Raw genomic sequence first — 57,671 nt, 5'->3', positions numbered from 1 at the left:
TGCGCTTTTTGCAGGGTATCAGCCTCTGTTTTATCGGCGCAGTAGGTTATGCCGCCATTCAGGAGGCATTCAATGAAGCGCTGAGTATTAAAATTATGGCGCTGATGGCGAATGTTGCTTTGGTCGCGCCCCTGGCAGGACCGCTGGCTGGCGCCGCATTACTGAGCATATGCGGATGGCGCACTCTGTTTTGGCTCTTTGGCGCAGTGACGGCTGTGGCGCTGGCAGGTCTCTGGTATGGCATGCCGGAAACCTCGGGCGATCGTGCTAAATCCTTATCGCTGACGTCACTTGCCAAGGGATATTATCGGCTGCTGGGAGAGCGCCAGGTTATTCGCGGATCGCTGGCGATTGGGCTGGTGACGGTGCCCTGTCTTGCGTGGGTGGCGCTCTCGCCGGTCATCATTATTCATGATGCGGGTCAAAGCCGCATGTACTACGCGCTGCTGCAGCTTCCTGTTTTTCTGGCCATGATTATCGGTAACCTGACGCTGGGACGTCTTGCCAGCCGAATGCCTGTCGAGCAGCCGGTGCGTCTGGGTGCCTGGCCGGTAGTAGGAGGCCTGGCCGCTGCCGCAGCAGGAACCCTTTTTAATCCTCACGGCTATCTGTGGCTCACCGCCGGGCTCAGCCTCTACGGCTTTGGTACTGGCCTGGTCAGCGCGGGGCTCTATCGCATGACGCTATTTTCCAGCCGGGCAGGTAAAGGCAGCGTTGCTGCAATGCTTGGCATGATAAGCATTCTGGTTTTTGCGCTGGGAATTGAGGCTGCTAAAGCCGCGTATTTCAGTATGGCCAGCACAGGCTTAAGCATGGTTAATCTATGCTGCGGCCTGCTCTGGCTGTGGCTAATATGCGCATTTCTGCGTGAAAACGGGAGCCGGCAGCGTAACTCAGGCGACGCTTAAGCGCTGGACAAGCGCCAATTAATTTTTCTTCAGAAATATCAATCCATCTGGCTGATTAACAAAAGCTAATTCAGTTGCGAGTCTGATTCGCAATAAATTAAAAATTGAATAGTTATTATTCGTACTCGCATTTAAACTAGGCGCTTTTTATATCCATCGGCTCGAGGCCTGCAGGGCTAAATGAGCGATTTTATAAGGAATCAACAATGAAAATGCCCTTCCTCCTGAAGCGCTCGGCCTGGCTTTGCTCAATGGCCCTTGTCGCCTCACCCCTGACTCACGCGGCGGAGACCCTGGTGGTAACCGCGCGCGCTGACGACAGCGCGACTTCGCCGACCACGGGCTATACGGCCAGGACCAGCACGGGCGCGACCAAAACCGATCGGCCGCTTATTACCACGGGCCAGGCAGTATCGGTAGTGACGCGCCAGCAGATGGAAGATCAGGGGGCGATGGATGTTAACCAGGCCCTGAACTACACCGCCGGCGTATTCACTAACTTCGCCGGTGCCGCAACGCGTTATGACACCGTTTCCCTGCGCGGCTTCCACGGCGGCGACGTGGATAATATCTTCCTCGACGGTCTGCGCCTGATGAGCGATGCCGGCAGCTATAACGTCCTGCAGGTCGATCCCTGGTTCCTTGAGCGTCTGGATGTCATTAAAGGCCCTTCCTCCGCGCTGTACGGTCAGACCGTGCCCGGCGGGCTGGTGATGGAAACCTCGAAGCGTCCGCAGTTTCGCCAGGAAGGGCACTTCCGCCTGTCCGGCGGTACTAATGACACCAGCGCAGCGGCGTTTGACTACACCGATGCCATTAACGACACGCTGGCCTTTCGCCTGACCGGGATTGGCCGCAACAGCGACACTCAGTATGATCACACCCGGGAAGAGAAGTACGCGATTTCGCCTTCGCTGCTCTGGCAGCCTTCGGGTGATACTTCGCTGCTGCTGCGCGCCTACCTGCAAAAAGATCCCTCCGGCGGCTACCACGGCGCGGTGCCGGGCGACGGCAGCATCACCGCCCACAACGGCTACAAGCTGAGTAAAGGTTTTTACGATGGCGACACCTCGCTGGACCAGTTTAAGCGGCGGGAGCAGATGTACACCGCGCAGTTCTCGCACCGCTTCAACGATACCTGGGCTTTTCGCTCCAATGCCAGCTATTCCCACTCCAACGTCAATCTTGACCAGGTATATCAAATTGGCTGGGCGGGACCGCAGAGCGACCTGCTCAATCGCTACTATTCCGGAGAGCGTTCCTCACTTAACGCCTACGCTATTGATAACCAGCTCGAAGCGGACTTTGCGACCGGCATCGTTGATCACAGGGTGGTGCTAGGGGCGGAATATCACCAGTACAAAAACGATCTGAAAGACGCCAGCGGCTCAGCCAGCCAGCTAAATGCGGTTACCGGCGAGGCGGTGGGCGCTAACCCGCCCTATAACTTCCTGAGTTCACAGCGCTACTACTATCAGACCGGGGTTTATCTGCAGGATGAGATGACGCTGGATAAGTGGCATCTGGATCTTTCCAGCCGCTACGACAGGATTGTTTCGCGTACCCATAATTACGATCTGGAAACTAAATCGCGCCGCCAGGACGATCGCGTCGGCGGGCGCGCGGCGCTGCTTTACGCGTTCGACAGCGGCATTTCGCCCTATATCAGCTACAGCCAGGCGATCACCCCGCAGTCTCTTTCCGATCAAGGCGGCAACCTTCTTAAACCTATGACGGCAGAACAGTATGAGGCGGGCGTCAAATACCAGCCCCCGGGGAGTTCTGATCTTTACACTGCTGCCGTCTATGACCTGACGCAGAAGAACGTTGCCAACCGGGTGGTCAATGGGACCTATTACGTGCCTGCCGGTAAGATACATTCACAAGGGCTGGAGCTGGAGGCACGGAGCCAGATAACGTCCCGCCTGAGCACCATCGCCAACTACACCCTCAACCGCATCCGCTACCGTGATGCTATCGACGGCAACGGCGGGAATACGCCCTATATAACGCCGAAGTCGATGGCCTCGCTGTGGAGCAAATACCAGCTTAATAATGGCCTGAGCGTCGGCGGCGGCGTTCGCTATATCGGCAGGCAGTGGGCGGATAATGAAAATACCACCCGACTGGCTTCCGCCACGCTGTTTGATGCGTTAATCCGGGCCGATCTCGGCGCGTGGAACAGCAAGCTGAAAGGCGCGTTTGTGCAGGTGAATGCTAACAACCTTGCTAATCGCAAATACGTTTCTGCCTGCTACGGCACCGGGTACTGCTACTGGGGCGCAGAGCGCTCTGTCGTGGCGACGGTGGGATATGACTTCTGATTCGACATTGGATATAGAAAAGGGGAGCGGTTCATCTAACCGCGCCGGGTAAAGCCATCAACAACCCGGAAGGCAGCGTGCGCCAGCGCTTTATCAGGAAGATCTGAGGCTGGCGCTGCTGCTTACCTATACCCGTCATCCTTCAGACTGGCTGAAGGATAACGGGTTACTCTTCTGGCATCTTTCCTTAGCGCTAAGCGCAATCAGATACTCCGCGCTGACCATATTAGTTTTAGCCACGAAAGCCCCCGAGCTGCACTCTACGCTGATGGTGACGTGATGGTTGTGCTCAACACCAACGCCCTCATTGGCATACTTAACGCTCTCTTTAATGTTGACGACGTGATTTAAAAACGACACTTTTTTGATATCCCGGTAGGGAAGCAAAAACGTTTTTTTGGCTAAGCCGTCTCTTGTAAAAACATACTCACCTTTTGGAATGGAGCCATCCAGGACGCGCATGTTGGATCCTTATTTCGTCAGTGTGTTGAGCCTGTCAAAGATAGCCGCAGCAGAGTCGCTGTAGCGTTCATCACTAAAGTTGTCGAGAACGTAGCGCCTGCCATTTTCGCCACAGTGCTCAAGAGACTCCGGGTTATTAAAAACGTGCTCTAAGACGCGGGGCAAAGAAACATTCAGATCGCCGTTCAGTATATAACCCGTTTCGCCCTCTTTTACGGCATCGCTAATTTCGCCGACCGGCGTCGCAATCACCGGCAGCGCCACATTCATGGCTTCATGGACCGACAGGCACAGGCCTTCATAGCGGGAGGTTTGAACGTAGACATGCTGTTTTGACAGGAACCCCCCGACATCGGCCGAAAAGCCGGGCAGGGATACCACGCTGTTTAAATCGAGGCTCGAGATTTGACGCTCAAGCGCAGCCCGCTCCGGGCCTTCGCCGAGGATGGTTAAGTGCAGGCGCGATTTTAGCTGCGGATGCGCCGTTAAAAAGGTCGCGAGCGCGTCGATGAGGCCGGCATAGTTCTTAACATCGTGCAGTCGGCCTACGCTTCCTATCTGCAAAACCTCTTTCCCGTCCCAGCGCGCGGCGGTTGGGAAATCCGGAATGCTTTTATACAGCGGCCAGGCCAGCACTTTTTCTGCGGGAATGCTCCATTCATTGCGCAGATACCCGGCGACAGACGTTGAGTCGCCCACCCACAGGTTCGGTTCTTGACGTACTTTAAACAGGCCCTTACGGGTACTCATACTGTGCTTGAAGGCGATGGTCGGGATACGCAGCAGGCGGCTGGCACGAATGCCAATTCGCGTAGCCCAGCTAAATGAGGACCAGATAACATCCGGGCGATCCTTCCGGGTTTTAATCAGATAGAGTGCCAGAATAACACTGAGGGGCCGGCGCTTCTTCGACAGGACGGTGTAGGATAATCCTGCTTCTGTTAGCCGTATTGCGCCACCCATATCTCGCGGTTCGCAGGCATAAATAGAGACTTCGTGTCCGAGGCTTTGCAACGTTCTGACGATTTCCGGAATAACAAAGATGCCCCCGCCGCTTTCCAGGCTGGTGACAAGATAGTGAATCTTCAATTTATAACCCCATTAAATGTATCTGTTTGACAGTGTTAACTATCAAAAAAGTTATTAACGCTGGCGTCGTGCTGATGACTATTTTTATGGCCTTAACTTTATTCCGCGCCGGCTTACCCTCAGGCACCTTTGTCTCCGGGGCCTGATTTCAATGCCGTAGCGAGTGGCACCCTGGCAATATGCAAAGTGAGAGAGTTTTATGTTTAGCCAGGAAATTTAGAACTGCTGATATAACTACTTTGTTAGTGTGGAAATTATTCTCGCCGCCATCTGTATTCTGCTGATTAATAAAGATTGCAAAAACGTTATTACAAAGCTGCGCCGGGCATTATGCGTCATCATTTTTTGTTTTACATCTTTTTACCGTAAAAATTTCAATCAAAATTCTCATCGACCGCAGCAATATCACAAGTATTTTGAACGGAATTGATAGATGAACCTTCGCGTAGATGAGATTCAGTATTTTGCACATAAATTTCAGTGAGGTAAGTCAAAAATCCAGTATTTTTAAACTGTCATTTATTGAGGGAGAATATATTTTTATTGATTCCGGTATGGAAACAGTTCTGGAAAAGGTGGGCCAGGCGGTGCGTATCAGTTAAAGACGATCAATAATGGCTTATTAAGATAGTGGTTATTTAATGTGGAAGTATTCATTACAGCGATAAATGTATTGTCGCTGTAACATTGATCGATATTGAGGCTGTAGTTAACTACACCCGTTATTGAGCGCAATTCAGCGCTGGCGCAAGAGGACCATACTTTTTTCGCCAGGATACGGTGGTGTACTTTTAGGGGAATTGCACAGAAGTCGCTTTATTGCCGCGCCTGCCCGCTAATCACGCTTGAGACAAAAAGCAAAAAACTGGCTTTTCAGGGCCAGTTTTTTATCACTAAAACGGTAAATTTCACTTCCCGCGACAGTTACCGCATCGTCACAAACTCTTCCGAACCGGTCGGGTGAATGGCGACGGTATTATCAAAGTCTTTTTTGGTCGCGCCCATCTTCAGCGCCACCGCAAAGCCCTGCAGCATTTCGTCCATGCCGTAGCCGATACCGTGAATGCCGACAATTTTCTCTTCCGGCCCGACGCACACCAGCTTCATGCGGCACGGCTGGCGGTGGGCGGTGACAGCGGTGTACATGGCAGTGAATGAAGACTTATACACTTTTACCGCGTCGTCGCCGTACTGCTCGCGGGCGGCGGGCTCGCTCAGGCCGACGGTGCCGATAGGCGGATGGCTGAACACCACTGTCGGGATGTTGCTGTAATCCAGATGCTCGTCCGGCTTGTTGTTAAACAGGCGCTCGGAGAGACGGCGGCCTGCGGCAACCGCAACCGGCGTTAATTCAACCGCGCCGGTAATGTTATCGCCCACGGCGTAGATGCCCGGCACGCTGGTGTTCTGGAACTTGTCCACTACGATGTGTCCGCTGTCGCTGGTTTTTACCCCGGCGGCGGCAAGGTTGATGTTGTCGGTGGACGGCTCGCGGCCAATAGCCCAGATCAGGCAGTCAATAGTCTGACTGCGGCCATCTTCCAGGGTAAGCGTCAGGCTGCCGTCGGCATTTTTCACTACCGACGCCGGCGTGGCATTGGTGTGCAGCGTCGGGCCTTCGCTTTCCATCACTTCAACCAGCGTCTCGACAATCAGCGGATCGAAGCTGCGCAGCGGGGCGTGCTTGCGCACGAACAGGTGCGCTTCGGCACCGAGTCCGTTAATCACGCCTGCCAGCTCCACCGCAATGTAGCCCGCGCCGACAATTGCCACGCGCTTTGGCAGGGCAGGCAGCTCGAAGAAGCCGTCCGAGTCGATGCCGTATTCAGCGCCCGGGATCGACGGATGCACCGGGCGGCCGCCGGTGGCGATCAGAATATGATCCGCCGTCAGGGTTTCGCCGTTGACCTCAACGGTGTGCGCATCCACAAAGCGGGCGAAGCCTTTGATCACGTCGACTTTATTTTTACCCAGCACGTTATCGTACGACGTGTGAATGCGGTCGATGTAGGCGCTGCGGCTGGCAACCAGCTTGTCCCAGTCAAAACGATTCAGGGTAGTATCAAAACCGTAGTCCGGGCCGTACAGCTCGATGGCCTCACGGATTTGAGCCGCATGCCACATCACTTTTTTCGGCACGCAGCCGACGTTGACGCAGGTACCGCCCAGCTCTTTGGCTTCGATCAGGGCGCACTTCTGACCGTACATGGCCGCACGATTGATGGAGGCGATGCCGCCGCTGCCGCCGCCGATGGCGATGTAGTCGTAATGCTTGCTCATATCACTGATTCCTTAATCGTTTAATGCCGTAATAGTATACCCGGCAGGAATAGATTCCACCGATGCCTGCAATTACTCCGGCACTATCCAGCTCACGGTGGCGTGCCCGGTGCCGGAGGGCACCAGCGTGCGGTGCAGCCACGGCAGAACCGCGTTCATCTGCTGTTCCAGCTTCCACGGCGGGTTAATGACGATCATCCCCGAGGCGGTCATGCCCCGGCGATCGCTATCCGGCAGCACGCCCAGCTCAATCTGCAGAATGCGGCGAATGCCGGTGGCTTCCAGCTCTTTGATCATCCGCTTGATCTGCGCGCGCAGCACCACCGGATACCACAGGGCATAGGTGCCGGTGGCAAAACGCTTGTAGCCTTCGCTGATGCCGGCCACCACCGCCTGATAGTCTGTTTTCATTTCATACGGCGGGTCGATGAGAATAAGCCCGCGGCGCGAAACCGGCGGCAGTTTGGCTTTCAGCTGCTGGTAGCCGTCACGCTTTTCGACGCGGGCGCGCTCGTCTTTCTGAAACTCTGAGCGCAGCAGCGGGAAGTCGCTCGGGTGCAGCTCGGTAAGATGAATGCTGTCCTGCTCGCGCAGCAGCTGGCGGGCGATAAGCGGTGAGCCCGGATAGTAGCGCAGCTGGCCGCTGCGGTTGAAATGCTTAATCACGCTGATATAGGGGGCCAGCTCGGCGGGCAGGTCTTCCTGCTGCCAGAGGCGGGCAATACCTTCAAGATACTCGCCGGTGCGCTCCGCGTGCTCGCCGCTCAGCTGATAGCGTCCGGCGCCCGCGTGGGTGTCGAGATAGAGAAACGGCTTATCTTTCTCTTTCATTGACTCAATGATCAGGCTCTGGACGGTATGTTTAAGGACGTCGGCGTGATTGCCGGCGTGAAAGCTGTGGCGATAGCTAAGCATGAAGCGGGAGTTCCGAAATAATTAACATTCCCGACAGTTTACCGCAGTTTGGCCCGGATTACCGCCCGATGCGCCGCGCTTCGCGCTGCAGCGGGCTGTCATCTTACTGTCAAGCGCGTGCGCTAGCGTTGCCGTTATGTTGGTAATCCGTTGAATACAGGAATAATAAATGATGAAACGTTTCTCTCTGCTGGCGCTGGCCGTGACCTTTACGCTGTCGGCGGCGGCCCAGGAAATCGCGCTGCCCGACGCCGGGCGCGCGGCGGCCAGTCCGGTATTCGATGCGCTGGAAGCCGATTCCCTGCGGGCGCTGCGCCAGCAGCTTCAGGGCGCGGACGGCGTTCTGAGCCGCGACAGGCTTGAAGATGCCCGGCAATCTGCCCGCCAGGCCGACAAAGAGTGGCTGAAGGCCAGCGACTACGATTTTGCTAAAAAAGCGCGTCAGCAGGCGGGAATTGCGCTGCTGTCCGGCTTTAGCTCGCTTTCGCCAGCGGTGCTGGCGCAAAACCTGGAGACGGTTACCGACATTAACCGCGATGCGCCAGCCGCGATGCGGCACCAGGCGCTGGCTGACGCCGAAGGCATTGATTTCCTCTACTTCCTCAGCGACGCGCTCGGGCCGCGGCTCGGCAAGGCGTTTATTACCGCCTACGACAAAGGCGAACTGAGCAAGGCGGCGGCGCTGATCAAGGCCAGCGAAGTGAGCACCAGCGCGGCGAAAAAGCACTTCCACTACGATCGTCCCTTCCTGACCCCGGACAACACCATTCACCTGGTGCCCGATGACGTGGTGGTAAAAGATAATCAGCCCTACACCGCCGACGGCGGCTCGTTCCCCAGCGGACACACCAACACCGGCGTCACCGACGCGCTGCTGCTGGCGCAGATGATCCCGGAGCGCTACGACGCGCTGGTGATCCGCGGCGCGCGCTACGGCTATTCGCGGCTGGTGCTCGGGGTACACTATCCGCTGGACGTGATGGGATCGCGGATGGTGGCCCAGAGTAACGTGGCGGCCTATCTCAATGACGCGAAGTACCGGCTGCTGTTCAGCCAGGCCCGGGACCAGCTGCGCGCCGCGCTGGAGAAGGAGTGCGGCACATCGCTGGCGCAGTGCGCGCAGCCGCAGGGCAGCGACGATCCCTACAGCAGCCCGGCGATGACACAGTTCTACGGCTTCACCATGACCTACGGATTCCCGGCTCAGCCGGGGGCGGGCAGCGATAAGGTGGAGGTACCGCCGGGTGCCGAAGTGCTGCTGGAGAGCGCGCTTCCCAAACTTTCTGCCGCCCAGCGGCGGGCGCTGATGGTCAGCACCGCGCTGCCGGCGGGCTATCCGCTTTCCGGCAGCACGCCCGAGCAGCAGTTCTGGCAGCGCCTGAACCTGGTGGCGGCGCAGCAGGCCGCCGCACGGCTTTAGCCCCCCGGGCCCGGTGAATGCCGGGCCCCATAAAGCTTGTCGCAAGATGCCTTTCCCCGCCCGGCGCTATTGAAATCCTCTACACTTATCCCCATTCTTGCTCCTATCGCCTAATGCGCCGGAGCGTGCGCTTCGACATTCACTTTTCAAAGGACCGCGCTGATGACTAATCCATTATTGACCTCATTTAACCTGCCGCCGTTTTCCAGAATTCAGCCGGAGCACGTGGTGCCTGCCGTGACTAAAGCGCTGGACGACTGCCGGGCGGCGGTAGAGCGCGCGGTGGCGCAGGGTGCGCCCTACAGCTGGGAGAACCTTTGCCAGCCGCTGGCGGAAGTGGACGACGCGCTGGGCCGCATTTTCTCCCCGGTGAGCCACCTTAATTCCGTGAAAAACAGCCCCGAGCTGCGCGAAGCCTACGAGCAGACCCTGCCGCTGCTGTCGGAGTACAGCACCTGGGTCGGGCAGCATGAAGGGCTGTATCAGGCCTACCGCGATCTGCGCGACGGCAGCAGCTACGCCAGTCTGAACACCGCGCAGCAGAAAGCGGTGGATAACGCCCTGCGCGATTTCGAACTGTCCGGCATCGGCCTGCCGAAAGAGAAACAGAAGCGCTATGGCGAAATCGCCGCACGCCTCTCCGAGCTGGGCAACCAGTACAGCAACAACGTGCTCGATGCGACGATGGGCTGGTCGAAGCTGATTACCGATGAAGCCGAGCTGGCGGGGATGCCGGAAAGCGCGCTGGCCGCGGCAAAAGCCCAGGCGCAGGCCAAAGAGCAGGAAGGCTATCTGCTGACGCTGGATATCCCGAGCTATCTGCCGGTGATGACCTATTGCGACAACCAGGCGCTGCGCGAAGAGATGTATCGCGCCTACGTGACCCGCGCCTCCGATCAGGGGCCGAACGCCGGCAAGTGGGACAACAGCCCGGTGATGGCGGAAATTCTGGCCCTGCGCCACGAGCTGGCGCAGCTGCTGGGCTTTGAAAGCTATGCCTTTAAATCACTGGCCACCAAAATGGCGGAAAACCCGCAGCAGGTGCTCGACTTCCTGACCGATCTGGCGAAGCGCGCCCGCCCGCAGGGTGAGAAAGAGCTGGCCCAGCTGCGCGCCTACGCGAAATCCGAGTTCGGCGTTGACGAGCTGCAGCCCTGGGATATCGCCTACTACAGCGAGAAGCAGAAGCAGCACCTTTACAGCATCAGCGATGAGCAGCTGCGCCCTTATTTCCCGGAAAACAAAGCCGTTAACGGCCTGTTTGAGGTGGTTAAGCGCATTTACGGTATTACTGCTAAAGAACGCACCGATATTAACGTCTGGAATCCGGACGTGCGCTTCTTCGAGCTGTATGACGAGAAAAATGAACTGCGCGGCAGCTTCTATCTCGATCTGTACGCCCGCGAGCACAAGCGCGGCGGGGCGTGGATGGACGACTGCGTCGGCCAGATGCGCAAAGCCGACGGCTCGCTGCAAAAGCCGGTGGCCTACCTGACCTGCAACTTTAACCGCCCGGTCAGCGGCAAGCCCGCGCTGTTTACCCACGACGAAGTGATTACCCTGTTCCACGAGTTCGGCCACGGCCTGCACCATATGCTGACCCGCATCGAAACTGCCGGCGTATCCGGCATTAGCGGCGTGCCGTGGGATGCGGTCGAGCTGCCGAGCCAGTTTATGGAAAACTGGTGCTGGGAGCCGGAAGCGCTGGCGTTTATCTCCGGCCACTATGAAACCGGCGAGCCGCTGCCGAAAGCGCTGCTGGATAAAATGCTGGCGGCGAAAAATTACCAGGCGGCGATGTTTATCCTGCGCCAGTTGGAGTTTGGCCTGTTCGATTTCCGCTTGCACGCCGAGTTCAGCCCGGAGCAGGGCGCGAAGATCCTCGACACGTTGGCCGAGATCAAAAAGCAGGTTGCCGTGGTGCCGGGCCCGAGCTGGGGCCGCTTCCCGCACGCCTTCAGCCACATTTTCGCCGGCGGCTACGCGGCGGGCTACTACAGCTACCTGTGGGCCGATGTGCTGGCGGCGGACGCCTACTCCCGCTTCGAGGAGGAGGGGATCTTTAACCGCGAAACCGGTAAATCGTTCCTCGATAACATCCTCAGCCGCGGCGGTTCCGAAGAGCCGATGACTCTGTTCAAACGCTTCCGCGGCCGCGAGCCGCAGCTGGACGCGATGCTTGAGCACTACGGCATTAAGGGCTGATCCCGCTGGTGAAAATCTGTTTAGTAGATGAATCAGGCGCCGGAGACGGCGCCTTATCTGTTCTGGCGGCCCGCTGGCAGCTGGAACACGATGCGGACAATCTGATGGCGCTGGTGCTCACCGCCGAACGTCTGGAGCTGCGCAAGCGCGACGAGCCGAAGCTCGGCGGCATCAGCGTGGATTTCGCTGGCGGCGCGATGGCACACCGGCGCAAATTTGGCGGCGGCCGCGGCGAAGCAGTGGCGAAAGCGGTCGGCATCAAAGGCGACTACCTGCCGGACGTGGTGGACGCTACCGCGGGGCTCGGGCGGGATGCGTTTGTGCTGGCGTCCGTCGGCTGCCGGGTGCGGATGCTTGAACGCAATCCGGTGGTTGCCGCGCTGCTGGACGACGGCCTGCGTCGCGGCTACGCCGATGCGGAGATCGGCGGCTGGCTGCGGGAGCGCCTGACGCTAATCCACGCCTCCAGCCTGAACTCGCTGGCGGAGATCGCGCCGCGCCCGCAGGTGGTTTATCTCGACCCAATGTTTCCCCACCGGCAGAAAAGTGCGCTGGTGAAAAAAGAGATGCGGGTCTTTCAGTCGCTGGTGGGCCCGGATCTGGACGCCGACGGCCTGCTGGCCCCCGCCAGGCTTCTTGCCACCAAGCGGGTGGTAGTGAAGCGCCCGGACTACGCGCCGCCGCTGGCGGGCCTTGAAACGCCTAACGCGGTGATCACCAAAGGGCACCGCTTTGACATCTATTCAGGTACCGCGGAGTAGATAAAAGAAAACCCGATGGGGCTATACGCCGCATCGGGTTTTTTATGCACAACGAATAGCTTAGCTGGCCTGAGGCTGCGCCTGTCCGGCGTAACCGTAGCCTGCAGACGCCATGTAATCAGCGACCGCTTTTTCCGCGTCGGCAATCACGTCTTTCAGCGGCTGGTTGGCATCAATATTGACGATATGCGCGCCGTTAAAGGTCAGCTGCGGCGTGATGGCGATTTTCTTCTCCAGCGCTTCGCGGCGGTGGTCCGGCTTGCGGGCGCAGGCCACGTCGAGATCGACATTCAGCTTGATCACCAGGTCCGGCTTAACGCTTGCCATCCAGTGGAAGGCTTTCTGCTCCTGCTTGCGCATCCAGGAAACCAGCGCGTTGCCCGGCACGTCGCGCGGGAAAACGGTGCCGTCATAGGCGCCTGGGATCTGCTCCTGCGGATAGCGGTCGGTCAGGATGATATTGCCCTGGCGACGGCAGGAGAGCATATGGCGAAAGCGCAGCAGGCGGCGCAGGACAAAGAACATCACGACAAGGGCAGGGCCGAGGCCCGGCAGCTCTTTTGCCGTTTTGACCTTGTGCTTTTCAATGGATTTTCCAACCTTCTTCCCCATCAGAGGAAGGTTGCTGATGGCGCGGCCAACGTTGCCCGCCTGTTTACCCAGATGCACCTGCGCAACCGGGCCATATTTTTCTACGTAGGGGAGGAGATTTTCGCAGACCGTTGATTTTCCAGAACCATCGCTACCAATTACCGCGATAAGTGGTGGGAGTTTAGAAGGCATAAAAATACTCACATCATAAAATATTGTAAGAAAATACTCCCTTATTCAGATATCCTCAAGGCAGCGCGCATTAAATGGCAATAAGGTGTATAACCTAGCCTGAAATAAAGGGGCCACGGCACGCGGCGCAAATATTCTGAACTCAGAATCAATTAATATACAGCAAATTTTTCAAAGCAGGTTTTTTCGTGAGTCGACAGATTAATCCAGGAACCAGTCATCCGCCAGTGCGGGTGATCGCCATAACAGGTTGTGACGGCTCGGGGAAATCAACCCTGACAACCAATCTGTTTAATCGCCTGTCCCCGGAATATCCGGTTGAGATGATCTATCTCGGGCAGTCGTCAGGCCGCATTGGCGAATGGATTAGCGAACTGCCGATTATCGGCGCGCCCTTTGGCCGCTATCTGCGCAAAAAAGCCGATAACGTTAACGAGAAGCCCTCCACGCCGCCGGGCGCGGTCACCGCGCTGGTTATTTACCTGCTCTCCTGCTGGCGAACCTGGAAGTTTCGCCGCATGCTGCGGCGCAGCGCGCAGGGTAAGCTGCTGATCACCGATCGCTGGCCACAGGCCGAAGTGGCGGGATTCCGCTTTGACGGCCCGCAGCTGGCCAAAACCAACGGCGGCAGCGGCTGGGTGCAGATGCTCAGAAAGCGTGAAGCAGCGCTGTATGACTGGATGGCCTCGTATCCGCCCGCGCTGCTTATCCGCCTGAACATCGACGCGGAAACGGCCCACGCGCGCAAGCCCGACCACAAGCTGTCGGCGCTGCGTGAAAAAGTGGCGGTGATCCCCGGCCTGCACTTCAACGGCGCCAATATCCTCGATCTTGACGGTCGCGATCCTGCAGAACAGGTCGTTGATGAATCGCTGCGCGCGATCCGGGCCGCTCTGGTATAACTCCGCATCACGACGCGTGATTGCCTGGTAAGACGAAAGTAAATGCAAACAGATAAACTGAATACTCAGCACGATCCCTCCCTGCCTTATATTCCCGGCCTCGTGGCGGTTGTCGGCTGTGACGGCACCGGTAAATCCACCCTGACCGCAGATCTGGTGAAGCACCTTAACGCGCGCTGGGCTACCGAGCGCCGCTACCTGGGGCTCGTTTCCGGCGAAACCGGCGATAAAATCAAGCGCTGGCCGATCATCGGTGTCTGGCTGGAGCGCCGGCTGGCGAAGAAAACCTCCAAAGCGCAGAGCATGAGCTCCAAAGGCCCCGCGCTGTGGGCGGCGCTTATCATGTACGGCTTCTCACTGTGGCGCATGTCGAACCTGCACAAGGTGAAGCAGCTGGCAGACAGCGGCGTGTTGGTAATTAGCGATCGCTTCCCGCAGTCGGAGATTACCGGTTTTTACTACGACGGCCCCGGCATCGGCGTCGAGCGCGTGACCGGCAGGCTGAAACGCTGGCTGGCGGCGCGCGAGCAGCGTCTCTACCAGCGCGAGATGAAAAAGTATCGCCCGGAGCTGCTGATCCGCCTCGATATCGACGTGGAAACCGCGTTTTCCCGCAAGCCGGACCACGACTATGAAGAGCTGCGCGATAAAATCGGCATCATGTCGCAGATCCAGTACAGCGGGACCCGCATTTACGAGCTGGATTCCAGAATGCCCTACGCCGAGGTGCTGGAAAAAGCGCTGGAGGTGGTCTCTGCGGTCGCTGCATCGTCGCATCGTAACGGGCCGCTGCCGGAAGCGCAGCGGGCAGGGCAAGAGGCTTAAGATGCCTTATCGTCTTTATCCCCGTCATACTTCAAGCTGCTTGTGCGTTGGCTGCGTGAGCTCACCCCGGTCACTTACTCCAGTAAGCTCCCGGGGATTCTCTCTCTTGCCGCCTGCAAGCAACCCGAATTATTTAGGGTATAGATTAGCGTGCTTTTAGTTTATCCTGAGCCCGCCTTCTGCCTGCCCGGGGCGCATATCGCATCCGGGCACCCTCATCAATAAAGTGCATCCGTTTTAGCTTTAATCTACGGTGAACAGAAGCGCCTCAAAACTCAGACCATTAATATTGACGAGTCTGATGTATATGCCGGGGGAGTAATCTCCGCTGAGCGATCGATAACCTGGTCTACTGGTTTTTAGCATGAAAAGTTGGTTCTCTGACGGTGCGTTCCGCACCATTATCCGCAACACCGCTTATCTGGGCTCCAGCAACGTGGTGAGCGCCCTGCTGGGCCTGATTGCGCTCTCCTGCGCCGGTAAGGGCATGACGCCGGAGATGTTCGGGGTGCTGGTGGTGGTGCAATCCTACGCAAAAGCCATTAGCGACTTCATTAAGTTTCAGACCTGGCAGCTGGTGGTGCAGTACGGTACGCCGGCGCTGCACAGTAAAAACATCCAGCGCTTTCGCGACGTTATTTCGCTCTCCTTCGGCCTTGATATTGTTAGCGGCGCGGTCGCCGTTGCCGGGGGCATGATCCTGCTGCCGTTCCTCTCCCATTCGATGGGGCTGACGTCCGACGATTTCTGGCTGGCCATGCTTTACTGCACCCTGATCCCGTCGATGGCGGCCTCGACACCGACCGGCATCCTGCGCGCCGTTGACCGCTTCGATCTTATTGCCATTCAGCAGGCAACCAAGCCTTTCCTGCGGGCGCTGGGCAGCGTCATTGCCTGGTATTTCGATTTAGGCTTTGCCGGCTTTGTGGTCGCCTGGTACCTCTCAAACCTGGTCGGCGGGACCATGTACTGGTGGTTCGCCGCTAAAGAGCTGCGCCGTCTGAATATCCACAACGCCCTGCGCCCGAGCATTTTGAAAGCGGGACGCAAGCTGGAAGACGCCTGGAACTTCGTCTGGACCACTAACTTTGCCCACTCCATCTGGGCAGCGCGTAACTCCTGTACCACCGTGCTGGTGGGGATCGTGCTCGGGCCGGCGGCAGCGGGCCTGTTTAAAATCGCCATGACCTTCTTTGACGCAGCCGGTACTCCGGCGGGCCTGCTTGAAAAAAGCTTTTACCCGGAAATCATGCGTATGGATCCGCGCACCAAAAAACCGTGGAAGCTGGCGATCAAGTCGGCAGCTCTCGCCGGCGGCCTCGGTATAGTCGTGGCTGCTGCGGTTCTGCTGATTGGTAAACCGCTTATTTCGGTGGTGTTCGGCCACAAATACCTTGAGGCTTACGACCTGATTCAGGTGATGCTCGGCGCGATTGTGATTTCGATGATCGGCTTCCCGCAGGAGTCGCTGCTGTTTATGGCGGGGAAACAGCGTATTTTCCTCGTGATGCAAACCGTGGCCTCGGTGTCGTACATTATTCTGCTGGTGGTACTGTCGCATTTCTTCGGCGTAATTGGCGCCGCGTGGGCCTATTTTGGCGGCCAGTTCCTGGATGTGCTAACGTCCTTTTTCCCGACGATTCAGGCCTATTTCCGCCGCGAAAGATTAACGTTTAAAGGCTCCAGCGAGAGTAACTCATGACCCAAAAATGGACTCACTTTTCGGCAGAAGCCGAGCAGCGTCTTTTTAACGCCATTGACGAAGATGACGTAATCGACGCGAACGTCAGCCTGCCGCCAGTAATTGATCTACGCTGCTCAGAACAGCAGATCCGCGACAATTACGCGCTGTGCCTGCAGCACTGGGAAGACGGATTTACCCGCACGGAGATGCTGCGCCTGGTGCTCAAGCAGCTCAGGAACGGTGATTTATCGAAGCAGGAGCGCCAGCAGTTTAAATACATCCGCTCGCGCTACAAGCACCTGCGCTTTGCCCTGCGCCTGTACAGCCACAATCACGAAGGCCGCTATCTGTTTGGCAAAGTGACAGTTTATCTTGGCCGCTTTCAGGACGCGTTTCGCAACCGGAATAAAGAAGGCGTGGCCCACTACGGCAAGCTGTTGCGCATGCATTTAAGCATGCCGTTCTGGATGATGGTACGTTACTCGCTGCGCCACATTCGACTGGCCGGGGCGGACGAGTTTATGGCCTATCGCCAGCAGCAAATGCGCGCACTGAAGCAGATGATGAGTAAACCGGAGCTGACCGGGCGCGAGTTCCACGACGTGCGCAAAATTATCAGCCAGCAGGTCTCTTTCTACGACACGCTGCGCTCGATTAATCCCGGCGACGAGCAGGCGCTGCAGATCTCCCGCTTTATGGCGGCTATCAACGGCATCATGGGCGACAAGCACGACGAGCTGGTTGCTGACGATCTGAGCGGCGCGAAGCCCTACAGCGCTACTGCGCCGCTGGACCCGGATCTGCGCGCGCGTCTTGAGCTGCTGCTCGAGCGCTATCCGCTGTAAAGCACAGCGGCGGTCGCGGTGGATGCCGCGCCTGCCGCCTGCGCTGCCGGCTTCCGCAACCCCGCCATTTTCGTATCGCTGTTTCCCCTTGGTCTATCGTTATAGTGAACAGGGTTGATTACCTGAAAGGAAACAACATGAAGCTTCTGAAATCACTGCTGCTGGCGCTGTGCCTCTCTCCCCTGATGGCGTCGGCGCATAACTTTGTCATTGGCCAGCCCGTGCCACCTGTTGCCATTAGCGACAGCGGCGAGATGCTGCTCAATGACGACGGTTCTTTCAGCTACCGGCCGTGGAAAAGCGCGCAGTTTGCCGGGAAAATCCGCATTGTGCAGTACATCGCCGGCCGCACCTCGGCCAAAAAGAAAAACTCGTTTCTGATCAAAGCCGTTAAGGCCGCGGACTTCCCTGAAGACCGCTTTCAGCCGACCACGATGGTCAATACGGACGATGCGATCCCGGGCTCCGGTTTTTTTGTCCGCGGCAAGCTTGAGAAGAACAAGCGGCGCTACGCATGGTCCCAGTTTATCGTCGACAATCAGGGCATCGGTCAGCGGACGTGGCATCTGAAAGAAGAGAGCTCGACGATCCTGGTTCTGGATAAGGCCGGGCGCGTGCGCTGGGCGAAAGATGGGGCCCTGACCGATGACGAAGTCTATCAGGTGCTGGATATGGTGCGTGATATGCTGCGTGAAGAGAGTAAAGCGTCGTAAGCCCTTATGCTTACAACCCTTTGTTATGCTGCGGGATAGTTAAAATATATGTTTCTGATTGAGCGCTATATCGTGGGTCAGACTCACAAGCTGGTTCTGACTATTGTGGGCTTTCTGATCTTCATTTTTGCCAGCTACTCTGCCCAGCGCTATCTCACCGAGGCGGCCAACGGCACGCTGGCCCTCGAAGTCGTGATGAGCGTGGTCTTCTATAAAGTGCTGATTGCCCTTGAGATGCTGCTGCCTGTCGGGCTGTACGTATCGGTGGGCATTGCGCTTGGCCAGCTGTATAACGATTCGGAAATGACGGCGATGTTCGCCACCGGCGCGAGCCCCGCCAAAATCTATAAGGCGGTGCTGTGGCTGGCCATTCCGCTGGGGATCCTGGTGACGCTGCTGTCTATGTACGGGCGACCCTGGGCCTACGCACAAATGTATAAGCTGCAGCAGCAGTCCCAGTCAGAACTGGACGTTCATCATCTTATTCCGGGCAAGTTCAACGTCAACGACGATGGCCGCATGGTGCTGGCCTCGCAAATCGATGATGGCACCAGCCGCCTGACGGACGCGCTTATCTACACCGCATCGGACGTTAAAACCAGCCTCTACCGGGCGCAGATGGTGCAGGTCACCAACCCTTCACCCAAAACGCCGTCGGTGATGCTGAAAGCGGGCACAACCTACACGCTCGATCATAACGGCAGCGCCGATAACGAGCAGGTCTACAAGAATCTCAGCCTGCACTTAAAGCCGATGCTGCAGGGGTTGAATATCAAGCGCAAGGCGGAGTCCGCGCTGGCGCTGTCGCATTCCCCGGAAGCGGCGGATAAAGCCGAGCTGCAGTGGCGCCAGAGCCGCGGCGTCAGCGCCGTACTGATGGCGCTGATGGCTATCTCGCTGAGCCGCACCCGGCCGCGCCAGGGGCGTTTCGCCACGCTACTTCCGCTTACGGTGCTTTTTGTGATTATCTTCTACGGCGGCAACGTCTGCCGCACGCTGGTGGCTAATGGCGCTATTCCGGTGGTGCCCGGAATGTGGCTGGTGCCTTTACTGATGTTGATCGGAGTATTGCTGCTGATCGCCCGCGACTTTTCATTACTGCAGAAGTTTTCCCGATGAACATATTCAGCCGCTATCTTATTCGCAACATTTTCCTCGGCTTCGCCGCCGCCGCTGCGCTACTGATCCCGCTGTTTACCACCTTTAACCTGATTAACGAGCTGGACGACGTGAGTCCGGCGGGCTACCACTGGACGCAGGCGGTTCAAGTGGTGGTGATGACAACCCCGCGCAGCCTGATCGATCTGGCACCGTTTATCGCCCTGCTGGGCGGCATCGTCGGCATGGGGCAGTTGGCGAAGAATCTGGAGCTGACCGCCATCCGCACTGTCGGCTTTTCTATTTTCCGTATTGGGCTGGTGGTGCTGGTCGCCGGCGTGCTGATTTCCGTGCCGCTGGGGGCGCTGGACGAATGGGTTGCTTCGCCGCTGCAGCAGCGCGCCCTGCAGCTCAAAAATATCGCGATGGCGAAGGATAAAGACAATACCAATCCCAGCAACGCGCTGTGGGCCAGGAAGGGCGATACCTTCGTGACGGTCAGGCAGCTCGATGCAAAACAGCAGCCTCAGGGCGTTGAGATTTTCACTTACGCGCCAGATATGTCGCTGAACAGCTATATCTATGCCCGCAGCGCTACGGTGGAGAAAGACGGCAAGTGGCTGCTGCAGGGCGTAAACCAGAAGCACTGGCTGGATCGCGAGAAGAAAGTCGAGACGGTCGATACGCTGGAGTGGCAGTCGATTTTTACCGGCATGTCGCTGGAAGAGCTCACCATGCCCGCCGACAGCTTTTCCATTCGCCAGCTTAACCGCTATATCGGCTATCTGAACGACACCGGGCAGCCCAGCATCCAGTATCGGATTGCGCTGTGGCAAAAGCTCGGACGGCCGATTCTGATGCTGGCGATGATCCTGCTGGCGATCCCGTTTACTTTTGTCGCGCCGCGCTCTCCTGGCGTTGGCAGCCGGCTAGCCGTCGGCGTGATTGTCGGCCTGTTGACCTATGTCAGCTACCAGATCGTGGTGAATCTGGGGCTGCTGCTGGCGCTAAACGTTCAGCTCGTGACGCTGCTGCCGCCGGTGCTGCTGCTGCTGCTGGCTCTGTGGCTGGTTTTCCGCTTCGACAAGCATCACTAAACGCTAGCTTCCCGCGGCGGCAGGCGGATCCTGGTGATTGCCGCAGATGAACGCTATTTGCCCACGGACAGCGGAAAATTGTTCTCCACCGGTAATCATCCCGTTGAGACGCTGCTGCCGATGTATCATCTGCACAAAGCGGGGTTTGAATTTGATATCGCCACCGTTTCGGGGCTGATGACCAAGTTTGAATACTGGGCCATGCCGCACGAGGATAAAGAGATAGTGCCGTTCTTTAACCAGTTTCAGGCGCAGTTCCGCAGCCCGAAGACGCTGGCGGACGTTGTGGCAGAACTTGATGAGAAGAGCAGCTACGCGGCGGTGTTTATTCCCGGCGGGCACGGCGCGCTGATTGGCCTGCCGGAGAGCGGCGCGGTGGCGGAGGCCCTGCGCTGGGCGATGAAAAACGATCGCTTTGTGATCTCTCTCTGCCACGGCCCGGCGGCATTTCTGTCCCTGCGCGGGGGCGACAATCCTCTGAACGGATATGCTATCTGCGCTTTCCCGGACTCCGCCGACAAGCAGACGCCGGATATCGGCTACATGCCGGGCAATCTGACGTGGTTCTTTGGCGAAGAGCTGAAGGCGATGGGGATGAAAATCATCAACGATGATATTAAAGGCAGCGTGCATAAAGATCGCAAGGTGCTGACCGGAGACAGCCCATTTGCCGCCAACGCCCTCGGCAAGCTGGCGGCGCAGGAGCTGCTCGCAGTATACGGCGGTGAGTAAGTTAAAGTAGCTATAAACAAAGCGGCCCGGCAGTTTCCTGCCGGGCCGCTTTTATGTCGGGCGTACTTTACTGAGATTTCATCTCGGCAAAGACCCGAATGATGGTGTCGATCTGCTCGTCGCTGTGCGCGGCGTTGACGCTGCAGCGCAGCAGCGTGATGCCGGCCGGGGCTGCCGGAGGCAGAACCAGGTTGACGTACACGCCGTGAGCGATCAGCTCGCGCCAGAAGCGCAGGCCTTCTTCTTTCGAACCAATCACCACCGGCACAACCGGGCTGATGTTCGGACCCAGCTCGTAACCCAGCCCTTTCAGGCCTTCGTACAGGCGGTGTGCGTTGCTCCACAGCTTGTCGCGCAGTTCCGGGTGTTCAGCAATGGTTTTCAGCGAAGAGCGGACAGAGGCGATGCTGGAAGGCGATGGTGAGGCGGTGAAGATATACGGGCGGCTGGCGTAGCGCAGCACGTCCATCTCTTTATTGCCGACCGCAAAGCCGCCGATAGCGGCCAGGCTTTTGCTGAAGGTGCCGACGATGATATCGACATCCGCTTCAACACCGACTTCTTCAGCCAGACCGCGGCCGGTTTTACCCAGCACGCCGAACGAGTGGGCTTCGTCGACGATCAGGTAGCCGCCCAGGCGGCGCTTGATGTCAACGATTTCCGCCAGCGGCGCAACGTCGCCGAGCATGCTGTAGATGCCTTCGACAATGATAATGGCGTCGCGGGCGCGTTCGCCCAGGCGCTCCATCCGGCGCTCCAGATCTTTCGCATCGTTGTGGCGGAAGCGGATGATCTCCGCGCCGCCCAGCGTGCAGGCATCGTAAATACTCGCGTGGCTGTCTGCATCAAGCAGAACAACGGCGCCCGGCACGGCCAGGGCGCTGATCACGCCGAGGTTAGCGGTATAGCCGGTAGAGAACACAATGGCGGAGGGACGATCGAAGAACGCGGCAATTTCATGCTCGAGCTGCAGGTGCGGGCCGTAGCTGCCGTTCGCCATGCGTGAGCCGGTGGTACCGGTGCCCTGTTCGGCCAGCGCCGCCTGACCATCGGCAATTGCCTGCGGATTGAAGGTCAGACCAAGGTAGTTGTTGGTGCCGGCCAGAATAATTTTCTGGTTGCCGATGCGGCCTTCGGTTGCAGAGTAGATCTCGTCGATGCAGGTACCAAACGGATTGATGCCGGATGATTGAAACTGCTCGCGGTCATTCGCAAGGCGCGTAAACCTATCATAGAGGCCCATAGGTTTTCTCCAGGTGAGGGAGTAAGGCAGCCAGCAGCTGTGCGGGAGTTCTTACATCCAGCAAAATATTGATTGGAATGGAAATGTCAAAGCGGTCTTCTAACATCATCAGCAAGTCCATTACCTTGATGGATTCCAGCCCGAGCTCGTTTACGAGATCGCTGTCTGGCTCAATTTCCACTCCATTTGTAACCATACCCTGTAAACATTCGAGGATATAGTCCATCACTATTTCACGATTTAGCATAGAAACTTTGACGCACCTATAGTCAGATTATCAGAATAACCGCTCACGCAGAGCGTGCTCGAGGCTAATCCTGGGGAACCAGTTTATCTCTTCACACAAGCCATTGTTGCTTGCGGACCAGTTCTGATGTGTTAATTCATGGATTTTACTGCGGGTGAGCATCGGCTCTTTACCTGCCAGTCGGCAGGACAACACGCTGATGTCCGCCAGTAGTTTTAACACAGGTAGCGGGACGCCGACTAATCGGACCCGGCCATTACGCACTTTTTCACCAATATCGCGCACGCGCTGCCAATTGTATCCGGCAGCATCGCCGTCGCACAGCTCGCAAGGGCGCGCGGGCGGCTGCTCGCTGACCAGCCACTGGCCAACGGCTTCGGCCAGATCGCTGACGTGCAGAAACGAAAGTTTTGCGTCTGAATCACCCAGTCGGGGGAGTATACCACGCAGCATCCAGTCAAACAGCGGCTTCATCTCTTTGTCGCCGGGACCGTAAACCGCGGTGGGGCGAAAAATACCGAGCGTGACTGGCGATGGCGCTGCCAGCGCGTCCAGCTTCTGCTCGGCGGTGCGTTTTGATTTGGCGTACCAGGAGAGATCGGGATGGCGGGCTGCGAGGGAGGACATAAACAAAAAGCGCCGACAGCGCTTATTTTCAAGCGCGGCCTGCATCAAGTTGAGGCTGCCGGTCACGTTGCTGTCGACAAAGATCTCTTCGCTGTGCCCACGGACCTGGCCGGCGCAGTGAACCACGTAATCTGCCGTGCTAACCAGCTCGGCAAGGGAGGCTTTATCTTCCAGCGCGCCGCGAACCCAGGTGAGGTTTTCAGGCGAGTGTTGGCGGAGAGTGCGGGTCAATGCTCGCACGCGGAAGCCGCGTGCGAGCAGGTTGTCAGCGATATGCTTGCCAATGAAACCGGTCACACCCGTGATTGCGACCGTTTCGTCATTGAGCATAGCCTGCCACTTGCTGCATATGCTGCGTGTCGAGGGATTCAGTCAGCGCGGTGAGATAGCGTTTTTTCGCCTCTGCACGCGCTGGTTTACCTGAGGAGGTGCGCGGGATGCTGTGCGGTGGTAGCAGTTCGATATCAACGGCAACGCTGAATTCGCTCTGAATGCGCGCGGTCAGCGAGTGCACGATCTGCGCCCGGCGCTCTTCGGAGCTGACGCGGCACTGAATCTGCAGCACAATGCGGCCGCTTTCATCTTTGTCCTGCGGGGTGACGAAGGCGATAGCGTCGCCAGGATGAATTTCCGGCTCCATTTCGGCAACGTACTCAATATCCTGCGGCCAGATATTACGCCCGCGGATAATAATCAGATCTTTTTTACGGCCGGTGACGTACAGGTAGCCATCCAGCAGATAGCCTAAGTCGCCCGTATCCATCCAGCCGGTTTTCTGAATCTCTTTTTGCGACGCTGCATCGTGGAAGTAGCCGCTCATCAGGCTCGGGCCTGAAATGAAGATCCGGCCCACTTCGCGCTCCGGCAGCGCAATACCGGTTTCGCTACGCACTTCGATGCGGTGGCCCGGCAGGGCTTTACCGCAGTTAACGAAGCTGGACACTGCGCGGGTATCTTTAGTCGGCACCACGGCTTTGCCCTGGTACTCGAGGATATCGCGGTCGACCTCGTTAACTTTAAAACCTTCGTTTTCATCGGAGAAGCTGACCGCCAGCGCGTTTTCTGCCAGGCCGTAGCAGGGCATAAAGGCGTTGCTGTTAAAGCCCACGGTAGCGAAGCGTTCAGCAAACTGTTCGAGCTGTTCGGCGGAGATTGGCTCTGCGCCGACGCCGGCAACGCGCCAGCTGGAGAGATCCAGCTCGGCCATGTCTTTTTCGGTGCTGCGGCGCAGGCTTAAGTCATAGCCAAACGGCGGCGCTACAGAAACGGTGCCGCGGTTTTTGCTGATGAGCTTCAGCCACAGCATCGGGCGCATGGCGAAATCCTGCGTGCTCATGTAGTCAACGGAAAGCTGAGTGGCTACCGGCGTCAGCAGAAAGCCGACCAGGCCCATATCGTGATAAAACGGCAGCCAGGAGACGCAGCGGTCGCCCGGACGTAATTTGATGCCGTCGTGGCTGATAACCTGCAGGTTAGCCATCACAGAGCTGTGAGTAATGATAACGCCGCGCGGGAAGCGAGTGCTGCCGGAGGTGTATTGCAGATAGGCAATATCTTCCGGGGAGGGCAGCGGGAGACCGATCTCTTTTTCCGGCAGGGCATTTAAATCGGCATGGCTGAGGATGCGCAGTTCTGGCGTATCGGTGCTGACAGAGTCAATCAGCGGCAGCCACTCTTCGCTGCTGACAATCGCAGCAGGTTTGCAGCTGGCAATGAGACCCTGGAGTTTGCTCATGTAAGAATCACGCTGGCCAACCCCCATAGGAATGGCAAGCGGCACGGCGATTAATCCGGCATACTGGCAGGCAAAGAACGCTTCGACAAAACCAACGCTGGTTTCAGCGATAAGTGCGACGCGATCGCCTTTTTTCAGATTGAGCGAGAGCAGCCGGCGGGCGTTAGCCATCGCGCGACGCTTCAGATCGCTATATTCCAGTACGGCTACGAGTTGATTACGCCGATCGTAGAAATTCATCCCTGTGTTTCCCTGAGCGGCATAGTCTAACGCCTCTACCAGGGTTGGAAAGTCAGCATAGCGCATGGGGATTGATTGGGTTGAACTTGTTTCAGACATATGCAAAGCAGCCATAGATTCAAAATCACCGAATGATACAGATATTCACTTGGGGGGAAGATGGTGTATTTTGTAAAAATTTATTTATAATATTGTAATAATAAATTTTCATTCTACCATATCTTATACTAATAAACCCACGCTCGTCAACATAAACGGTGAAAAAGTAGACACTCATATTCGTGAGGCAATTCCACATCAGGCTTGTACGCGGCATTCTTAGCAACTGCACGAGCGATCCTGTGGTGATTGACCCAGAAAGATGGATATAACTCGACCAGTATGACGGAAGATTTTAAAAAGTGTACGCTTAGTTTGCGATTCCGCCCGACAACAGCATCAAGTGCTAAAAAATAGTCCTGAAGCAGTCAATCTGTTTAGCAATTAATTGCATTTGCTGTAATAACGCTCAATAAAGCAATTTCAATTAACGCTGAAAAGGTATAATCATCGCCTTGCATACTTTTTTACACTCAATATTTTTCACAAACGGTAAAGCGAGTGATGAACTGTAATATAGTTGTTGTATTCGCATCGCATTTTACTAAACCTGCAGTAAAGACAAATATTGCATTATCCTACCTCTAGTGGATTGATCGCATTTTCTAACTCTGATGGATTAGTAATGATGCAGCTAAATAGCCGTGCATCTGATAATTCGTGGTGTCTTAATGCGCATTTTTTTCTGTCATTTTATCAAGTTTAAGGCTGGTTATGATTCGTATCGAAAAAGTCCAGGATAAGAAAAAACTTAAGGAATTCATCGCTTTTCCCTCTACGCTATTTCGCGATGATCCCAACTGGATCGATCCCCTCATTATTGAGCGAGAAGAACACCTTTCGAAGAAAAACCCCGGTACGGACCACATTACCTGGCAGGCCTGGGTGGCAATAAAAGAGGAAAAGATTGTCGGTCGCATAACCGCGCAAATCGACACCCTGCACCGCGAGCTACACGGTGCGGATACCGGCCACTTCGGTATGATTGACGCTATCGACGATCCGGAAGTGTTCAGCGCGCTGTTTGCCGCCGCCGAAGAGTGGCTGCGGGCGCAGGGCGCGCGCAAAATTACCGGCCCATTCAGCCTGAACATTAACCAGGAAAGCGGCCTGCTGATCGAAGGATTCAACACGCCGCCGTCGGTGATGATGCCCCACGCCAAGCCTTACTATGCAACAGCCGTTGAGCAACAGGGCTACACCAAAGGTGTCGACCTTATCGCGTACTGGATGAAGCGCACCGATCTGCACTTTAATCCGTCGCTGGCCAAGCTGATGGAGCGGGTGCGTCCCCAGGTGACCATCCGCCGCCTCAACCGCAAGAAGTTCGCCGAAGAGATGCAGGTATTACGCGAGATTTTCAACTCCGGCTGGCAGCATAACTGGGGATTCGTGCCCTTTACCGAGCGTGAGTTCGCCACCATGGGCGATCAGCTGAAGTTCCTGGTTCCCGATGACATGATTCACATCGCTGAAATCGACGGCAAACCCTGCGCCTTTATCGTCGGAATGCCTAACATCAATGAGGCTGCCGCGGATCTTCACGGCCGTCTGCTGCCGCTGGGCTGGGCCAAGCTGCTATGGCGTCTGAAAGTGAGCGGCGTGCGCACCGCCCGCGTGCCTTTAATGGGCGTGCGCGCCGAGTACCAGTTCAGCCGCATTGGGCCAATTATCGCGCTGCTGCTGATTGAAGCCCTGCGCGACCCGTTCAAAAAGCGCGGCATCGACGCGCTGGAGATGTCCTGGATCCTCGAAACCAATACCGGGATGAACAACATTCTGAAGAAAATCGGTGCCGAGCCCTACAAGCACTATCGCCTGTACGAAAAGCAGCTTTAAGTGACTTAAACCTCCCGGCGCGCCGGGAGGTCTCTTTCAGGCAGGAAAAATGGGTGGGGAAAACGGCTTATTCGTCTTCTTCGTCGCGCAGCGGAACAATCAGCATGTCCACGTGAACGGTGTTAATCAGCTGGCGGGCAGAAGACATCAGCTTGCTCCAGAAATCCTGATGATGACCGCAAACCACCAAATCCATATCGTATTTCTTAATTGCGTCCACCAGCACCTGGCCCAGATCGCCGCTGCCGCTGAGGGTTTCCGCAATCGGGTAGCCCGCATTGGTGGACAGCTCGGTCAGCGCGTGGTGAGTCTCCTGTGAAATGCGCTTTTGCATATCGCCCAGGTTTACATCGATAAGCCCCGTGTAGAGGTCGGAGTAATTCACATCGACATGGATCAGGGACACTTTCGCGTTGTACGGGCGCGCCATAGAGACCGCTTTCTCTACCAGCATCTTGCTTTCCGGGGAGAGATCGACCGCGATAAGAATATGTTTGTAAGCCATAGTGTTACTCCTTCCTGAAGTGATTGAGCTTTCTATCAATTATAGACAATCTAACCATAAAACGACGGGGTAACCCGCGTCAATAAACCTTGCTCGCCCGCGCCGGTTTGCGCATCAATACGCGATTTCTTCATCAGCTTATCGTTTTAACAGCGTAACGATGTGGCAAAAAATTTCATCGATCTCCTACACTATTAAAAGAGTCGGTCGGCCGATTAGTGTGACCGCACTCGCACTCTTTCACAGATCATCTGTTGAGTTTCGGGGAGCGGTAGTCCCGGAGGGAGTCTCCGTGGGCGGGTCGCCGGGGGGTAATAATGATAAGCACTGTCGCGCTGTTTTGGGCTCTGTGTTTTGTGTGTGCGGTAAATATGGCGCGCTATTTCTCTTCTCTGCGCGCCCTGCTGGTGGTGCTGCGCGGCTGCGATCCGCTTCTTTATCAGTATGTTGACGGCGGCGGATTCTTTACTTCTCACGGCCAGCCGGGAAAACAGGTGCGCCTGGTCTGGTACATCTGGGCGCAGCGCTATCGCGATCATCATGACGACGAGTTTATTCGCCGCTGCGAGCGGGTGCGCGGCCAGTTTATCTTAACCAGCGCGCTGTGTGGGCTGGTGCTGGTGAGCATGATTGCACTGATAATCTGGCATTAGCCGAGTAAACATAAAAAAACGGGTCCGCTTGCGCAGACCCGTTTTTTATTGCGTCCGGATAACCGGATTAGATGAGCTTCAGGCTCAGCCAGTAAAGCACGCCGGACAAAATAATCGCTGCGGGAAGGGTCAGCACCCAGGCCATCAGGATATTGGTCACGGTTTTGCGCTGCAGGCCGCCGCCGTCCACGATCATGGTCCCCGCCACGGAGGAGGAGAGCACGTGGGTGGTAGAAACCGGCATCCCGGTATAGCTCGCCAGACCGATAGACAGGGCAGTGGTCATCTGCGCGGAAACACCCTGCGCGTAGGTCATGCCCTTCTTACCAATCTTTTCACCAATGGTGGTAGCCACACGCTTCCAGCCAATCATCGTACCGACGCCCAGCGCAAACGCGACGGCCATGATTATCCAGATAGGCGCATACTCAATGGTGCTCAACATATCGCTTTTCAGCTTCTTCAGCAGGCGCTGATCGTCGCTGTTTACTTCCGGCAGCTTCACGGTTTTATCGATAGTGTCGGAGATGCAGAGCATGATGCGGCGCATCTGGCTGCGCTGCTCCATCGACAGGGAGTCGTAGGTATCGATATTGCCGAGAATACCCTTCACGAAGTGCAGCGCATTGATGGTATTCGACGGATGGCAGTGGAAATCAACCGGCTGGTCAGAAACCTCGTCCGGCGGTGGTATGAGCTGATTCACGCCGGTAGCTGTCTTCAGCAGGTTGCTGTTGTGCTCGTAGAAGATTTCGACGTTGTTGACTGCATCGCGGGTGCGGGTTATCTCATAGCCGGAGGCGTTCATATTAAGAACGAATCCCGCCGGAGCAACGCCGATAAGTACCAGCATCACCAGACCGATGCCTTTCTGCCCGTCGTTGGCGCCGTGGGAGAATGCCACGCCCGCCGCCGAGAGAATAAGTGCAATACGCGTCCAGAACGGCGGCTTTTTCTTACCGTCTTTCTTGGTACGCTGGGTTGGTGTCAGGTGGGTACGACGGCGTTTCTTCGTCCCGCTCCAGTAGCGGCGCAGCACGAAAATCAGGCCGCCTGCGACCACCAGGCCGACAATCGGTGAGACGATCAGCGAAGCAAAAATCCCGGCAACTTTCGGCAGGTTCAGCGCATCCACCACTGAGGTATCGGTCATCAGCGCGTGCGTTAAGCCGATGCCGATGATGGCACCGATTAGCGTGTGCGAGCTAGAGGCCGGCAGGCCAAAATACCAGGTGCCGAGGTTCCAGATAATCGCCGCCAGCAGCATGGAAAAGACCATCGCCAGACCGTGCGCGGAACTCATATTGAGCAGCAGATCCGTTGGCAGCATATGCACAATGGCATAGGCAACGCTCAGACCGCCCAGCAGGACGCCAAAGAAGTTGAATACGGCGGCCATCAGCACAGCCAGCTGCGAACGCATCGCGCGGGTGTAGATAACCGTTGCTACTGCGTTTGCCGTATCGTGGAAGCCGTTGATCGCTTCGTAAAACAGAACAAAGACCAGAGCAAGCAAAAGTAAAAGCCCGGTATGTAAATCCAGGCCGGCAAATAAATGTAGCATAGGACGTTACGCCATTTTGAGGACATGAACGCGGCGCATTATCGTGGACAAACGCGGCGCGGGCAAAGAGAAATATAGACTTTTATTGATTAGGGTAAGGAATTTTAACCATTCACTTGGGAATTATATTATATCTTTCAAGGATATGTTCTGTTCTCGCAAAATAGAGGCTGGTCGTAGCCCCGGGGAAAATTTACAATTCCCGACACTATAAACTGTGGGGTGAAGATGTGGAAAGGTTTGATGCCATCGTAGTCGGCGCGGGCGCGGCGGGAATGTTTTGTGCAGCGCAGGCGGGGCAGGCCGGGGCGAAGGTGCTGCTGTTGGACAACGGCAAAAAGCCGGGGCGCAAGATCCTGATGTCCGGCGGGGGCCGCTGCAACTTCACCAACCTGTACGTAGAGCCTGCGGCCTACCTCAGCGAGAATCCGCATTTCTGCAAATCGGCGCTGGCGCGCTACACCCAGTGGGACTTTATCGCGCTGGTAGACAAATACCGCATCGCCTGGCACGAAAAGACCCTCGGCCAGCTCTTCTGCGATGACTCGGCGGAGCAAATCGTCGCGCTGCTGGTGGACGAGTGCGCAAAGGGTGGCGTCGTGACGCGCCTGCGCACTGAAATTATCAGCGTTGAGCGCAATGATGAAGGCTATGTCCTGCAGCTTAATGGCGAAACTGTCGCAGCGAAAAAGCTGGTGATTGCCAGCGGCGGCCTGTCTATGCCGGGCCTGGGCGCGTCGCCTTTTGGTTATAAAGTGGCGGAGCAGTTTGGCCTGAAGGTGCTGCCTACCCGCGCCGGGCTGGTGCCGTTTACCCTGCACAAGCCGCTGCTGGAGCAGCTGCAGGCGCTGTCCGGCGTCTCGGTGCCCGCGGTGATCGCTGCCGATGACGGTACGGTGTTTCGCGAAAACCTGCTGTTTACCCACCGCGGCCTCTCCGGGCCGGCGGTGCTGCAAATTTCCAGCTACTGGCAGCCGGGGGAGTTCGTCAGCATTAACCTGCTGCCGGAGTGCGACCTGGCGGCGTTCCTCGACGAGCAGCGCGCGGCGCATCCTAATCAGAGCCTGAAAAACACGCTGGCGATGCAGCTGCCGAAGCGGCTGGTGGAGTGCCTGCAGCTGCTCGGGCAGATCCCGGACGTGCAGCTTAAGCAGCTGAACGCGAAAGATCAGCAGCAGCTGGTCGCAACCCTTACCGAATGGCGGGTCCAGCCTAACGGTACGGAAGGCTACCGCACGGCGGAAGTCACGCTCGGCGGCGTTGATACTCGCGAGCTGTCGTCCCGCACCATGGAAGCGCGCAGTGTTCCCGGCCTCTTCTTTATTGGTGAAGTGATGGACGTTACCGGCTGGCTCGGGGGCTACAACTTCCAGTGGGCGTGGTCGTCGGCTTGGGCGTGTGCTCAGGCGCTGGCTGAGGCCCCGACGCCTTAAACAGCGCCAGCAGCCGCTCAACCGCCTCGTCCGGCGGCGCGGGGCTGCGCCGTACCACCAGATGCAGCGGCGTGGCGCGGCGGACGCCGTGGCGCAGCGGCAGAATTTTCAGCTCGCCGCGTTCCAGCAGGGCGGCAACCCGCTCCTCCGGCAGCCAGCCGTAGCCAACCTGTGCCGCCACCGCCTCTACGGCGGCATCGAGGGTTGAGAAGGCCCAGGCATCCTGGCCCGACAGCGTTTCCCGATCGCCGGTGGCAATGCGGATCAGCGGCCACTGGCGCAGGCTTTCCTCTTCTACCGGCGCGGGCAGCTGCAGCAGCGGATGATCCCGGTGGGCGACGGCGACAAAATCTACGTTCACCAGCCACTCTCCGCGCCCGCTGGCCTGCTGGCGTTTTGTCAGTACCATCACATCGGCTTCTGCCAGCACCGGTGCATCATCCTCAATACTCTCCAGCACCTCAGAAAGCCGCACCTGCGTCTGGGGATACTGCTGCTGGAAATCACGCAGGATGGCGAACAGGCGGGCGCGGGGGAAGATGCTGTCCACCACCACGTCGAGCTGCACCCGGGCGCCGTCGCGTAGCGTAGCCGCCCGGGTTTCGAGCCGGGAGAAGGCCTGCAGCAGAGGTTTGACCTGCGCCAGCAGCAGTTCACCCTCCGCAGTCAGCACCGCCCGCCGTCCTTCCGGGCGCAGCAGCGTTATGTCCAGCCGTTCCTGCAGCAGCGACAGGTTATAGCTTACCGATGACTGGCTGCGGTGCGCCTCTTCGGCGGCCCGCGCGAAGCTGCCCAGCGCCACTACTCTTTCGAGCAGGGCCCACTGTTCCAGGGTTGTTTTATGCATGACTGTTCGATTTTTTGAATGTATATCATCCAAAAATAGCGTTATTCATTCAATTTTTGAAGCGGTAATCTGTGCTCATCGACACAACCGGAGAAGAATGATGAGTACATTTGATAAACACAATCTGAGTGGCGTGGTGGGCAAACACCTGGTTTACACCTACGACAACGGCTGGAACTACGAGCTGTATATTAAGAATGAAAATACCGTGGACTACCGCATCCACAGCGGCATGGTGGGAAACCGCTGGGTCAAAAATCAGCAGGCGTTTATCGTCCGTATTGCCGATGCAGTCTATAAAATCTCCTGGACTGAGCCGACCGGCACTGACGTTAGCCTGGTGGTTAATTTCACCGACCGCCTGTTTCATGGCACGATCTTTTTCCCTCGCTGGGTAATGAATACCCCGGAAAAAACAGTCTGCTTCCAGAACGATCACATTCCGCTGATGGAGTCCTATCGCGATGCCGGCCCGGCTTATCCGACCGAAGTTATTGACGAATTTGCCACCATCACCTTTGTACGCGACTGCGGTGCAAACAATGAAACCGTGATTGATCGCCCGGCCAGCGAACTGCCGCATGATTTCCCCGCCGGACTGTAATCGTCAATGGCGCGGCGCTAGTCCGCTGCCACCATAAAACGCTCCACCTCTTTTCTCTCCAGCAGCGGCGTAATCACGCTTACGCCGATCTGCTGAAAGTGCGCCGTTTGCCGGTGCTTCTCCAGCCCATTTTCCGTGCTGTACCTTTCCAGAATCACAAAGTGCTGCGGCTCTTCGGGCGACTGAAAAAATTCATAGGAGAGATTCTCCTCTTCGGTACGGGAGGCTTTTGCCAGCGCGCCCAGCGCCCGGATGACGTCGTCAACGGCGTCGGGTTTAACGTAATAGTGGGCAATAACCTGCAGCACGTTTGCCATTGTTGTTCTCCGGCGGAGGTGGATAAAGATGTCAGGGGATGATCCATTCAATCCCGTCAGGCGCGGGGCTAAACGGGCTCGACGTACAGGTCGCGATGCTCAGGCCTTCGTGCTGTAAGTCGCTGACGTGGCGATGCAGCGGTGCGGTGCTGTCGACGCTGACAATTTGCCAGACGCTGCCGCCGCTGTGCTTCACCATCGCTTCTTTGCGCGTCCAGATGCGCCAGAAGGCGCGGAGCCTGTTGGCCGGAGCTTCCTGCTCGAGCAGGGCATGTTCAGCCGAGGTAAATACCGCGTTGGCCAGCTGCTGCCAGCTTGCGTGCGGGCGCAGCGCTTCGATATCGCAGCCCACCGGTCCTTCATCGCTCAGCAGCAGGACAATGCTGCCCGCGCTGTGGCTGAGGTTAAACCACAGCCCGTGTGTGGCGTCAAATTCCGGTTTACCCTGCTCGCCGTAACGGATCTCGGGCAGCGGCGACACGGCGCGGGACAGCATCGCCCGCCCGGCAAGCCACACGCTGCGGCGCGGGCCTTGGGGGGCGTTTCGTACGAGATCGGGCTCAAGGGCAAGCTGAGAAAGGGATGAGATGCGTCCCAGAAACAGGCGGTACATTGTGACTCCTGACGAACGATGTTCTATGGAAAATACATTAATCTTTTATCGCCGGGACTTTCCCACAATGTGCCGTCGATTGCTACTCCGTTTACGGCCCTTTGCTACCCCGGCAGCCGACTCTTAGGCCGCCCGGGCCCCAGCAGGATCGCCAGCTTGCTGCCGCCTTTGGTGGTCTCCATCCAGATTTTGCAGACGCTGGTGAGCGGCACCGAGAGCAGCATGCCGACGGGCCCTAGCAGCCAGCCCCAGACCAGCAGGGAGAGGAACACCACCAGCGTCGACATACCCAGCCGACTTCCCATCAGACGCGGCTCGACAATGTTGCCGAGCACCATATGGACCACCAGAAACAGCGCACCCACCATGACGCATTCAAATCCGCCGTTAAACAGCAGGGCCTGGATCATCGGCGGTATCGCCGAGATAACCGAGCCGATGTTGGGAACGTAGTTAAGCAGAAATGCCAGCACGCCCCACATCAGCGCAAACTGCACGCCGAGCAGCAGCAGCCCGAGCCAGACGATCAGTCCGGTGAGCAGGCTTATTAAGGTTTTCAGCGCTAGATAGTGGGATACGCCCTTCAGCGCCCGGTGCAGGCCGGCGATATGGATCTGAGGATTAACCAGAGCGAAGCGCAGCTTGTAGGGGATGTGGCGGGCTTCAAACAGCATAAACACCACGGTCATCACCAGCAGCACCACGCTGACCATCGCGCCGGAGAGCTGGGTCATTAATGCGGTAGCCCAGGTCATCATTCTGTCGCCGTCAATGCGCTGCAGCAGGCGCTCCGGCGAAAGGTGCATATGTAAAAACGGCACCATATTCTGCAGCTCCAGTACCTTGCGGGTCAGCTCCCGGTTAAAGGTCGGCAGCAGGGCGGAGAAGTCGCTCATTGACGCCGCCAGCACGCCGATGAGCGCGATCAGCACGCAGAGCATCACGAAGACCACAATGGCAATGGCCATTGGCCGCGAGACGCGGCGGCGAACGAACCAGGTAACCAGCGGATTGAGAACAATGGCGAAGAACAGCGCCAGCAGCAGCTGAACGATAATATCGGCAGCGGCGTGAATGCCGGCGAGTATAACCACCAGGCACGCCAGCTTTAAAAGTATATGCAGGCCCGCTTTATCCGGGGCAGGTGTTGTCATTAGGGAAGATCCTGAGAGGAAGTTATCCCTTAGTGTAGTGGGTGTTTATCAGATGACTATCAGAAAGTTAGACGATTTTTCCTGCCCGGCAGACGATTATGTTGCCGGGCAGGCGCTTTGTCAGGAGGCCAGGCTCAGCTTGCCGTTGTTGACGTTCTGCAGCAGCCACTGGGAGATGCGCGACTGCTGTTCAGCGTTGAGCCACATGCCCTCTTTAGTACGGCGCCAGATGGCGTCGTCCAGGCGGCGAACCCACTCGTGCTCGACCTGGTAGCGCAGTTCGGCTTCGTAAAACTCGTGGCCGAAGTTCTCGCCCAGATCCGCAAGCGATTTAGCATCACCGAGCAGGCGCTCGCTGTTGCTGCCGTAGGTGCGCGCGTAGTGGCGGGCCAGGCTTTCGCTGATAAACGGATACTGACGACGCAGTTTAGCCGCATAATCTTCGCGGCTGCCGCCGATCTCGCCGCCGGGCAGCACGGCGTCTTTGGTCCAGGCCGGGCCGATATTGCTGTAGTAGGACGCCAGTTTTTCCATCGCGTGCTCGGCCAGCTTGCGGTAGGTGGTCAGCTTGCCGCCGAATACCGACAGCAGCGGCGCGTTGCCGTTTTCATCATGCACGTCCAGCGTGTAGTCGCGGGTGATTGCCTGCGGAGAGTCGGACTCGTCGTCGCACAGCGGACGCACGCCGGAATAGGTCCAGACGATGTCGTCGCGCTTGAGCTGCTTTTTAAAGTGCTCGTTATAGACGTTCAGCAGGTAGTTGATTTCCCCTTCGTCAATTTCGACATTCTTCGGATCGCCTTTGTACTCCTGGTCGGTGGTGCCGATGATGGAGAACTCGTCCATCCACGGGATCACAAACACGATGCGCTTATCTTCGTTCTGCAGAATGTAGGCCTGCTTCTGGGTGTGCACCCGCGGCACCACAATGTGGCTGCCCTTAATCAGGCGAATGCCGTACGGCGACGGCAGATGCATGCCTTCATCAAAGAAGTGTTTTACCCACGGGCCGGTGGCGTTGACCAGACCGCGCGCCTGCCAGGTGTATTTTTTCCCGGTATCGATATCTTCCGCTTCCACGATCCACAGGCCGTTTTCCCGGCGGGCAGAGGTGGCGCGGGTGCGGGTCAGCACCTCGCCGCCTTTTTTCACCACCATCTGGGCGTTGGCGAGCACCATGCGTGCATCGTCCACCCAGCAGTCGGAGTATTCAAAACCGCGGGTGATTTCAGGTTTGAGCACGGAGTCCTGGCCGAAGCGCAGGCCGGTGGAGGAGGGCAGGCTGGTGCGCTTGCCGAGGTGATCGTACATAAACAGCCCGATGCGGATCATCCACGCGGGGCGCAGGTGCGGGCGGTGCGGCAGGCGAAAGCGCATCGGGAAGGCGATGTGCGGCGCCATTTTCAGCAGCACTTCACGTTCGGCCAGCGCCTCGCCGACCAGGCGGAATTCATAATGTTCGAGATAGCGCAGGCCGCCGTGGATCAGCTTGGAGCTGGCGCTGGACGTGGCGCACGCCAGATCCTGCGCTTCCAGCATCAGAACGGATAACCCGCGTCCGGCGGCATCTGCCGCGATACCGGCACCGTTGATGCCACCGCCTATCACAATCAGATCTTTGGTTTCCATTTACTGTCCTCTGCGCTTTCGTTTTAGCTCAAAAATGTTCGTTATCGCTCAATATAGCAAAAAAACGAGCACCTGGTAACATCAAAAAAACATTTCGGAGTGATGCACGTAACAAATTCGCGTTTACCTGCCGCCAGGCAGTACACTTGTCGGTAAAATGCCCTGCGCTTTCTCCGGTCGGGGCGGTCACTCTTCGCGCTGGCGAATTAATCTTTCAGGAAAGAGATCACCATGGATCAGTTTGAATGTATCAATGTAGAAGAAGCCCACCAGAAACTGCACCAGGGCCTGGCGGTGATGGTCGATATTCGCGATCCGCAAAGCTACGCCCTCGGGCACGTTGAGGGCGCGTTTCACCTGACTAACGATACCCTGGGCGCGTTTATGCGCGAAAATGATGTTGAACAGCCGGTGATGGTGATGTGCTATCACGGCAACAGCAGCAAAGGCGCAGCGCAGTATCTGCTCACTCAGGGATTTGACCAGGTTTACAGCGTAGACGGCGGCTTTGACGCCTGGCACCGCCATTTTCCGGCGGAAGTGGCGCACGGTAGCTAAGACGGTATACTGTCCCCTTTTGTGTGGAATAAGCGACAACCCCGTATGTTGATGATTACCTCTTTTGCCAATCCGCGCGTGGCCCAGGCGTTTGTCGATTATATGGCTACGCAGGGTGTTGTCCTGACCATCCAGCAGCCGCACCCGGCGCAAACCGACGTCTGGCTGGCCAATGAAAGCCAGGCCGACTATGTGCAGGATGAGCTGGACCTGTTCCTGGAAAACCCTGCCGATCCGCGCTATATGGCCGCGAGCTGGCAGTCGGGCGGCACCCACAGCGGCCTGCACTACCAGCGCTATCCCTTTCTCGCCACCCTTAAAAGCAACGCTGGTCCGCTGACCTGGGCGGTGACCATCGCCTGTATCGCGGTGTTTATTCTGATGAATATCGTGGGTGAGCAGGCGGTGATGATCTGGCTGGCGTGGCCGTATGATTCAGAACTGCAGTTTGAAGGCTGGCGCTACTTTACCCACGCGCTGATGCACTTTTCGCTGATGCATATCCTGTTTAATCTGCTGTGGTGGTGGTATCTCGGCGGCATGGTAGAAAAGCGCCTCGGCAGCGGGAAGCTGCTGGTTATCACCGTGATCAGCGCCCTGCTCAGTGGATTCATTCAGCACAAGTTTGCCGGGCCGTGGTTTGGCGGGCTCTCCGGCGTGGTGTATGCCCTGATGGGTTATGCCTGGCTGCGCGGCGAGCGCGATCCCCAGAGCGGCATCTTCCTGCAGCGCGGGCTGATTATCTTTTCGCTCATCTGGCTCATTGCCGGGCTGTTTAATATTTTTGGCCTCTCCATGGCCAACGGCGCGCACTTTGCCGGGCTGCTGGTAGGGCTGGCGATGGCCTTTACCGACACGCTAAATGTGCGAAAGCGAACATAAAATTCAGGGATCCTTGATGAAACAAACGCAGCGTCATGACGCAATAATCGACCTGGTTAAAAAGCAGGGCTACGTCAGTACGGAAGAGCTGGTGGAGCAATTTGCCGTCAGCCCGCAGACTATCCGCCGGGACCTGAACGACCTGGCCGATCAGAAGATGATCCTGCGCCACCACGGCGGCGCGGCGCTGCCGTCCAGCTCGGTGAATACCTCATGGCAGGATCGTAAAGCCAATCAGGCGACAGAGAAAGAGCGCATTGCCCGCAAGGTGGCCAGCCAGATCCCCAACGGCTCGGCGCTGTTTATTGATATAGGCACCACGCCGGAAGCGGTCGCCCACGCGCTGCTCAATCATGAAGATCTGCGCGTGGTGACCAACAATCTCAACGTGGCCAACACGCTAATGGCGAAAGAGGATTTTCGCGTGATCCTCGCCGGCGGCGAGCTGCGCAGCCGCGACGGCGGTATTATCGGCGAAGCCACGATGGACTTTATCTCTCAGTTCCGCCTCGACTACGGCATTTTAGGCATCAGCGGCATCGACAACGACGGCTCGCTGCTGGAGTTTGACTACCACGAAGTGCGCACCAAGCGGGCGATCATTGAAAACTCGCGCCACGTGATCCTGGTGGTGGACCACACCAAGTTCGGACGTAACGCGATGGTCAACATGGGCAGCATCAGCATGGTGGATGCGGTGTATACCGACGCGATGCCGCCGGCGGGCGTGATGCAGGTGATTACCGAGAATAAGATCCAGCTCGAGCTGTGCTAGCAGCCGGGTTATACCCCGTATCCCATCATTTTTAACAGCTGCTGGGCGTGCTGAACCGCATCCTGGCGGTGCGCCACGCCGAGCTTCTGATACAGATTGCGAATGTGGGTTTTGATCGTCGTGGCCGCCACGTCCAGCTCGCCGGCAATCTGATCGTTGCTGTAACCTGAGTAAATCAGCCCCAGCACCTGCCACTCGCGCTGGGTCAGGGGGCTGGTGCGGATAAGCTCCGGCACCTGCGGATGGTTGAGCAGCCGCTCGACAAAATTCTCATCAAAGTGGGCAAACTTGTGCCGGTGGTGCTGGTTTATCTTGCGCAGTATCCGCAGGGCGCGCTGCTGCTCCAGCTCCGGCAGGGTGTTCAGCTGCAGCAGCTGGCGCAGCTGCTGGGCCATTGATTCCCCTTCAATCACAAAATGGCTGACGAACCCGGTGCGGTTCGCCAGGGTCAACGCTTCCATCAGCGTGCGCTGGGCGTCGCCACGGCGGTCCGCCTGCCAGTACAGCTGATTGAGCAGCAGCAGGTTGCGGTTGAGATCGCTCATCAGGCGCAGGGCGCTGGCGTTCTCGTTCAGCTCCTCCAGCACCATTTCCGCAGCGTCAAACTCGCCGAGCAGGATCTGCGCCCGGGCGATGTTGCGCCACTGGGTCTGCAAAAAGTGATTATTGGCAAAGGCAGGCTTCGGCGTCTGGCGCAGCCAGTTTGCCGCCGACTTCACGTCGCCGGTCATCTGCCAGTAAATCACCCGCACTTTGTCGGCGTTGGACACCCAGTCGCTGTGGTACTGGCCGTTGCCGAGCAGATTCTCTAGGCGATTGAGGTGGTTGCGGGCGTTGTCCAGATTACCCCGCGCCAGCGAGGTTTGCACCAGCAGGGCCAGGCACTGCAGCTGCTGCTGCGGCTGATAGGTGGCGAGCACCGACATGCCGTGGCGGGCGCTGTGCTCTGCCTCATCGAGTCTCGACCACGCCCACAGCAGCTGGGCGCGAATACGCAGCAGGAACTCGTGCATCGGCAGCTGCTCCAGATGCTGCTCGCGGATCAGCTGAAAACCTTTTTCCTGGGACTCCCACGCGGCCTGTAAAAAGCCCTGGGCAAACAGGATTTCGCTTTGCTGAATCAGGCTCCACAGCGCGTAGTGCCAGACTTCGTGCCGGCGCGCCATCTGCTCAGTTTGCTGCATTACTGCCAGCGACTTGCTCAGGGTGCCGCGGCAGTGCAGCACTTCGCCGTGGACGGAGGTGGCCACGATGCGGCTGTAGTAGCTCGCCAGCGGCAGCTCGGCAAGGGCCACCATCGCCAGCCGGTCCGCCTCTTCCTGGTTACCGTCGTTGATGGCAACCTGAGCACGCAGGGCGTTGAAATCGGCGTGCAGCGCCGGCTCCAGCTCGCCCTGAATCTCCTCTTCGGCGCGGGCGAGCAGGGTATTCACTTCGCTGTAGCGGTGCTGGCTCTGCATCAGCCACGCCTGCAGCAGGATCAGCCGCGGGTTTTCCAGCAGGCTCTGCCAGGGCAGGGCGGCCAGGGACGCCTCCAGCAGCGACAGCTCGCTATGGTGGAACAGCCCCCAGGCGTGATTAAGCAGAATATCCCGCAGCATGGCGGCATCGCCTGCCGCCAGCGCGTGGTGGATGGCCTCGCTGGGATAGCCCTGCGCCATCCAGCTCTCCGCCGCGGCGCGGTGAATATCGGGCAGCTCGGCGGCCAGTTCCCACTGGCAGCGCTGGCGCAGGAAATTGCCAAACAGCGGGTGGTAGCAGAACCACTCGCCGGAATTGTCCATCCGCTGGATAAACAGCCCCTGGCGCTCCACCTCTTCCAGCCGCATCTGGCCGTTCTCTTCCCCGGTGACCCGGACGATCAGCGCGTCATTCATCGAGCGTAGCAGGGCGCTTTTGAGCAGGAAATTGCGGGTGGGTGCATCGACGTTATCCAGCACTTCGTCCACCAGATAGTCCGACAAGTGGCTGGCGTTAATGCCTGAAAGGCGGCGGGCGGACTGATGCACGGCGCCGCTGTTCTGGCGCGCGGAGAGGGCAATCAGCTGCAGCGCCGTGGCCCACCCGGCAACGTCGTCGCATACCCGGCGGCTCTCTTCATCTTCAATGGGGGAGGCGAGGCGGCAGTCGAAGAACTGCTTCACCTCCAGAGGGTTGAACGCCAGCTGCTGGCTGCCGATCTCCAGCAGCTGATCCCGTACCCGCAAGTTGGCGATACCGAGCTGGGGCAGGTTGCGCGACAGCACCACCAGGGTCATGTTTTCCGGCTGGTGGCGCAGGAAAAAGCGCATCGCGTCGTGGATGACCGGGTTGACGATCAGGTGATAGTCGTCAATCACCAGATAAAGCGCGCTCTGCCACGTGTTGAGCTCGATAAACAGCTGGGCAAACAGCGAGGTCAGGCTGGCGTACTGGCGCTTTTGCACCATATTTTCGCTGGCGATGCAGTGGCCGCCGGTGGCCTGCTGAATAGCGGCGACCAGATAGCTGGCAAACCGCTCCTGCTGGTTATCGCTATCGTCCAGTGAGAACCAGCCTAAATCCTTTTTGTCCGCCGCCCACTGTGAAATAAGCGTGGTTTTCCCGTAACCGGCCGGGCTGGTGATCAGCGCCAGGCGATAGTTGTTGGCGCCGGAAAGCTTCGCCAGCAGCCTATCGCGGATCACCGTGTGATCCAGGCGCACCGGGCGACTTAATTTTGACGGAATCAACATAGGTATATCACTTCACTGTGAGAGTAAAAGCCTGTCTGAAACCAAACTGGCTGCGCCAACAACGATTGGGAAAGAGGCTTGAGGTTTATTTTGGGCTTCGTAATTAATGGCTCATAAATTCGGATATCTACTGAGGTATTGCAAGTTATGTCCGAGTTTGATGTCCGTGAATTTGCGCTCTGTCACAAATATTAACGAATCGTAAACAAAATCATGAAACCGGTGCCAGCCCCCGCAGCAGCTGAGGTTTTTGCGGCTGGAAACCTGGCTATAGCGAGCCGATAAAGGGCAGTAAGTGCCCGCAGAGGAGTGCGAATTTTGCTTCTTTCTGTTGCAAAATTGCGCAGGATTATCCGGAGCAGCTAACGTTATAGTGGCGAAGATCACACTTTACGCTCATCCCTGCTGCTCCTCCCCGGCTAATCCCGGACGGGAGGAGGACGGCATGGGATTAGCCCGGCACACTAGCGCCAGTGTTTTAGCTAACAGGATTGAGGCTTATGTCACAGACGACTTTCAAGAAAGAACAGTTCCAGGCTGCGCTGACCCGTCAGTGGCAGCATTTTGGTTTACGCGAAGCCAGTGAGATGACGCCGCGCCAGTGGTGGCAGGCGGTGAGCGGCGCGCTGGCAGAGATGCTGGCGGCGCAGCCGGCGGCGAAATCCGCGAAAGGACAGCGCCACGTTAACTACATTTCGATGGAATTTTTGATTGGCCGCCTGACCGGCAACAACCTGCTGAACCTCGGCTGGTATCAGGACGTCAGCGCCGCGCTGGAAGAGCACGACGTCAACCTGACCGATCTGCTGGAGGCGGAAACCGACCCGGCGCTGGGCAACGGCGGACTCGGGCGCCTGGCCGCCTGCTTTCTTGACTCAATGGCTACCGTTGGCCAGTCGGCGACCGGTTACGGCCTGAACTACCAGTACGGCCTGTTCCGCCAGTCTTTTGAAGACGGGCAGCAGATGGAAGCGCCGGATAACTGGCATCGCGGCAGCTACCCGTGGTTTCGCCATAATGAAGCGCTGGACGTGCAGGTGGGCGTTGGCGGCAAAGTGGTGAAAGGACGCTGGGAGCCGGCGTTTACCTTTACCGGCCAGGCCTGGGATCTGCCGGTGCTTGGCTACCGCAACGGCGTGGCCCAGCCGCTGCGCCTGTGGCAGGCGACCCACGCGCATCCGTTCGATCTCACCAAATTCAACGACGGCGACTTCCTGCGCGCCGAACAGCAGGGCATTGATGCTGAAAAGCTGACCAAAGTGCTCTACCCCAACGACAACCACCTGGCCGGGAAAAAGCTGCGCCTGATGCAGCAGTACTTCCAGTGCGCCTGCTCGGTGGCCGACATTCTGCGCCGCCACCACCTGGCCGGCCGCAAGATCCACGAGCTGGCGAAGTACGAAGTGATCCAGCTTAACGATACCCACCCGACCATTGCCATTCCGGAGCTGCTGCGGGTGCTTATTGACGAGCACCAGATGAGCTGGGACGACGCCTGGGCTATCACCAGCAACACCTTCGCCTACACCAACCACACCCTGATGCCTGAAGCGCTGGAGTGCTGGGACGAGAAGCTGGTGAAGACGCTGCTGCCGCGCCATATGCAGATCATTACCGAGATCAATACCCGATTCCACGCGCTGGTGGAGAAAACCTGGCCCGGCGACGAGGCGGTCTGGGCGAAGCTGGCGGTGGTACACAACAAGCAGGTGCGCATGGCAAACATGTGCGTGGTCAGCGGTTTTGCCGTCAACGGCGTGGCGGCCCTGCATTCGGATCTGGTAGTGAAAGATCTGTTCCCGGAATATCACCAGCTGTGGCCGAACAAGTTCCACAACGTCACTAACGGCATTACCCCGCGCCGCTGGATCAAACAGTGCAACCCGGCGCTTGCCGCGCTGCTGGATAAGAGCCTGAAGAAAGAGTGGGCCAACGATCTGGATCAGCTGATCGGTCTGGAAAAGTTCGCCGACGACGCGAAATTTCGCAAGACATACCGCGATATCAAACGGGCGAACAAGCAGCGCCTGGCGGCGTTCGTGAAGCAGCGCACCGGTATTGAGATCAATCCCGAGGCTATCTTCGACATTCAGATCAAGCGCCTGCACGAGTACAAGCGCCAGCACCTGAACCTGCTGCACATTCTGGCGCTGTATAAAGAGATCCGCGAAAACCCGAAAGCAGACCGCGTGCCGCGCGTATTTCTTTTCGGTGCCAAAGCCGCGCCGGGCTACTACCTGGCGAAAAATATTATCTTCGCCATTAACAAAGTGGCCGAGGTCATCAACAGCGATCCGGCAGTGGGCGACAAGCTGAAAGTGGTATTCCTGCCGGACTACTGCGTCTCGGCGGCGGAAGTGATGATCCCGGCGGCCGATGTGTCCGAGCAGATCTCCACCGCGGGTAAAGAGGCGTCCGGCACCGGCAACATGAAGCTGGCGCTCAACGGCGCGCTCACCGTCGGTACTCTCGACGGCGCGAACGTTGAAATCGCCGAGCAGGTGGGTGAAGAGAACATCTTTATCTTCGGCCACACGGTGGAGGAGGTGAAAGACCTCAAGGCCAAAGGCTACGATCCGCTCAAGTGGCGGAAAAAAGATAAGCTGCTGGACGCGGTGCTTAAAGAGCTTGAGAGCGGCAAATACAGCGGTGGCGATAAGCACGCATTCGATCAGATGCTGCACAGCATCGGCAAGCAAGGCGGCGATCCGTACCTGGTGCTGGCGGACTTTGCCGCCTATGTCGAGGCGCAAAAGCTGGTAGATGCGCTGTACCGCGACCAGGAGGCCTGGACCCGCGCGGCGATCCTGAATACCGCCCGCTGCGGAATGTTCAGCTCCGACCGCTCAATTCGCGACTATCAGGCCCGCATCTGGCAGGCAAAACGCTAAAGGAGCGCTATGGAGAGCAAACGTCTTGATAAAGAGGCGCAGGCGGCGGGCATCAGCCCAAAGTTCATCAACGCGCACGGCAAGCCGCAGTCGATTGACGCGGACACCAAGCGCCGCCTGCTGGAGGCGATGCACAGCCTCCCCAATACCGGAGCGCCGGTGCCCGGCGTGAAAGTCTTTACCCACGGTAAAGCCATGACCCTGCCTGTTGAAGGCCGTGGGGAATACCGCTGGCTGCTGACCACCGAAGAGGGCGATCGCCATGACGGCAGTGTCGCCGGCGGAAGCGCCCTGACGCTGCCGAAGCGGCTGCCGGAAGGGTATCACTCGCTGACGCTGGTGCACGGCGACAAGCGCTGGCACTGCCGGATCATCGTGGCTCCGGTGCGCTGCTACGAGCCGCCGGCGCTGAAAGAAGGCGAAAAGCTGTGGGGCAGCTGCGTGCAGCTCTACACCTTGCGCTCGGAGAAGAACTGGGGCATCGGCGACTTTGGTGATTTAAAAGCGATGCTGCCGGAGATTGCCCGGCGGGGCGGATCGTTTATTGGCCTCAATCCGATTCACGCGCTCTATCCCGCCAATCCCGAGAGCGCCAGCCCGTACAGCCCGTCCTCCCGGCGCTGGCTGAACGTGCTCTACATCGACGTGAACAGCGTTGAGGACTTTCGCCTCAGCGAGGAGGCGCAGGCCTGGTGGCAGCTGCCGGATACCCAACAGCTGCTGACGGCAGCCCGGCAGGCCGAATGGGTGGACTACACCAGCGTCACCACCCTGAAAATGGCCGCGCTGCGTCTGGCGTGGAAAACCTTCTCTGCCCGCGACGACGAGCAGATGGCGGAATTTCGTGCTTTCGTGAAGCAGGAGGGCGACAGCCTCTACTGGCAGGCCGCGTTTGACGCCCTGCACGCGTATCAGGTGAAAGAGGATGCGCAGCGCTGGGGCTGGCCCGCCTGGCCTGAAGCGTATCGGGATACCGAAAGCAAAGAGGTGCTGCGCTTTTGCCAGCAGCACGCCGATGACGTGGATTTCTTCCTCTGGCTGCAGTGGCTGGCGCACAGCCAGTTTGCCGCCTGCTGGCAGGTGAGCCAGCAGCACCAGATGCCGATTGGCCTGTATCGCGATCTGGCGGTAGGGGTTGCCGAGGGCGGAGCGGAAACCTGGCGCAACCGCGATCTGTACTGCCTCAAGGCCTCCGTCGGCGCGCCGCCGGATATTCTCGGCCCGCTGGGTCAGAACTGGGGCCTGCCGCCGATGGATCCGCACGTCATGGCCGACCGCGCCTACGAGCCGTTTATCGATCTGCTGCGCGGCAACATGCAAGACTGCGGGGCGCTGCGCATCGATCACGTCATGTCGGTGCTGCGCCTGTGGTGGATCCCCTACGGTGAAACTGCCGATCGCGGCGCCTACGTTCACTATCCCGTTGACGATCTGCTGTCGATCCTGGCGCTGGAGAGCAAGCGTCACCGCTGTATGGTGATCGGCGAAGATCTCGGTACGGTGCCGGAGGAGATCGTCGGCAAGCTGCGCAAAAGTGGGGTTTACTCTTACAAGGTGCTCTATTTCGAAAACGAGCCGAAAAAGGGGTTCCGCAAGCCCTCCGCGTGGCTTGAGCAGGCGATGGCGGTGGCGACCACCCACGATCTGCCGACCCTGCGCGGCTGGTGGGACAGCGGCGATCTGTCGCTGGGTAAAACTCTCGGCCTCTATCCTGACGAAGAGGTACTGCGCGGGCTGTATCAGGAGCGCGAGCGGGCGAAGCAGGCGCTGCTGGATGCGCTGCACGCGGCGGGCTGCCTGCCGAAGCGCGCAGGGCATAACGCCTCGCTGATGGGAATGACGGCCGCGCTCAACCGCGGGATGCAGCGCTATATCGCCGACAGCCGCAGCGCGCTGCTGGGCCTGCAGCCGGAAGACTGGCTGGATATGGCCTCGCCGGTGAATGTGCCGGGCACCAGCAACCAGTACAAGAACTGGCGGCGCAAGCTCTCCACCAGCCTCGAGGCGATGTTTGCCGACGCCTCGGTGAATAAGCTCATCAAGGATCTGGACAAGCGGCGCCGGGCGGTGAATAACGCGAAATAAGCGTACTGCTTTTCTCTGCCTCACAAAGTAAAGAACCCGCCGTCGGCGGGTTCTTTTTTACTGCAATGCATCTACCAGATCTGCTTAAACCACCATGCCCAGCAGCAGACAGCCGATCAGGCCGCACAGGGAAATAATGGTTTCCAGCATCGACCACGACTTGATGGTTTCGCCGATAGTCAGGTTGAAGTACTCCTTGAACAGCCAGAAGCCCGGATCGTTCACGTGGGAGAAAATCACGCTGCCGGAACCGACGGCAATCACCATCAGCTCCGGGCTTACGCCGGTCGTGGCGATAAGCGGTGCGGCGATCCCGCCGGCGGTAATGGCCGCCACGGTCGCCGAGCCCAGCGCGATACGCAGAACGGCGGCGATAGACCACGCCATAAACAGCGGAGAGACGTTAGTTTCGTGCATGATCGAGGCGATGTACTTATCGACGCCGCTGTCCACCAGCACCTGCTTGAACGCGCCGCCGCCGCCGATAATCAGCAGCATCATGGCGATGATTTTGATGGATGAACCGAGGGTTTCGTTAATCTGATCCATCGAGCGGCCGCGGTTGAGGCCGAAGGTGAACACCGCAATCAGCACCGCAATCAGCGTCGCCATCACCGGATCGCCGAAGAACTCCGCCACCGGCAGCAGGGCGTGGCCTTTCGGCAGCACCATCTCGGCGACCGCGCGCAGCGCCATCAGCACCACCGGCACCAGCGATGTCCAGACGCTGACGCCGAAGCTCGGCATCTCGGCTTCGGTAAAGGTTTTGGCGTTGTACAGGCCTTCCGGGATCGGCTTGTCGATGCCTTTCAGCACGCGGGCATAAACCGGCCCGGCCAGGATCACGGTCGGGATGGCCAGAATGGTGCCAAACAGCAGGGTTTTACCCATATCCGCGTGGAAAATGGTGGCAATGGCGGTCGGGCCCGGATGCGGCGGCAGGAAGCCGTGGGTCACAGACAGCGCGGCGGCCATCGGCACGCCGACGTACAGCAGCGGAATGTTGGCCGCGGCGGCGATGGTAAATACCAGTGGCAGCATCAGCACGAAGCCCACTTCGTAGAACAGGGCAAAGCCGACGGTGAACCCGGTCAGCACCACTGCCCACTGAATATGCTTCTTGCCGAATTTGGCAATCAGGGTAGTGGCGATGCGCTGCGCGCCGCCGCAGTCCGCCAGCATTTTGCCCAGCATGGCGCCGAAGCCCATGATCAGCGCCAGACTGCCCAGCGTTCCGCCAACCCCGGCTTTAATGGAGGCAATGACTTTATCCAGCGGCATGCCCTGCATTAAACCGACGGCCAGCGCCACCAGCACCAGCGCGATAAAGCCGTTTAATTTAAAGCGGATCATCAGCAAGAGTAATAAAGCGACACCGATAGCAACGATGACTAATGGCATAATTTAAAAGGCCTTTTTGTTATTGGTAACATCAATATGGGATAGCAAATAAAAGCGTATTTTTAGTGCGGGAATAGCGGCATCACGCGCGGCTTTCATGGCCTGAGCTTCTCACAGCATAGCTGGCTAATTTTTGCCCACAACTCCCACAGAGGATGATACGGGTAACACCGCAAGATTGAACATCACCCGGGCGGACAAAATATTAATTATGAGAACCAGGTCAAACTATCAGAAGGGATTAACGGATGGGGGAAAGCCGGCAGCGGGCGCTGCCGGCGGGGGAAATCAGTAGTAGGAGTGCTCGCCGCGCTGGTGTTCGGTCAGATCGCGCACGCCTTTCAGCTCCGGGAATTCGTTCAGCAGCTGCTTCTCGATACCTTCTTTGAGCGTGACATCTACCATTGAGCAGCCGTTACAGCCGCCGCCGAACTGCAGAATTGCCAGCCCGTCGTCGGTAATTTCCATCAGCGAAACGCGACCGCCGTGGCCGGCCAGCTGCGGGTTAATCTGCGACTGCAGCAGGTATTCAACGCGCTCCATCAGCGGCGCGTCGTCGGAGACTTTACGCATTTTGGCGTTTGGCGCCTTCAGCGTCAGCTGTGAACCCAGCTGATCGGTAACAAAGTCGATTTCCGCATCTTCGAGATACGGCGCGCTCAGCTCGTCGACATACGCCGTCAGCTGATCGAATTTCAGCGCGGTGTCGGACGCTTCAACCGCGTCCGGCGGGCAGTAGGAAACGCCGCATTCAGCATTCGGCGTGCCGGGGTTGATCACAAATACGCGGATTTGTGTCCCTTCTTCCTGATTTGCGAGCAGTTTGGCGAAGTGCGATTGTGCGGTATCAGAGATACGGATCATAGCGTTGGCCTAATAGTTGACTATTTTAGTTGGTTATAATACGCCCATCTTTGGGGGGCTACAAGGTACGACACAGGCACCATACCTGAACTGACGCGGCGCCGTTTTGCAAAAGCAGGCGGGAAAGTTCGGCGGCGGTAGCGCCAGTGGTGACGACATCGTCCACGAGGGCGATATGGAGCCCGGCAACCGGAAAATCAAGGCAGAAGGCGTTTTTGAGGTTTTTTCTGCGCTGGTTGGCGGTCAGCCGGTGCTGGATGCGCGTGGCGCGGATGCGGCGTATTGCCTCCGGCCGGTAGCCGCAGCCCAGCCAGCGTGAGAGGCAGCGGCACAGTAAATCTGCCTGATTGTAGCCCCGCCGCCACTGGCGAAAACGCCAGAGCGGCACGGCGATCAGCAGGTCCGGCTTTTGCGGCATCGCCACTAGCTTGAGTAGCAGCAGCCTCGCCAGCGCCGGGGCGATTTCGGGACGGCCGCTGAACTTGAGTTTTCTAATCAACCCCGACAGCGGCGGCGCATAGTCGTTTACCGCGACCAGCCGCTGCCACGGCGGCGGTTTCTGCAGACAGCGCCCGCACGGCAGGCGCGCGTGCGCCGCCGGCAGCCCGCAGCGCGGACAGAGCGGTACGCTGAGGGCAAGCGCCGCGCTGCAGCGGGAACAGATCCCCCAGTGGGATAGAGCGAGGGGCATCTGGCACAGCCAGCACAGGCTATGAATGGACAGGTGCACGATTACCCCGCTACCGGCCCGGCGGCGGCATGTTTCGCCGCGCTGGCGTAATGCGCCCTGCGGGATTTTGGGTATAACATAGCGATCCTCCGGATTAATAAACGAGACAATAGCTGATGAACGACATCTGGTGGCAAACCGCCGGCGAGGGAAATACGCATCTTGTGCTGCTGCACGGATGGGGGCTGAACGCGGAAGTGTGGGATTGCATCGTGCCCCAGCTGAGCGCGCATTTCACGCTGCACCGGGTAGACCTGCCGGGCTTCGGGCGCAGCCGGGGATTTGGCGCGATGGCGCTGGAGGCGATGGCGGAGAGGGTGCTGGAGAAGGCACCGCCGAAAGCCATCTGGCTCGGCTGGAGCCTCGGCGGGCTGGTGGCGAGCCAGATAGCGCTGAGCGCGCCCGAGCGGGTTGAGGCGCTGGTCACTGTTGCATCGTCGCCGTGCTTTGCCGCCCGCGACGGCTGGCCGGGGATCAAACCGGAAGCGCTGGCCGGCTTTCAGCGCCAGCTGAGCGAGGATTTTCAGAAAACCGTCGAGCGCTTCCTGGCGCTGCAAACTCTGGGAACCGAAAGCGCCCGTCAGGACGCGCGCAAGCTGAAGAGCGCGGTGCTGGCCCTGCCAATGCCGCCGGAAGCGGTACTCAACGGCGGGCTGGAGATCCTTAAAACCGCCGACCTCCGCGAGCCGCTGCGCGCGTTAGAGGTGCCGTTCTTGCGTATTTACGGCTATCTCGACGGCCTGGTCCCGCGCAAAATTGCGCTGCTGTTGGATGAGCTGTGGCCTAACAGCCGCTCGCTGATTCTGGATAAGGCGGCCCACGCGCCATTTGTCTCACATCCCGAGGCGTTTTGCGAGACGCTGCTGGCGCTCAAACCGCAGGCGAAAAAAAGCGGGCCGCAGCCCGCGTGATTCATACCAGCGTCCATAGCTCGCGCCGGCAGGCTTTTCCCTCCGGGCAGCTTTTACAGCTGCCGGTCAGGCACGACTGCGGATCGTCAATAATCCGCTTCGCTTTTCCCATCGCCTCCAGACGCAGCAGCATGGCGTCAACCATTGGCTGCGGCGCGTGCAGGGCGCGGCTGAGCTGGCTGGCCTCCATTCGTCCCTGAAGCGCCAGCGTATCGCGCAGCGCAATCATTGAAGTCACGGTTGCCTCCTGTTAATGGCAGTCGCCGGCGCTGCTGCTGCAGCAGCTGTGGACCGTTTTATGGGTTGCGGCCAGGTTGACCTCAACCCGGCTACGGGCCCGGCGCAGCAGGCCCAGCACGATAATGTTAAACAGCACCACCGCAAGGATACACACCAGGCTATAGCGCGGGTGCTGGCTGTAGCTGGAGACCTGATAGAACAGCGTTGACAGCGAATAGGCGATATTGAGCCCCCACAGAATCGAGAAGCCCATCCAGCCGCGGCTGGATTCGCGCGCGATCGCGCCCATTACCGAGATGCACGGAATATAGAGCAGGACGAAAATCAGGTAGCTGTAGGCCGCCGCCGGGCTGCCGAACTTGCTGCTCATTACGCCCATTGAACCGGTGGCCATTTCGCCATCGCCCTTGCTGGCTTCAATCGGGTTCGCCAGCACGCTGAGGCTGAAGGTGTCCTTCAGGCTCTGCCAGGTTTCGCTGGCCGCTTCGCCAAGTTCTCCCGTGAGGCTGAACTCGGCCGGGTTGAATGCTTCTTCCTGAATATTTTCGGCGGTATACAGCGTGTTGAGCGTGCCGACCACCACTTCTTTCGCCATTGCGCCGGTAAACAGGCCGACGGTGGCCTGCCAGTTATCCTCATGGACCCCAATGGGTTTGAATATCGGAGTGATCACCCGGCTGACGGAGGCCAGCGCCGAGTCGTTGATGCTGTCGGCGGCTTTGCCGCTGAGGGTAAAGCTGTTCAGGGCGCTGAGGAAGATACTGACAATGACAATCACCTTACCGGCGCGCAGCACGAAGCCTTTCAGGCGCTGCCAGGTCTGGATCACCAGGCTTTTCAGATGCGGAACGTGATAGACCGGCAGCTCCATCACGAACGGCGACGCTTCTCCACGCATGATGGTGTGCTTCAGCATCAGCCCGGTCAGGATCGCCATCACAATGCCCAGCACGTACAGGGAGAAGACCGCCAGCGCGCCGTTCTGACCGAAGAAAGCCGCGGCGAAGACGGCGAAAATCGCCAGCCGCGCGCCGCAGGACATAAACGGCGCCATCATGATGGTCATCAGCCGCTCGCGCGGCGCGTCCAGCGTGCGTGCGCCCATCACCGACGGTACGTTGCAGCCGAAGCCGACGATCAGCGGCACGAAGGATTTGCCCGGCAGACCCAGGGCCTGCATCAGACGGTCCATCACGAATGCGGCGCGGGCCATGTAGCCAGAGTCCTCAAGGAAGGAGAGGAACAGATACATCATGCCAATCTGCGGTACCAGCGGCAGGACGGTATTGATGCCGCCGCCGATCCCCTGGGCGAGGAAAATGGTCAGCCAGTCAGGGAAGTGCAGCACGGCGCCCAGCCACTGAATGCCGTGGATGAAAATCGCCACCGAGCCGCCGTCGAAAATGGGCTGCAGCGCGCCGCCGATGTTAATGGCGAGCAGGAACATCAGGTACATCACGAACAGAAAAACCGGCAGCCCGAGGAAGCGATTGAGGATGATTTTATCCACGGCGGTGGTAAAGCGGCTCGGCTCGGCGGTCAGGGTATTGCTGACCGCATCGCATACGGCAGCGATAGTCTGGTAGCGGGCGTCGGCAATGTGCAGAGCCGGATCGTCTATTTCGTTTTCGAGCCGGGCCAGCGAGGCCTCAAGATTGTGCGTCGCGTCGCCGGCGTAGGCGCGGCTGTAGATATCACCTTCGAGCATTTGCAGCCCCAGCCAGCGGCGCTGCTGCATCGGCATATCCGCCGGCGTGGCCTGGGCCAGTACGTCGGCTTCGCGCAGCAGCGGCTTTGGATAGTGCACCAGATCCACCGCCTGGTTACCCCGGTGGCGGTCAATGGCCATTTTCAGCGCTTCGATGCCGCGACCGCGGGTGGACACCAGCGGCACTACCGGGCATCCCAGCCGGGTAGCCAGCGCGTCTACATCAATGTGGATCTGCTGCTTTTCGGCAATATCCAGCATGTTCAGCGCCACGATGCAGGGAATGCCGAGTTCCAGCAGCTGCAGCGTCAGATAGAGGTTGCGCTCCAGATTTGAGGCGTCTACCACGTTGATAAGCAGGTCTGCACTGCCGCTGAGAATGTAGTGGCAGGCAATCTGCTCATCAAGAGAGGTCTGGGAGGAGATGGTGGTGAGCGAGTAGGTGCCGGGCAGATCCACCAGCGTGACCTGATGATCGGTGGTGGCAAACTGGCCTTCTTTGCGCTCAACGGTGACGCCTGCCCAGTTGCCCACGCGCTGGCGCGCGCCGGTCAGTTGATTAAAGAGCGTGGTTTTACCGGAATTCGGATTGCCAATTAAGCCGATGGTTAATTTTTTCATTTTATTGGACTCGTTTTACAGGCAGGGATTAACGGTCGAGAGCTTCTATTTCAATCAGCGCCAGATCTTTTTTGCGCAGTACCAGGCTTACGCGCCGGGTTTCAATATGCACCGGATCGCCGAGGGGCGCGACGCGTACCACGTGAAATGACGATCCCGGCAGCATGCCGAGGGAGAGTAGCTTTTGCCGGTATGCCGGGCTGATATCGCGTGAAAACCCGATGATTTTCCAGGTACTGTCAGGGGTAAATTGCATAAGACCTGCTTCGTTCGCTTCGCGGAAACTCTCTGTATGCGGGTAGGCGGCATACAGAACCAACGTGGTGCCAAAGGCGAAAGGATAAAAATATCAACGCCTACGATGATAATGAGAATAATTACTGCCTTCAATCAATACTGGGAGGTAAAGCGCGGTACAGGCAATTAATTTAGCCTGGCTTTGACTTTGCTCAATATTTATTCGGCGACGAATGTTTCACCAATGAATTAAATGTTGCTGATATGAAAAATGATATGACGTTATTTTTTTAAGCCGTCAAAATAAGGTTTAAGCCAGCAAATCGCGTGCGAAAAATATATTCCTTAATATATGGAGCCTACTGTCGAAGATAAAAAGGTTCGTTTTATGAGATAGCGGTAGAAAAGCGGGCACAGGCAATGATAACCATGCTTACAGAGCGTTAATGGACGCCGGAGCTGCGTTTGGCGACTGCATAAAAAGGACCGTACTGCTCAATTCAGCGCCGCTTATCTCTGTGGATTTGCCGGGTAATATGGCAGCTGCGCCGTTTCACGCGGGATTCAGTAAAAATGATCTGTTTTGGGTATAAAAAAGCCAGCCCGTGGGGGCTGGCCTTGAGTGTCGGCACTGTTTAAAACCCTATTGAGGTTCTATCAGAGCTACTTCTTCTTAAACGCCGCCGCCAGCGCGTCCATCATCGCGCTGTTGCCTGCCGGGCTCGCTTCGCGACCTCGCGGTTTAGCGGGTTTCGCCGCCGGGCGATTGCCGCTGCTGTTCGCACCGCCGCGCCGGGAGCCGCTTTCGCCGGGCTGCTCGTCAAGGCGCATGGTCAGCGCGATGCGCTTGCGCTGAAGATCGACGTCCAGCACCTTCACTTTGACGATATCGCCCGCTTTCACCACGGTATGCGGATCTTCGACGAACTTGTCCGCCAGAGAAGAGATGTGGACCAGCCCGTCCTGATGCACGCCGATATCCACAAACGCGCCGAAGTTGGTGACGTTGGTGACCGCACCTTCCAGTACCATGCCGGGCAGCAGATCCTTCATGGTTTCTACGCCGTCGGCGAATTGTGCGGTTTTAAACTCAGGGCGCGGGTCGCGTCCGGGTTTTTCCAGCTCCTTGATGATGTCGGTTACCGTCGGCAGGCCGAAGCGCTCGTCGGTGAAATCCACTGCCCTGACGTTGCGCAGGCTGCTGCTGTTGCCCATTAAATCCTGCAGCGCCTGCTCGGTCGCCGCCAGAATGCGCTCTACCACCGGATAGGCTTCCGGGTGAACGGTGGAGGCGTCGAGCGGGTTGTCACCGTGATTGATGCGCAGGAAGCCCGCACACTGCTCGAAGGCTTTTGGCCCCAGGCGGCTCACTTTCAGCAGCTGCTGGCGGTTCTGGAACTGGCCGTTCTCATCGCGCCAGGCCACGATATTCTGCGCCATCATGCGGGTCAGGCCGGCGACGCGGGTGAGCAGCGGCACTGAGGCGGTGTTGAGATCCACACCGACGGCGTTCACGCAGTCTTCCACTACCGCGTCCAGCTTGCGGGCCAGCTGGCTCTGGCTGACGTCGTGCTGATACTGGCCGACGCCGATGGATTTCGGGTCAATTTTCACCAGCTCCGCCAGCGGATCCTGCAGGCGGCGGGCAATAGAGACTGCCCCGCGCAGGGAAACATCCAGATCCGGGAACTCCAGCGCCGCCAGCTCGGAGGCGGAGTAAACGGACGCTCCCGCTTCGCTGACGATAACCTTCTGCGCGGTCACTTTCGGGAACTGCTTCTGCACGTCGAGGTAGAAACGTTCGGTTTCGCGCGAGGCGGTGCCGTTGCCGATGGCCACCAGCTCTACGTTATGCTTCTCGCACAGGGCGGCCACGGCCACCGCTGCTTTTGCCGCCTGGCCGGTGTGCGGATAAATAGTATCGGTTGCCACCAGCTTGCCGGTGGCGTCCACCACCGCCACTTTTACGCCGGTGCGCAGGCCCGGATCGAGGCCCATGGTGGCGCGCAGGCCCGCCGGTGCGGCCATCAGTAGATCGTGCAAGTTGCGGGCGAACACGTTAATTGCTTCATCTTCGGCGCGCTCGCGCACGGTGCCCATCAGCTCCGTTTCCAGGTGCATCAGCACCTTAATGCGCCAGGTCCAGCTCACCACGCCTTTGCGCCAGGCATCCGCCGGCGCGCCGTTCAGGCGCAGGCCGAGATGGTCGATAATAATCTGTTCGCAGTGGCTCTCTTTTGGCGGCTCGTCGAACTGCGGATCGGGATTAAGCGCCAGCTGGAGAATACCTTCGTTGCGGCCGCGGAACATCGCCAGCGCGCGGTGGGACGGCACGGTGGAAAGCGGTTCGTGGTGATCGAAGTAGTCGCGGAATTTCGCCCCTTCTTCCTCTTTGCCGCTGACCACCGCGGAAACCAGGTGGGCATTGCGCCACAGGTAATCGCGCACTTTCGCCAGCAGCCCGGCGTCTTCGGCAAAGCGCTCCATCAGGATATAGCGCGCGCCGTCGAGGGCGGCTTTCACGTCGGCAACGCCTTTATCCGCGTCGATGTACTTTTCGGCTTCCGCCTCGGGTGAGTGCGACGGTTCATTCCACAGCAGATCCGCCAGCGGCTCCAGCCCGGCTTCAATGGCAATCTGCCCGCGGGTGCGGCGCTTGGGTTTGTAGGGAAGATAGAGGTCTTCCAGCTCGGTTTTGCTGAGGGTGCCGTTAATGGCGTTCGCCAGCGCGTCGCTCAGCTTGCCCTGCTCGGTGATGGATTTAAGGATTGCCTGGCGGCGATCCTCCAGTTCACGCAGGTAGCCCAGTCGCGTCTCAAGCTGGCGAAGCTGGGTATCATCCAGCCCGCCGGTGACTTCCTTACGATAGCGCGCGATAAACGGCACGGTATTCCCTTCATCAAGCAGGCGAACGGCAGCTTCTACCTGCTCGTTTCGTGCCTGAAGTTCACCCGCAATGATGCGGCAGAGCGAATTATTCATGGTGGCTATTTTTTGTCTGGTGGATAGAAAAACAGGGGGACAGTTATACGGACTGACCGGCAAAAATGCCAGCCGTCCGCCTGCCAATCGGAGTTTTCGGGCGGCTCATTTGACGTAAACAATCTCGTTCACGTACCAGCTGGCTTCCCCGACGGGGGTTTGCACCACTGCCAGATCGCCGACCTCTTTTTTCAGCAGCGCCCGGGCCATCGGCGAGTCGATGGAGATGTAGTCGTTGCGGCCAAAAATTTCGTCATAGCCGACAATGCGAAAGCGCTTGCTGTCGCCATCGTCGTTTTCAATCTCGACCCACGCGCCGAAGAAGACTTTTCCCTCCTGCTGCGGGGAGTAATCGACGATTTTCAGCCGTTCGAGGCACTTGGTGAGGTAGCGCACCCGGCGGTCAATTTCCCGCAGGCGCTTTTTGTTGTACTGGTAATCGGCGTTTTCGCTGCGGTCGCCGAGGCTTGCCGCCCAGGTCACTTTTTTAGTGACTTCAGGACGCTCTTCCCGCCAGAGATAGTCCATCTCTTTCTTTAACTTCTCGTACCCTTCGCGGGTGATAAGCGGCGTTTTCATTTGCAGATCTTCCCAGGTCATCTTTCACCGCAGTACCTTAACCAGCGAACGCGGCAAATGAAAGCCCGGACGAGAAAACGCGCGGGGGAGGGGAGCAGGATGAAGAGACCTTGGCTCTTCATCCTGTGCAAGCAGAGGCGGGCCGCTAGTTTTGCGTGCGGCTGTTGAGATACTCCTTGGCAACGGTATTGATGCCGTCTTTCATTCTGCAGGTTTCGCCGATCACCAGCGCGCGTGCGGCATCGGTGGGCAATACTGCCGCGCCCCAGCCGTTTCCGCCCTGCGGCGGCCTTTGCAGGCTATCCACCAATGTCTGCACCCGCGCCTTATTGTCGGCAGAGAGCGTCATCAGGTATTTGGCTTTATTGATGTCGCGGATCCCCTCTTTCAGCCTTTCAAATCTCGGGGATGAGCGGAAATAGGTGTCTGTCCATCTGTCGCCCGGATAGATAAAGAGCGGATCGCCGGCCTCCCAGTATTTATAATTCACGTTGTCGAGGGGATTCTGCGTCCAGCCATCGTATGACCAGCGCATAAACCCTGACAGATGCTGGCTCATTGAGTACCAGAGCACCCAGTCGCTTTCTACAGGCATGCTGATGGTATTGCTGTTTGGCGCATCGCCGGTCGCGGTATAAACCGTGGTCAGCAGCCCTTTTTCTTGCCGGTGCTCGGCTAATTTTCTTACCGCGTCGTTATTTTTTAAGTGTACTAAATCAATCGAGATATCATCGATCTTATCGAGAAAATCATAATCGCTGATCGCCTCGAAGTTCATTGCCGAGGAGATCTTAAATTTCTTGCCGCTGTTAGACTCAATGGATTGAATCAGGCTTACCGCAGGCTGCAGCTGCGAAATAGGTCTTTCATCCATTGAGATGTAGGTGATGCCGAGCCACCCTTTTTGGTCGACGTGCTCAATAAAGTGACTTAACACGCTGGTCCACTGCTTTTTCCACGCGTCAGAGCCGGGGGTTAATTTTTCTTTTTTAGTCTGGCCGCTGGCCTCGTCAAAATAAGTGATCTGATTTTCCCACGGGACAATACTGTATGACTTTATTTGACCATACCCGGTTTCCGGATCCAGCACGCCGGCATCAA

General features: G+C 58.0%; 47 protein-coding genes and 2 pseudogenes (2 of these 49 running past the window's edge). 23 read left to right on the top strand and 26 right to left on the bottom strand.

The window, feature by feature from the left end; genetic code table 11:
• Positions 1–908 carry the 3' portion of an MFS transporter gene (locus QZ766_RS02495; RefSeq protein WP_297196896.1) on the top strand. 328 nt of this gene lie to the left of the window's left edge, so the window shows 908 of its 1,236 coding nt (coding positions 329–1,236); its start codon lies beyond the left edge, outside the window; it ends in the stop codon at positions 906–908.
• Between the two features lie 206 nt (positions 909–1,114).
• Entirely contained in the window at positions 1,115–3,232 is a 2,118-nt protein-coding gene (locus QZ766_RS02490) for a TonB-dependent siderophore receptor (protein WP_297196894.1), read from the top strand.
• Between the two features lie 135 nt (positions 3,233–3,367).
• Here QZ766_RS02490 and QZ766_RS02485 read toward each other — a convergent pair whose 3' ends face one another.
• From QZ766_RS02485 to QZ766_RS02470, 4 genes are all read right to left on the bottom strand, one after another.
• Positions 3,368–3,694, bottom strand: a complete 327-nt coding sequence (locus QZ766_RS02485; RefSeq protein WP_297196893.1) for a hypothetical protein — start codon at positions 3,692–3,694, stop codon at positions 3,368–3,370.
• A gap of 9 nt (positions 3,695–3,703) precedes the next feature.
• On the bottom strand, positions 3,704–4,783 hold the full coding sequence (locus tag QZ766_RS02480; protein ID WP_297196891.1) for a glycosyltransferase: 1,080 nt from the start codon (positions 4,781–4,783) through the stop codon (positions 3,704–3,706).
• Positions 4,784–5,707: 924 nt separating this feature from the next.
• Positions 5,708–7,063, bottom strand: coding sequence for a glutathione-disulfide reductase (gene gorA / locus QZ766_RS02475; protein ID WP_297196889.1), 1,356 nt, complete (start codon positions 7,061–7,063; stop codon positions 5,708–5,710).
• A 72-nt stretch (positions 7,064–7,135) separates the two neighbouring features.
• Positions 7,136–7,978, bottom strand: a complete 843-nt coding sequence (locus QZ766_RS02470; protein WP_297196887.1) for a 23S rRNA (adenine(2030)-N(6))-methyltransferase RlmJ — start codon at positions 7,976–7,978, stop codon at positions 7,136–7,138.
• Positions 7,979–8,147: 169 nt separating this feature from the next.
• Between QZ766_RS02470 and QZ766_RS02465 the strand changes: the two genes are divergently transcribed.
• The 3 genes from QZ766_RS02465 to rsmJ all read left to right on the top strand — a co-directional run bounded on the left by QZ766_RS02465 (position 8,148) and on the right by rsmJ (position 12,364).
• The gene (locus QZ766_RS02465) at positions 8,148–9,398 is read left to right on the top strand and encodes a phosphatase PAP2 family protein (RefSeq protein ID WP_297196885.1); all 1,251 of its coding nucleotides are present in this window, start codon (positions 8,148–8,150) and stop codon (positions 9,396–9,398) included.
• 162 nt (positions 9,399–9,560) lie between these two features.
• Entirely contained in the window at positions 9,561–11,603 is a 2,043-nt protein-coding gene (prlC, locus tag QZ766_RS02460) for an oligopeptidase A (protein WP_297196883.1), read from the top strand.
• Between the two features lie 8 nt (positions 11,604–11,611).
• Positions 11,612–12,364: a 16S rRNA (guanine(1516)-N(2))-methyltransferase RsmJ gene (rsmJ, locus tag QZ766_RS02455; protein WP_297196881.1), complete on the top strand. Its 753-nt coding sequence runs from the start codon at positions 11,612–11,614 to the stop codon at positions 12,362–12,364.
• A 60-nt stretch (positions 12,365–12,424) separates the two neighbouring features.
• Here the strand turns inward: rsmJ and QZ766_RS02450 are convergent, their stop codons facing one another.
• Positions 12,425–13,147, bottom strand: coding sequence for a dTMP kinase (locus QZ766_RS02450; protein WP_297196879.1), 723 nt, complete (start codon positions 13,145–13,147; stop codon positions 12,425–12,427).
• A 188-nt stretch (positions 13,148–13,335) separates the two neighbouring features.
• Here QZ766_RS02450 and QZ766_RS02445 point away from each other — a divergent pair, with 188 nt between their 5' ends.
• The 8 genes and pseudogenes from QZ766_RS02445 to hchA form a co-directional block, all read left to right on the top strand.
• Positions 13,336–14,049 (top strand): hypothetical protein, encoded by a 714-nt coding sequence (locus tag QZ766_RS02445; protein WP_297196876.1) that lies wholly within the window; start codon positions 13,336–13,338, stop codon positions 14,047–14,049.
• Positions 14,050–14,091: 42 nt separating this feature from the next.
• Entirely contained in the window at positions 14,092–14,874 is a 783-nt protein-coding gene (locus tag QZ766_RS02440) for a hypothetical protein (protein WP_297196875.1), read from the top strand.
• Positions 14,875–15,238: 364 nt separating this feature from the next.
• The gene (locus QZ766_RS02435) at positions 15,239–16,576 is read left to right on the top strand and encodes a lipopolysaccharide biosynthesis protein (RefSeq protein WP_297196873.1); all 1,338 of its coding nucleotides are present in this window, start codon (positions 15,239–15,241) and stop codon (positions 16,574–16,576) included.
• Positions 16,573–17,403, top strand: coding sequence for a hypothetical protein (locus tag QZ766_RS02430; protein ID WP_297196870.1), 831 nt, complete (start codon positions 16,573–16,575; stop codon positions 17,401–17,403). The genes QZ766_RS02435 and QZ766_RS02430 overlap by 4 nt, the downstream gene beginning before the upstream one ends.
• A 137-nt stretch (positions 17,404–17,540) precedes the next feature.
• Positions 17,541–18,116, top strand: a complete 576-nt coding sequence (locus QZ766_RS02425) for a YtfJ family protein (protein ID WP_297196868.1) — start codon at positions 17,541–17,543, stop codon at positions 18,114–18,116.
• A gap of 48 nt (positions 18,117–18,164) precedes the next feature.
• Entirely contained in the window at positions 18,165–19,235 is a 1,071-nt protein-coding gene (lptF, locus tag QZ766_RS02420; RefSeq protein ID WP_297196866.1) for an LPS export ABC transporter permease LptF, read from the top strand.
• Positions 19,232–20,311 (top strand): LPS export ABC transporter permease LptG, encoded by a 1,080-nt coding sequence (gene lptG, locus QZ766_RS02415; protein WP_297196864.1) that lies wholly within the window; start codon positions 19,232–19,234, stop codon positions 20,309–20,311. The genes lptF and lptG overlap by 4 nt, the downstream gene beginning before the upstream one ends.
• Before the next feature lie 24 nt (positions 20,312–20,335).
• Positions 20,336–21,043: pseudogene (gene hchA, locus QZ766_RS02410) on the top strand (glyoxalase III HchA); the annotation flags it as partial.
• A gap of 67 nt (positions 21,044–21,110) precedes the next feature.
• Here hchA and QZ766_RS02405 read toward each other — a convergent pair.
• From QZ766_RS02405 to QZ766_RS02390, 4 genes are read right to left on the bottom strand one after another with little or no spacing between them, the layout of a single operon-like run.
• On the bottom strand, positions 21,111–22,286 hold the full coding sequence (locus tag QZ766_RS02405) for an aminotransferase class I/II-fold pyridoxal phosphate-dependent enzyme (RefSeq protein ID WP_297196862.1): 1,176 nt from the start codon (positions 22,284–22,286) through the stop codon (positions 21,111–21,113).
• The gene (locus tag QZ766_RS02400) at positions 22,273–22,533 is read right to left on the bottom strand and encodes an acyl carrier protein (protein WP_043081230.1); all 261 of its coding nucleotides are present in this window, start codon (positions 22,531–22,533) and stop codon (positions 22,273–22,275) included. Before QZ766_RS02400 ends, QZ766_RS02405 begins: the two co-directional genes overlap by 14 nt.
• A gap of 30 nt (positions 22,534–22,563) precedes the next feature.
• Positions 22,564–23,490, bottom strand: a complete 927-nt coding sequence (locus QZ766_RS02395; protein ID WP_297196859.1) for an NAD(P)-dependent oxidoreductase — start codon at positions 23,488–23,490, stop codon at positions 22,564–22,566.
• Entirely contained in the window at positions 23,480–25,249 is a 1,770-nt protein-coding gene (locus QZ766_RS02390; RefSeq protein WP_297196857.1) for a fatty acyl-AMP ligase, read from the bottom strand. The genes QZ766_RS02395 and QZ766_RS02390 overlap by 11 nt, the downstream gene beginning before the upstream one ends.
• Before the next feature lie 699 nt (positions 25,250–25,948).
• Between QZ766_RS02390 and QZ766_RS02385 the strand changes: the two genes are divergently transcribed.
• Positions 25,949–27,073, top strand: coding sequence for a GNAT family N-acetyltransferase (locus tag QZ766_RS02385; RefSeq protein WP_297196855.1), 1,125 nt, complete (start codon positions 25,949–25,951; stop codon positions 27,071–27,073).
• Positions 27,074–27,140: 67 nt separating this feature from the next.
• Here QZ766_RS02385 and uspA read toward each other — a convergent pair whose 3' ends face one another.
• A complete protein-coding gene (uspA, locus tag QZ766_RS02380; protein ID WP_297196853.1) occupies positions 27,141–27,578 on the bottom strand; it encodes a universal stress protein UspA in 438 nt (145 codons plus the stop codon).
• Positions 27,579–27,895: 317 nt separating this feature from the next.
• On the opposite strand from uspA, the gene uspB reads away from it, so the two are divergent.
• Complete coding sequence (gene uspB, locus QZ766_RS02375; RefSeq protein WP_297196851.1) at positions 27,896–28,231, top strand: universal stress protein UspB; 336 nt, start codon at positions 27,896–27,898, stop codon at positions 28,229–28,231.
• 67 nt (positions 28,232–28,298) lie between these two features.
• On the opposite strand, the gene pitA is transcribed toward uspB, so the two are convergent.
• Complete coding sequence (pitA, locus tag QZ766_RS02370) at positions 28,299–29,795, bottom strand: inorganic phosphate transporter PitA (protein WP_297196849.1); 1,497 nt, start codon at positions 29,793–29,795, stop codon at positions 28,299–28,301.
• Between the two features lie 230 nt (positions 29,796–30,025).
• Between pitA and QZ766_RS02365 the strand changes: the two genes are divergently transcribed.
• On the top strand, positions 30,026–31,228 hold the full coding sequence (locus QZ766_RS02365; RefSeq protein WP_297196847.1) for an NAD(P)/FAD-dependent oxidoreductase: 1,203 nt from the start codon (positions 30,026–30,028) through the stop codon (positions 31,226–31,228).
• On the opposite strand, the pseudogene QZ766_RS02360 reads toward QZ766_RS02365, so the two are convergent.
• Positions 31,224–32,075, bottom strand: a pseudogene (locus QZ766_RS02360) (LysR family transcriptional regulator); the annotation flags it as partial. The gene QZ766_RS02365 and the pseudogene QZ766_RS02360 overlap by 5 nt on opposite strands.
• Before the next feature lie 97 nt (positions 32,076–32,172).
• Between QZ766_RS02360 and QZ766_RS02355 the strand changes: the two are divergent.
• A complete protein-coding gene (locus QZ766_RS02355; protein WP_297196845.1) occupies positions 32,173–32,679 on the top strand; it encodes a phenolic acid decarboxylase in 507 nt (168 codons plus the stop codon).
• A 17-nt stretch (positions 32,680–32,696) separates the two neighbouring features.
• On the opposite strand, the gene QZ766_RS02350 is transcribed toward QZ766_RS02355, so the two are convergent.
• The 4 genes from QZ766_RS02350 to glpD all read right to left on the bottom strand — a co-directional run bounded on the left by QZ766_RS02350 (position 32,697) and on the right by glpD (position 36,392).
• Positions 32,697–32,996 (bottom strand): putative quinol monooxygenase, encoded by a 300-nt coding sequence (locus QZ766_RS02350; RefSeq protein ID WP_297196844.1) that lies wholly within the window; start codon positions 32,994–32,996, stop codon positions 32,697–32,699.
• A 31-nt stretch (positions 32,997–33,027) separates the two neighbouring features.
• Positions 33,028–33,609, bottom strand: a complete 582-nt coding sequence (gene acpT / locus QZ766_RS02345) for a 4'-phosphopantetheinyl transferase AcpT (protein ID WP_297196842.1) — start codon at positions 33,607–33,609, stop codon at positions 33,028–33,030.
• 104 nt (positions 33,610–33,713) lie between these two features.
• Positions 33,714–34,763 (bottom strand): AI-2E family transporter, encoded by a 1,050-nt coding sequence (locus QZ766_RS02340; RefSeq protein ID WP_297196840.1) that lies wholly within the window; start codon positions 34,761–34,763, stop codon positions 33,714–33,716.
• A gap of 120 nt (positions 34,764–34,883) precedes the next feature.
• Positions 34,884–36,392 (bottom strand): glycerol-3-phosphate dehydrogenase, encoded by a 1,509-nt coding sequence (glpD, locus tag QZ766_RS02335; RefSeq protein ID WP_297196838.1) that lies wholly within the window; start codon positions 36,390–36,392, stop codon positions 34,884–34,886.
• Positions 36,393–36,623: 231 nt separating this feature from the next.
• Between glpD and glpE the strand changes: the two genes are divergently transcribed.
• The 3 genes from glpE to QZ766_RS02320 are packed head-to-tail and all read left to right on the top strand — an operon-like array spanning position 36,624 to position 38,607.
• Positions 36,624–36,950 (top strand): thiosulfate sulfurtransferase GlpE, encoded by a 327-nt coding sequence (gene glpE, locus QZ766_RS02330; protein WP_297196836.1) that lies wholly within the window; start codon positions 36,624–36,626, stop codon positions 36,948–36,950.
• Between the two features lie 45 nt (positions 36,951–36,995).
• The gene (glpG, locus tag QZ766_RS02325; RefSeq protein ID WP_297196835.1) at positions 36,996–37,832 is read left to right on the top strand and encodes a rhomboid family intramembrane serine protease GlpG; all 837 of its coding nucleotides are present in this window, start codon (positions 36,996–36,998) and stop codon (positions 37,830–37,832) included.
• A gap of 16 nt (positions 37,833–37,848) precedes the next feature.
• Positions 37,849–38,607 carry a DeoR/GlpR family transcriptional regulator gene (locus tag QZ766_RS02320; RefSeq protein WP_297196833.1) on the top strand — a complete coding sequence of 253 codons (759 nt, stop codon included), beginning with the start codon at positions 37,849–37,851 and terminating at the stop codon, positions 38,605–38,607.
• Between the two features lie 8 nt (positions 38,608–38,615).
• Here QZ766_RS02320 and malT read toward each other — a convergent pair whose 3' ends face one another.
• Positions 38,616–41,321: an HTH-type transcriptional regulator MalT gene (gene malT, locus QZ766_RS02315; RefSeq protein WP_297196831.1), complete on the bottom strand. Its 2,706-nt coding sequence runs from the start codon at positions 41,319–41,321 to the stop codon at positions 38,616–38,618.
• 500 nt (positions 41,322–41,821) lie between these two features.
• On the opposite strand from malT, the gene malP reads away from it, so the two are divergent.
• Positions 41,822–44,212, top strand: a complete 2,391-nt coding sequence (gene malP, locus QZ766_RS02310) for a maltodextrin phosphorylase (RefSeq protein WP_297196829.1) — start codon at positions 41,822–41,824, stop codon at positions 44,210–44,212.
• Between the two features lie 9 nt (positions 44,213–44,221).
• Complete coding sequence (gene malQ / locus QZ766_RS02305) at positions 44,222–46,297, top strand: 4-alpha-glucanotransferase (RefSeq protein ID WP_297196827.1); 2,076 nt, start codon at positions 44,222–44,224, stop codon at positions 46,295–46,297.
• A gap of 84 nt (positions 46,298–46,381) precedes the next feature.
• On the opposite strand, the gene gntT is transcribed toward malQ, so the two are convergent.
• From gntT to gntX, 3 genes are all read right to left on the bottom strand, one after another.
• On the bottom strand, positions 46,382–47,698 hold the full coding sequence (gene gntT / locus QZ766_RS02300; protein ID WP_297196826.1) for a gluconate transporter: 1,317 nt from the start codon (positions 47,696–47,698) through the stop codon (positions 46,382–46,384).
• Between the two features lie 288 nt (positions 47,699–47,986).
• A complete protein-coding gene (gene nfuA / locus QZ766_RS02295; RefSeq protein WP_297196823.1) occupies positions 47,987–48,562 on the bottom strand; it encodes a Fe-S biogenesis protein NfuA in 576 nt (191 codons plus the stop codon).
• A gap of 58 nt (positions 48,563–48,620) precedes the next feature.
• Complete coding sequence (gene gntX, locus QZ766_RS02290) at positions 48,621–49,286, bottom strand: DNA utilization protein GntX (RefSeq protein WP_297196970.1); 666 nt, start codon at positions 49,284–49,286, stop codon at positions 48,621–48,623.
• Positions 49,287–49,408: 122 nt separating this feature from the next.
• Between gntX and bioH the strand changes: the two genes are divergently transcribed.
• On the top strand, positions 49,409–50,203 hold the full coding sequence (bioH, locus tag QZ766_RS02285) for a pimeloyl-ACP methyl ester esterase BioH (RefSeq protein WP_297196821.1): 795 nt from the start codon (positions 49,409–49,411) through the stop codon (positions 50,201–50,203).
• 1 nt (position 50,204) lies between these two features.
• On the opposite strand, the gene feoC is transcribed toward bioH, so the two are convergent.
• From feoC to QZ766_RS02255, 6 genes are all read right to left on the bottom strand, one after another.
• Positions 50,205–50,441, bottom strand: coding sequence for a [Fe-S]-dependent transcriptional repressor FeoC (gene feoC / locus QZ766_RS02280; RefSeq protein WP_297196820.1), 237 nt, complete (start codon positions 50,439–50,441; stop codon positions 50,205–50,207).
• A gap of 12 nt (positions 50,442–50,453) precedes the next feature.
• Complete coding sequence (feoB, locus tag QZ766_RS02275) at positions 50,454–52,772, bottom strand: Fe(2+) transporter permease subunit FeoB (RefSeq protein WP_297196818.1); 2,319 nt, start codon at positions 52,770–52,772, stop codon at positions 50,454–50,456.
• A 28-nt stretch (positions 52,773–52,800) separates the two neighbouring features.
• Positions 52,801–53,028 (bottom strand): ferrous iron transporter A, encoded by a 228-nt coding sequence (gene feoA, locus QZ766_RS02270; RefSeq protein WP_297196816.1) that lies wholly within the window; start codon positions 53,026–53,028, stop codon positions 52,801–52,803.
• Between the two features lie 644 nt (positions 53,029–53,672).
• The gene (locus QZ766_RS02265) at positions 53,673–55,991 is read right to left on the bottom strand and encodes a Tex family protein (RefSeq protein ID WP_297196814.1); all 2,319 of its coding nucleotides are present in this window, start codon (positions 55,989–55,991) and stop codon (positions 53,673–53,675) included.
• A gap of 105 nt (positions 55,992–56,096) precedes the next feature.
• Complete coding sequence (greB, locus tag QZ766_RS02260; RefSeq protein ID WP_297196969.1) at positions 56,097–56,570, bottom strand: transcription elongation factor GreB; 474 nt, start codon at positions 56,568–56,570, stop codon at positions 56,097–56,099.
• A gap of 145 nt (positions 56,571–56,715) precedes the next feature.
• On the bottom strand, positions 56,716–57,671 hold the 3' portion of the coding sequence (locus QZ766_RS02255; RefSeq protein WP_297196811.1) for a glycoside hydrolase domain-containing protein. Its footprint extends 799 nt past the window's final position; 956 of the gene's 1,755 nt are visible here — the last part of the coding sequence; its start codon lies off the right edge, out of view; its stop codon occupies positions 56,716–56,718.

Source organism: uncultured Pluralibacter sp., assembly GCF_913775985.1.
GTDB lineage: Bacteria > Pseudomonadota > Gammaproteobacteria > Enterobacterales > Enterobacteriaceae > Pluralibacter.
Note: the sequence above shows the minus strand (reverse complement) of the source record. Positions and strands in the feature narration are given on the sequence as shown.

What these genes read in the sequence shown, in the direction of transcription:
- QZ766_RS02490 (WP_297196894.1), top strand. Translation starts at nt 1,115, where the DNA reads ATGAAAATGCCCTTCCTCCTGAAGCGCTCGGCCTGGCTTTGCTCAATG.
- QZ766_RS02485 (WP_297196893.1), bottom strand. Translation starts at nt 3,694, where the DNA reads ATGCGCGTCCTGGATGGCTCCATTCCAAAAGGTGAGTATGTTTTTACA.
- gorA (WP_297196889.1), bottom strand. Translation starts at nt 7,063, where the DNA reads ATGAGCAAGCATTACGACTACATCGCCATCGGCGGCGGCAGCGGCGGC.
- QZ766_RS02470 (WP_297196887.1), bottom strand. Translation starts at nt 7,978, where the DNA reads ATGCTTAGCTATCGCCACAGCTTTCACGCCGGCAATCACGCCGACGTC.
- QZ766_RS02465 (WP_297196885.1), top strand. Translation starts at nt 8,148, where the DNA reads ATGATGAAACGTTTCTCTCTGCTGGCGCTGGCCGTGACCTTTACGCTG.
- prlC (WP_297196883.1), top strand. Translation starts at nt 9,561, where the DNA reads ATGACTAATCCATTATTGACCTCATTTAACCTGCCGCCGTTTTCCAGA.
- QZ766_RS02450 (WP_297196879.1), bottom strand. Translation starts at nt 13,147, where the DNA reads ATGCCTTCTAAACTCCCACCACTTATCGCGGTAATTGGTAGCGATGGT.
- QZ766_RS02440 (WP_297196875.1), top strand. Translation starts at nt 14,092, where the DNA reads ATGCAAACAGATAAACTGAATACTCAGCACGATCCCTCCCTGCCTTAT.
- QZ766_RS02435 (WP_297196873.1), top strand. Translation starts at nt 15,239, where the DNA reads ATGAAAAGTTGGTTCTCTGACGGTGCGTTCCGCACCATTATCCGCAAC.
- QZ766_RS02430 (WP_297196870.1), top strand. Translation starts at nt 16,573, where the DNA reads ATGACCCAAAAATGGACTCACTTTTCGGCAGAAGCCGAGCAGCGTCTT.
- QZ766_RS02425 (WP_297196868.1), top strand. Translation starts at nt 17,541, where the DNA reads ATGAAGCTTCTGAAATCACTGCTGCTGGCGCTGTGCCTCTCTCCCCTG.
- lptF (WP_297196866.1), top strand. Translation starts at nt 18,165, where the DNA reads ATGTTTCTGATTGAGCGCTATATCGTGGGTCAGACTCACAAGCTGGTT.
- lptG (WP_297196864.1), top strand. Translation starts at nt 19,232, where the DNA reads ATGAACATATTCAGCCGCTATCTTATTCGCAACATTTTCCTCGGCTTC.
- QZ766_RS02405 (WP_297196862.1), bottom strand. Translation starts at nt 22,286, where the DNA reads ATGGGCCTCTATGATAGGTTTACGCGCCTTGCGAATGACCGCGAGCAG.
- QZ766_RS02400 (WP_043081230.1), bottom strand. Translation starts at nt 22,533, where the DNA reads ATGCTAAATCGTGAAATAGTGATGGACTATATCCTCGAATGTTTACAG.
- QZ766_RS02395 (WP_297196859.1), bottom strand. Translation starts at nt 23,490, where the DNA reads ATGCTCAATGACGAAACGGTCGCAATCACGGGTGTGACCGGTTTCATT.
- QZ766_RS02390 (WP_297196857.1), bottom strand. Translation starts at nt 25,249, where the DNA reads ATGGCTGCTTTGCATATGTCTGAAACAAGTTCAACCCAATCAATCCCC.
- QZ766_RS02385 (WP_297196855.1), top strand. Translation starts at nt 25,949, where the DNA reads ATGATTCGTATCGAAAAAGTCCAGGATAAGAAAAAACTTAAGGAATTC.
- uspA (WP_297196853.1), bottom strand. Translation starts at nt 27,578, where the DNA reads ATGGCTTACAAACATATTCTTATCGCGGTCGATCTCTCCCCGGAAAGC.
- uspB (WP_297196851.1), top strand. Translation starts at nt 27,896, where the DNA reads ATGATAAGCACTGTCGCGCTGTTTTGGGCTCTGTGTTTTGTGTGTGCG.
- pitA (WP_297196849.1), bottom strand. Translation starts at nt 29,795, where the DNA reads ATGCTACATTTATTTGCCGGCCTGGATTTACATACCGGGCTTTTACTT.
- QZ766_RS02355 (WP_297196845.1), top strand. Translation starts at nt 32,173, where the DNA reads ATGATGAGTACATTTGATAAACACAATCTGAGTGGCGTGGTGGGCAAA.
- QZ766_RS02350 (WP_297196844.1), bottom strand. Translation starts at nt 32,996, where the DNA reads ATGGCAAACGTGCTGCAGGTTATTGCCCACTATTACGTTAAACCCGAC.
- acpT (WP_297196842.1), bottom strand. Translation starts at nt 33,609, where the DNA reads ATGTACCGCCTGTTTCTGGGACGCATCTCATCCCTTTCTCAGCTTGCC.
- QZ766_RS02340 (WP_297196840.1), bottom strand. Translation starts at nt 34,763, where the DNA reads ATGACAACACCTGCCCCGGATAAAGCGGGCCTGCATATACTTTTAAAG.
- glpD (WP_297196838.1), bottom strand. Translation starts at nt 36,392, where the DNA reads ATGGAAACCAAAGATCTGATTGTGATAGGCGGTGGCATCAACGGTGCC.
- glpE (WP_297196836.1), top strand. Translation starts at nt 36,624, where the DNA reads ATGGATCAGTTTGAATGTATCAATGTAGAAGAAGCCCACCAGAAACTG.
- glpG (WP_297196835.1), top strand. Translation starts at nt 36,996, where the DNA reads ATGTTGATGATTACCTCTTTTGCCAATCCGCGCGTGGCCCAGGCGTTT.
- QZ766_RS02320 (WP_297196833.1), top strand. Translation starts at nt 37,849, where the DNA reads ATGAAACAAACGCAGCGTCATGACGCAATAATCGACCTGGTTAAAAAG.
- malT (WP_297196831.1), bottom strand. Translation starts at nt 41,321, where the DNA reads ATGTTGATTCCGTCAAAATTAAGTCGCCCGGTGCGCCTGGATCACACG.
- malP (WP_297196829.1), top strand. Translation starts at nt 41,822, where the DNA reads ATGTCACAGACGACTTTCAAGAAAGAACAGTTCCAGGCTGCGCTGACC.
- malQ (WP_297196827.1), top strand. Translation starts at nt 44,222, where the DNA reads ATGGAGAGCAAACGTCTTGATAAAGAGGCGCAGGCGGCGGGCATCAGC.
- gntT (WP_297196826.1), bottom strand. Translation starts at nt 47,698, where the DNA reads ATGCCATTAGTCATCGTTGCTATCGGTGTCGCTTTATTACTCTTGCTG.
- nfuA (WP_297196823.1), bottom strand. Translation starts at nt 48,562, where the DNA reads ATGATCCGTATCTCTGATACCGCACAATCGCACTTCGCCAAACTGCTC.
- bioH (WP_297196821.1), top strand. Translation starts at nt 49,409, where the DNA reads ATGAACGACATCTGGTGGCAAACCGCCGGCGAGGGAAATACGCATCTT.
- feoB (WP_297196818.1), bottom strand. Translation starts at nt 52,772, where the DNA reads ATGAAAAAATTAACCATCGGCTTAATTGGCAATCCGAATTCCGGTAAA.
- feoA (WP_297196816.1), bottom strand. Translation starts at nt 53,028, where the DNA reads ATGCAATTTACCCCTGACAGTACCTGGAAAATCATCGGGTTTTCACGC.
- QZ766_RS02265 (WP_297196814.1), bottom strand. Translation starts at nt 55,991, where the DNA reads ATGAATAATTCGCTCTGCCGCATCATTGCGGGTGAACTTCAGGCACGA.
- greB (WP_297196969.1), bottom strand. Translation starts at nt 56,570, where the DNA reads ATGAAAACGCCGCTTATCACCCGCGAAGGGTACGAGAAGTTAAAGAAA.